The organism is Xanthomonas codiaei, assembly GCF_002939785.1.
Classification (GTDB): domain Bacteria; phylum Pseudomonadota; class Gammaproteobacteria; order Xanthomonadales; family Xanthomonadaceae; genus Xanthomonas; species Xanthomonas codiaei.
Map to the genome: position 1 here is coordinate 57,672 of NZ_MDEC01000012.1, position 57,671 is coordinate 115,342.

Annotated in this window: 45 protein-coding genes and 6 pseudogenes (1 of these 51 only partly in view); 25 read left to right on the forward strand and 26 right to left on the reverse strand. The window is 66.0% G+C overall.

Annotated elements, in window-relative coordinates:
• Positions 1-78: 78 nt before the first annotated feature.
• The 9 genes and pseudogenes from XcodCFBP4690_RS10480 to rpfF form a co-directional block, all read left to right on the forward strand.
• Positions 79-486: pseudogene (locus XcodCFBP4690_RS10480) on the forward strand (hypothetical protein); the annotation flags it as partial.
• A 94-nt stretch (positions 487-580) separates the two neighbouring features.
• Entirely contained in the window at positions 581-1,234 is a 654-nt protein-coding gene (locus tag XcodCFBP4690_RS10485) for an imm11 family protein (protein ID WP_104540887.1), read from the forward strand.
• Between the two features lie 36 nt (positions 1,235-1,270).
• Positions 1,271-1,516, forward strand: a pseudogene (locus XcodCFBP4690_RS23425) (AHH domain-containing protein); the annotation flags it as partial.
• 39 nt (positions 1,517-1,555) lie between these two features.
• A pseudogene (locus XcodCFBP4690_RS10490) lies at positions 1,556-2,890 on the forward strand (hypothetical protein); the annotation flags it as partial.
• A 113-nt stretch (positions 2,891-3,003) separates the two neighbouring features.
• Positions 3,004-3,651, forward strand: a complete 648-nt coding sequence (locus XcodCFBP4690_RS10495) for a DUF1629 domain-containing protein (RefSeq protein ID WP_104540888.1) — start codon at positions 3,004-3,006, stop codon at positions 3,649-3,651.
• Positions 3,652-4,036: 385 nt separating this feature from the next.
• Positions 4,037-5,621, forward strand: a pseudogene (locus tag XcodCFBP4690_RS23080) (hypothetical protein); the annotation flags it as partial.
• 1 nt (position 5,622) lies between these two features.
• Positions 5,623-7,654: pseudogene (locus tag XcodCFBP4690_RS23085) on the forward strand (hypothetical protein); the annotation flags it as partial.
• On the forward strand, positions 7,602-8,339 hold the full coding sequence (locus XcodCFBP4690_RS10505; protein WP_104540889.1) for a hypothetical protein: 738 nt from the start codon (positions 7,602-7,604) through the stop codon (positions 8,337-8,339). The pseudogene XcodCFBP4690_RS23085 and the gene XcodCFBP4690_RS10505, both read left to right, overlap by 53 nt.
• 449 nt (positions 8,340-8,788) lie before the next feature.
• Complete coding sequence (gene rpfF, locus XcodCFBP4690_RS10510; RefSeq protein WP_104540890.1) at positions 8,789-9,658, forward strand: diffusible signal factor synthase RpfF; 870 nt, start codon at positions 8,789-8,791, stop codon at positions 9,656-9,658.
• A gap of 12 nt (positions 9,659-9,670) precedes the next feature.
• Here rpfF and rpfC read toward each other — a convergent pair whose 3' ends face one another.
• The 6 genes from rpfC to XcodCFBP4690_RS10540 all read right to left on the reverse strand — a co-directional run bounded on the left by rpfC (position 9,671) and on the right by XcodCFBP4690_RS10540 (position 17,832).
• Positions 9,671-11,851: a sensor histidine kinase RpfC gene (gene rpfC / locus XcodCFBP4690_RS10515; protein ID WP_104540891.1), complete on the reverse strand. Its 2,181-nt coding sequence runs from the start codon at positions 11,849-11,851 to the stop codon at positions 9,671-9,673.
• A gap of 7 nt (positions 11,852-11,858) precedes the next feature.
• Complete coding sequence (locus tag XcodCFBP4690_RS10520) at positions 11,859-12,482, reverse strand: RpfH protein (protein WP_104540892.1); 624 nt, start codon at positions 12,480-12,482, stop codon at positions 11,859-11,861.
• 1 nt (position 12,483) lies between these two features.
• Entirely contained in the window at positions 12,484-13,620 is a 1,137-nt protein-coding gene (gene rpfG, locus XcodCFBP4690_RS10525; protein ID WP_104540893.1) for a cyclic di-GMP phosphodiesterase response regulator RpfG, read from the reverse strand.
• A 141-nt stretch (positions 13,621-13,761) separates the two neighbouring features.
• Positions 13,762-15,279, reverse strand: a complete 1,518-nt coding sequence (gene lysS / locus XcodCFBP4690_RS10530) for a lysine--tRNA ligase (protein WP_104540894.1) — start codon at positions 15,277-15,279, stop codon at positions 13,762-13,764.
• A gap of 195 nt (positions 15,280-15,474) precedes the next feature.
• Positions 15,475-16,600 (reverse strand): peptide chain release factor 2 gene (prfB, locus tag XcodCFBP4690_RS10535; protein WP_104540895.1). Its coding sequence is split into 2 segments (ribosomal slippage): positions 15,475-16,524 and positions 16,526-16,600, totalling 1,125 coding nucleotides; the frame shifts between segments, so codons are not numbered across the junction.
• Positions 16,601-16,884: 284 nt separating this feature from the next.
• On the reverse strand, positions 16,885-17,832 hold the full coding sequence (locus tag XcodCFBP4690_RS10540) for a LytTR family DNA-binding domain-containing protein (protein WP_104540896.1): 948 nt from the start codon (positions 17,830-17,832) through the stop codon (positions 16,885-16,887).
• A gap of 159 nt (positions 17,833-17,991) precedes the next feature.
• Here XcodCFBP4690_RS10540 and XcodCFBP4690_RS10545 point away from each other — a divergent pair.
• Together XcodCFBP4690_RS10545 and XcodCFBP4690_RS10550 are read left to right on the forward strand one after the other, a co-directional pair.
• Positions 17,992-19,203 (forward strand): annotated as a pseudogene (locus XcodCFBP4690_RS10545) (acyltransferase family protein).
• A gap of 273 nt (positions 19,204-19,476) precedes the next feature.
• Complete coding sequence (locus XcodCFBP4690_RS10550; RefSeq protein ID WP_104540897.1) at positions 19,477-20,514, forward strand: DUF1176 domain-containing protein; 1,038 nt, start codon at positions 19,477-19,479, stop codon at positions 20,512-20,514.
• A 620-nt stretch (positions 20,515-21,134) separates the two neighbouring features.
• Here the strand turns inward: XcodCFBP4690_RS10550 and recJ are convergent.
• The 13 genes from recJ to XcodCFBP4690_RS10630 form a co-directional block, all read right to left on the reverse strand.
• The gene (gene recJ, locus XcodCFBP4690_RS10565; protein WP_104540899.1) at positions 21,135-22,874 is read right to left on the reverse strand and encodes a single-stranded-DNA-specific exonuclease RecJ; all 1,740 of its coding nucleotides are present in this window, start codon (positions 22,872-22,874) and stop codon (positions 21,135-21,137) included.
• Positions 22,871-23,791 (reverse strand): phosphoglycerate mutase, encoded by a 921-nt coding sequence (locus XcodCFBP4690_RS10570; RefSeq protein ID WP_104540900.1) that lies wholly within the window; start codon positions 23,789-23,791, stop codon positions 22,871-22,873. Before XcodCFBP4690_RS10570 ends, recJ begins: the two co-directional genes overlap by 4 nt.
• Positions 23,792-23,810: 19 nt before the next feature.
• Positions 23,811-24,275, reverse strand: a complete 465-nt coding sequence (gene greA, locus XcodCFBP4690_RS10575) for a transcription elongation factor GreA (RefSeq protein WP_208622721.1) — start codon at positions 24,273-24,275, stop codon at positions 23,811-23,813.
• An 8-nt stretch (positions 24,276-24,283) separates the two neighbouring features.
• The gene (gene carB / locus XcodCFBP4690_RS10580) at positions 24,284-27,526 is read right to left on the reverse strand and encodes a carbamoyl-phosphate synthase large subunit (RefSeq protein WP_104540902.1); all 3,243 of its coding nucleotides are present in this window, start codon (positions 27,524-27,526) and stop codon (positions 24,284-24,286) included.
• A 3-nt stretch (positions 27,527-27,529) separates the two neighbouring features.
• Positions 27,530-27,931: a four helix bundle protein gene (locus XcodCFBP4690_RS10585; RefSeq protein ID WP_104540903.1), complete on the reverse strand. Its 402-nt coding sequence runs from the start codon at positions 27,929-27,931 to the stop codon at positions 27,530-27,532.
• Positions 27,931-29,085, reverse strand: a complete 1,155-nt coding sequence (carA, locus tag XcodCFBP4690_RS10590) for a glutamine-hydrolyzing carbamoyl-phosphate synthase small subunit (protein ID WP_104540904.1) — start codon at positions 29,083-29,085, stop codon at positions 27,931-27,933. Before carA ends, XcodCFBP4690_RS10585 begins: the two co-directional genes overlap by 1 nt.
• 236 nt (positions 29,086-29,321) lie before the next feature.
• Complete coding sequence (gene dapB, locus XcodCFBP4690_RS10595; RefSeq protein WP_104540905.1) at positions 29,322-30,038, reverse strand: 4-hydroxy-tetrahydrodipicolinate reductase; 717 nt, start codon at positions 30,036-30,038, stop codon at positions 29,322-29,324.
• Between the two features lie 688 nt (positions 30,039-30,726).
• On the reverse strand, positions 30,727-31,446 hold the full coding sequence (locus tag XcodCFBP4690_RS10605; protein WP_104540906.1) for an MOSC domain-containing protein: 720 nt from the start codon (positions 31,444-31,446) through the stop codon (positions 30,727-30,729).
• Positions 31,443-32,645, reverse strand: a complete 1,203-nt coding sequence (locus tag XcodCFBP4690_RS10610; RefSeq protein WP_104540907.1) for an aminotransferase-like domain-containing protein — start codon at positions 32,643-32,645, stop codon at positions 31,443-31,445. The genes XcodCFBP4690_RS10605 and XcodCFBP4690_RS10610 overlap by 4 nt, the downstream gene beginning before the upstream one ends.
• A gap of 119 nt (positions 32,646-32,764) precedes the next feature.
• A complete protein-coding gene (locus XcodCFBP4690_RS10615; protein WP_167394564.1) occupies positions 32,765-33,265 on the reverse strand; it encodes a nuclear transport factor 2 family protein in 501 nt (166 codons plus the stop codon).
• Between the two features lie 60 nt (positions 33,266-33,325).
• A complete protein-coding gene (locus XcodCFBP4690_RS10620) occupies positions 33,326-33,580 on the reverse strand; it encodes a DUF6587 family protein (protein ID WP_167394565.1) in 255 nt (84 codons plus the stop codon).
• A 1-nt stretch (position 33,581) separates the two neighbouring features.
• The gene (gene feoB / locus XcodCFBP4690_RS10625; protein ID WP_104540909.1) at positions 33,582-35,441 is read right to left on the reverse strand and encodes a ferrous iron transporter B; all 1,860 of its coding nucleotides are present in this window, start codon (positions 35,439-35,441) and stop codon (positions 33,582-33,584) included.
• Positions 35,438-35,686 carry a FeoA family protein gene (locus XcodCFBP4690_RS10630; RefSeq protein ID WP_046962549.1) on the reverse strand — a complete coding sequence of 83 codons (249 nt, stop codon included), beginning with the start codon at positions 35,684-35,686 and terminating at the stop codon, positions 35,438-35,440. Before XcodCFBP4690_RS10630 ends, feoB begins: the two co-directional genes overlap by 4 nt.
• Before the next feature lie 114 nt (positions 35,687-35,800).
• Between XcodCFBP4690_RS10630 and XcodCFBP4690_RS10635 the strand changes: the two genes are divergently transcribed.
• From XcodCFBP4690_RS10635 to XcodCFBP4690_RS10665, 7 genes are all read left to right on the forward strand, one after another.
• The gene (locus XcodCFBP4690_RS10635; protein ID WP_104540910.1) at positions 35,801-36,598 is read left to right on the forward strand and encodes an enoyl-CoA hydratase-related protein; all 798 of its coding nucleotides are present in this window, start codon (positions 35,801-35,803) and stop codon (positions 36,596-36,598) included.
• A 55-nt stretch (positions 36,599-36,653) separates the two neighbouring features.
• Positions 36,654-37,547: a hydroxymethylglutaryl-CoA lyase gene (locus XcodCFBP4690_RS10640; RefSeq protein ID WP_104540911.1), complete on the forward strand. Its 894-nt coding sequence runs from the start codon at positions 36,654-36,656 to the stop codon at positions 37,545-37,547.
• Between the two features lie 262 nt (positions 37,548-37,809).
• A complete protein-coding gene (locus tag XcodCFBP4690_RS10645; RefSeq protein ID WP_146091880.1) occupies positions 37,810-38,397 on the forward strand; it encodes a hypothetical protein in 588 nt (195 codons plus the stop codon).
• Positions 38,394-38,960, forward strand: coding sequence for a hypothetical protein (locus XcodCFBP4690_RS10650; RefSeq protein WP_104540913.1), 567 nt, complete (start codon positions 38,394-38,396; stop codon positions 38,958-38,960). Before XcodCFBP4690_RS10645 ends, XcodCFBP4690_RS10650 begins: the two co-directional genes overlap by 4 nt.
• 81 nt (positions 38,961-39,041) lie before the next feature.
• Positions 39,042-39,812: an SDR family NAD(P)-dependent oxidoreductase gene (locus XcodCFBP4690_RS10655; RefSeq protein WP_104540914.1), complete on the forward strand. Its 771-nt coding sequence runs from the start codon at positions 39,042-39,044 to the stop codon at positions 39,810-39,812.
• A gap of 127 nt (positions 39,813-39,939) precedes the next feature.
• Positions 39,940-40,506 (forward strand): elongation factor P-like protein YeiP, encoded by a 567-nt coding sequence (gene yeiP, locus XcodCFBP4690_RS10660; RefSeq protein ID WP_104540915.1) that lies wholly within the window; start codon positions 39,940-39,942, stop codon positions 40,504-40,506.
• Positions 40,506-40,892: a hypothetical protein gene (locus XcodCFBP4690_RS10665; RefSeq protein ID WP_104540916.1), complete on the forward strand. Its 387-nt coding sequence runs from the start codon at positions 40,506-40,508 to the stop codon at positions 40,890-40,892. The genes yeiP and XcodCFBP4690_RS10665 overlap by 1 nt, the downstream gene beginning before the upstream one ends.
• Positions 40,893-41,380: 488 nt before the next feature.
• Here XcodCFBP4690_RS10665 and XcodCFBP4690_RS10675 read toward each other — a convergent pair whose 3' ends face one another.
• From XcodCFBP4690_RS10675 to XcodCFBP4690_RS10685, 3 genes are read right to left on the reverse strand one after another with little or no spacing between them, the layout of a single operon-like run.
• A complete protein-coding gene (locus XcodCFBP4690_RS10675; RefSeq protein ID WP_104540918.1) occupies positions 41,381-43,255 on the reverse strand; it encodes a DUF7844 domain-containing protein in 1,875 nt (624 codons plus the stop codon).
• Positions 43,252-43,545 (reverse strand): DUF2388 domain-containing protein, encoded by a 294-nt coding sequence (locus XcodCFBP4690_RS10680; protein WP_104540919.1) that lies wholly within the window; start codon positions 43,543-43,545, stop codon positions 43,252-43,254. The genes XcodCFBP4690_RS10675 and XcodCFBP4690_RS10680 overlap by 4 nt, the downstream gene beginning before the upstream one ends.
• 34 nt (positions 43,546-43,579) lie before the next feature.
• Entirely contained in the window at positions 43,580-44,998 is a 1,419-nt protein-coding gene (locus XcodCFBP4690_RS10685) for an FAD-binding oxidoreductase (protein WP_104540920.1), read from the reverse strand.
• Positions 44,999-45,207: 209 nt separating this feature from the next.
• Here XcodCFBP4690_RS10685 and serA point away from each other — a divergent pair, with 209 nt between their 5' ends.
• Positions 45,208-46,449 (forward strand): phosphoglycerate dehydrogenase, encoded by a 1,242-nt coding sequence (serA, locus tag XcodCFBP4690_RS10690; protein WP_104540921.1) that lies wholly within the window; start codon positions 45,208-45,210, stop codon positions 46,447-46,449.
• A gap of 254 nt (positions 46,450-46,703) precedes the next feature.
• Here serA and XcodCFBP4690_RS10695 read toward each other — a convergent pair whose 3' ends face one another.
• On the reverse strand, positions 46,704-47,252 hold the full coding sequence (locus XcodCFBP4690_RS10695) for an NUDIX hydrolase (protein WP_104540951.1): 549 nt from the start codon (positions 47,250-47,252) through the stop codon (positions 46,704-46,706).
• Between the two features lie 176 nt (positions 47,253-47,428).
• Here XcodCFBP4690_RS10695 and XcodCFBP4690_RS10700 point away from each other — a divergent pair, with 176 nt between their 5' ends.
• The 6 genes from XcodCFBP4690_RS10700 (at position 47,429) to XcodCFBP4690_RS10730 (ending at position 54,206) form a co-directional block, all read left to right on the forward strand.
• The gene (locus tag XcodCFBP4690_RS10700; protein WP_167394566.1) at positions 47,429-48,901 is read left to right on the forward strand and encodes an amino acid permease; all 1,473 of its coding nucleotides are present in this window, start codon (positions 47,429-47,431) and stop codon (positions 48,899-48,901) included.
• Positions 48,902-49,029: 128 nt separating this feature from the next.
• Positions 49,030-50,460 carry an amino acid permease gene (locus XcodCFBP4690_RS10705; RefSeq protein WP_104540923.1) on the forward strand — a complete coding sequence of 477 codons (1,431 nt, stop codon included), beginning with the start codon at positions 49,030-49,032 and terminating at the stop codon, positions 50,458-50,460.
• A gap of 611 nt (positions 50,461-51,071) precedes the next feature.
• Positions 51,072-51,725, forward strand: coding sequence for a methylthioribulose 1-phosphate dehydratase (locus tag XcodCFBP4690_RS10715; protein ID WP_104540924.1), 654 nt, complete (start codon positions 51,072-51,074; stop codon positions 51,723-51,725).
• A gap of 34 nt (positions 51,726-51,759) precedes the next feature.
• Entirely contained in the window at positions 51,760-52,326 is a 567-nt protein-coding gene (locus XcodCFBP4690_RS10720; protein WP_104540952.1) for a 1,2-dihydroxy-3-keto-5-methylthiopentene dioxygenase, read from the forward strand.
• A gap of 2 nt (positions 52,327-52,328) precedes the next feature.
• Complete coding sequence (mtnC, locus tag XcodCFBP4690_RS10725; RefSeq protein ID WP_104540925.1) at positions 52,329-53,027, forward strand: acireductone synthase; 699 nt, start codon at positions 52,329-52,331, stop codon at positions 53,025-53,027.
• Positions 53,028-53,201: 174 nt separating this feature from the next.
• Positions 53,202-54,206 (forward strand): C13 family peptidase, encoded by a 1,005-nt coding sequence (locus XcodCFBP4690_RS10730; RefSeq protein ID WP_104540926.1) that lies wholly within the window; start codon positions 53,202-53,204, stop codon positions 54,204-54,206.
• A 317-nt stretch (positions 54,207-54,523) separates the two neighbouring features.
• Here the strand turns inward: XcodCFBP4690_RS10730 and XcodCFBP4690_RS10735 are convergent, their stop codons facing one another.
• The 3 genes from XcodCFBP4690_RS10735 to hisF all read right to left on the reverse strand — a co-directional run.
• Positions 54,524-56,110, reverse strand: a complete 1,587-nt coding sequence (locus tag XcodCFBP4690_RS10735) for a calcineurin-like phosphoesterase C-terminal domain-containing protein (protein ID WP_104540927.1) — start codon at positions 56,108-56,110, stop codon at positions 54,524-54,526.
• A gap of 390 nt (positions 56,111-56,500) precedes the next feature.
• Complete coding sequence (hisIE, locus tag XcodCFBP4690_RS10740) at positions 56,501-57,121, reverse strand: bifunctional phosphoribosyl-AMP cyclohydrolase/phosphoribosyl-ATP diphosphatase HisIE (protein WP_104540928.1); 621 nt, start codon at positions 57,119-57,121, stop codon at positions 56,501-56,503.
• Positions 57,111-57,671, reverse strand: the 3' portion of a protein-coding gene (gene hisF, locus XcodCFBP4690_RS10745; RefSeq protein WP_104540929.1) for an imidazole glycerol phosphate synthase subunit HisF. The gene runs 216 nt beyond the window's last position; 561 of the gene's 777 nt are visible here — the last part of the coding sequence; its start codon lies off the right edge, out of view; the stop codon is at positions 57,111-57,113. Before hisF ends, hisIE begins: the two co-directional genes overlap by 11 nt.

Here is a 57,671-nt window from a genome sequence, read left to right on the forward strand (position 1 = left end):
GCGATCCGACGCCCGCAATGCCACCACGCATTGCGGGCGTTTGCATTTCGCGCCGGAATGCCACGGGGATTGACCAAGCGGCAGGCGTTGCCGGATCCGCACGTTCTGACCGACTTAAATGGCCAGCGCTACTACCGCAACATAGACGATTAGTGGACCAGCCACAGTGCGCCGCCCGATGCCAACCGTGTGCTGGAGCTGGAGCAAACGCGCGCCATGCTGCACCCGGCGCTCGCCGAGCACGCCCAAGCAATTGCCGCCATCAGGCATTCGCCGCCGTCGCCGCAGGACGTGCAGCGCGAGCAGACGCTGTACCGCTACCGCATCGTAGGCACGGAGCTGCAGCCGCAGTGGCGCGAAGCGATCGAACTAGCAACACAGCGCGCCCGCGAAGCGGAATGACTCGCAGGCGATGGCGCCATGCAGTTGCAGCGTGGGCCAAGCGGCCACTATGGCGCCGACAGCCCGGTCGCCCATCTGCAGCGATGTCAGAACATACAATCGCGTATGCTGGCGGCGCCCGCTTGATGAAAGCGGATATAGCATTTTTATTATATGCAGGGTTGATCGGAGAACACCCATGAACCAGTCAAATCAAGCGCAAGCGATACATCCGAATGCGCCCAGAAAAGGCGAGTTCTACATCCTCAGGTCCGACATGCGTGGCGGGGGGCGCGGGCATGGCGTGGAATTCGAGAACGAAGATGCGGTGCCGTTTTCCATTGCTGACAGCCTGCCTGGAGAGGACGCAGGCCTGGCTGCACTGAAGGAAACCCCGCGCCTGCGCTACGACAGCCGCATCGGCGATATGCCTAATGACATGCACGATGGATTCAAAGGCTACTGGCTAGTCTCCGAACCGCTAAAGCAGCTACTCGAAGCTGCGGACCCGGAAGGCTTTGCCTTCGCGCTATGCGACTTCCGATTGGAAGACGGTACGCCCGGGGCACCGTACTATCTCTGCGAGGTGGTGCGGATTATCGATGCCATCGACGAGGAGGCGTCCACCGTCAAGGTATTGACCGGATATCGAAATGGCAAGTACTACAGCCTTACGGGGGGCGCGGTATTGGCATTCAAGAAGGACGTGATCGGGTCCGCACACGTCTTCCGAACGCCTTATACGGCAGACGCTTTTTGCGACCGATTTTTGCGCGATACCTTGATCGAGCATGGATTCGGAAAATCTCCAAGGACGCGCGGCGTTCGCGTAATAGACGCATCAGACTACTGATCTGATCTCTTCCGTGACTGCATGGAGCCGAGGCATATGCCGACCAGCAATGTCATTCTTCAAAGTCATCATGTCATTGAAAACACCATCTTTCGAGATCATAGGTTGCTCAAGAAGTTGCTTGAGCATGGACTGATCGACAAGGATGTATCAACTAATCGCATCTACCTTCCAGTTGAGGGCAACTTGGCCGATAAGCTTGAAGCTTCGCCCCACCGGGGGAGAACGAGAAGTTCTTATACGGATGGAATCGATGACACCCTGAACGATATCCTTAACTCCCCAGACGGTGACGCCGCCATGCGCAACGACGCCGCAGCATTGAAGCGCGTCGCCGCCCAGGTCCATGACCTGCAAGACACCCTCAAAGTCGCCCTGATCAACGGCGACATGTTCGTAACGACCCCGAACCGCTTGACCAAGGCCGAGACCAACGCGCAAAACCGCAGAACCCTCTCCGAGATTGATCAATACCGCACCGCCCACGCCAACCAGCTGAAGACACTGCGCTCGATGAGCCCTGTCGAATCCGAATGGGCCGCGATTACCCATTCGGAGCAGCGGATCGTCAAGGTCATCGACGCCGCACGGACCGCCGGCAAAAATCTGGTCGCTGTCCCTGATGAACGCGATGCCGTGATCCGCGAAATCGCTGGACGCGAAGAATTTCGCATGGCCATCGCGCACGCCGAAGAGGCCGGCCGTGTGAGGTTATCCGAGTCCAATGCGGCGCTGGTCCAGCAGGTCTTGGATGACACGCCGACAACCATCGGCGGTGCTGCGCGCAGCATCCGCCAAGGCGCAGGCGCCACACCGCAGCCGTCGTACACACCAGTATCGCAACGCGGCTTCGCCACCGCCGAGCTACTGGCAGGCGATCTATCGGCAGGCCAGGCGCTGCGCACCGCCGGCCTGCTCGCCACCGCCGCCGACGCGGTCGCCTCCGGCCAACGCGCCACGCACTTGCTCGGCCAGGACAACCCGCTGGCCGCGCAATCGGAACTGGCACATTTCGCCGGGCGCAATGTCGGTGGCTGGGCCGGGGGCACGGCAGCGGCCTATGCGCTGGGCAGCTCCGGCGCAGGGCCGATGGTGCTGATCGCCGCCGATGTGTACTTCATGAGCCTGGCCGGCGAAAAAGCCGCCGCGTTGCTCGATAACCGCGCCATCTATACCCAGATCGATAACGCCGGCACCAAGTGGTCGTTCAACGGCACTGCCTGGGCGCGCGAGGGCAAGGCCGACACCACTGCCGATGGCGTGGACAACCCCACCGCCACGCCCATCGTGGCCAGCTACGAGAAAGCACGCGAACTCAATTACCGGGCCACCAATGCTGCTGCCGCACTTTCTCTCAAAGATGTGCCTGCGCCCGTTGATCCGTATCGCCAGCCGGCCAACGCCACCGACCGCCCCAGCCTGAGCCCTGCCGACTGGCGGCGCGACCCGGCAGACGGGCAATGGCATCGTCTGGTCAAGACCGAGATCTGCGGTGCCAACGAGCGCGGCAGCTACGTGCAGGAGACCGCATTGCCGCCACGCGCGGCGGAACTGGAGGCGCAGGCGCAGGCCATCATTGCCCGCAACATCGCCAACAGTCCCGGCGCGATCGCCGCGCGCTATGAACTGGCCTACCACCGCAGCGGCTGGGCCGCCGTGCAAAGTGAAGACAAACTAGCGAGGGTTTCGCCAGCGCGGCTCTTAATGTTGCAAAAATAGCATTTTTTGCTAACCATCGAACTAAAGATAAATCAATTGAAGCAACCTCAATGAACAGCAACTTGAATGCCGCGAAGGGACTTTTCTACATCCTCGATCCGGATATCCGCGGCGGCGGCCCTGGAACCGATGTTGAAATTGCCAACGAAGAAGCCCTTTTGACACCTCCACGCTTGATCATTCGGCCCGTGGAAGGCGGATTTCCTACGCTGGCGGAAACGCCGCTTCTGGCTCACGCGCGCAACTCAAAAAGGCGCCCTCGAGATCTCGAAGGGGGATTTAGTGGCTACTGGCTGGTCTCTGAGCGACTCAAGCGCGCTTTCGAGTCAGTGGACGCCGAGGGCTTTGCATTTGTTCCCTGCGATTACGCATTGCCAGACGGCTCGAAGGGCCCACAGCATTACCTATGCGACGTGGTTCGGACAATTTTTGCGCTGGACAAATCCAACTCTGAATTTCAGACGCGAATAGCCCGGGACCACGCGGTGAATCAAGATGTGGAAATGATTACGTTTTCGGGAGGCGCGAAGCTATTCTTCAAGAAAGAATTGATTGGGGATGCCCATGTCTTCAGGATGGGAGAGGATCCATCCAGCGTGATCTGTGATCGCACGATGTATGAAGCGATACGAAGCGCGGGAATTGGAGTGAAACCTAGCTCCGATGGCCTGTGGTGGAAGGACGCCGCCGATTTCTAGTGGCTTGCACTCACTGTGATACGCAAACTCGGAATTTTGGACCGTGGCCAAGAATGACAAGCCGGTTTTCCAGGGACATCACCTTATTGAGCAGCAAGCATTCCGAGACAGTGCTCTGCTCAAGAAGCTCTACAGTTTCGGGCTTTTCAATCTGGATGGTGACGTCAATCTGCTGAACCTCCCGGCGGACAAGCAACTGGCGCTGCAGCTCGACGTCTCTCCTCACAACGGCGGCCCTCTCGGACAGTATTCCCAGGGCCTGAGGCAAGAACTGAATTTTCTCCAGAAGAGCTTTGATGGCCAAGCCGTACTGACTGGCGATCGTGGGGCGGCCGCGAGGGTTGCTAATGACGTGGACAGGCTTTGCGCCACTTTGAAAGTGGCCATGGTGAACAACGATCTGCTGACCAACACGCCCATCGGAATGACAGTGGAGCAGGCCAACCAATTCAACCGGGATTTCTTCAAGAAACTGCCGGCCTACCAACAAACTCATAGCCTGCAGATCGATGAAGCCATCAAGCTGACGGGTCCGGAAGCACGTTGGCCCGCGGTACTCAAGTCAGAACCCAATCTCATCCACAGTCTTAACGCGATCGATCAACCGGGTTCCAAGACGGTCAAAGGCGATGCGGCAATCGGTCGGCAGGTGTTGCGAGAATCGGTCGAGCAGGCGCAGGCAGGCGGACGTCTGACGCTTTCAGCGCAGGGTGCCGATCAGGTCAGTCAAGCTTTTTCCAGCAACGCTGCAGCAGTGCCAAGGACATCCAGCTCCACTAGGTTGGATCTTGATTCCATGGTTGTTCCACGATCGCAACGCGGCTTCGCCTCAGCAGAGCTACTAGCAGGCGATCTATCGGCAGGCCAGGCGCTGCGCACCGCCGGCCTGCTCGCCACCGCCACCGCCGCCGACGCGGTGGCGTCCGGCCAACGCGCCACGCACTTGCTCGGCCAGGACAACCCGCTGGCCGCGCAGTCGGAGCTGGCGCAGTTCGCCGGGCGCAATGTCGGTGGCTGGGCCGGCGGCACGGCAGCGGCCTACGCGCTGGGCAGCTCCGGCGCCGGACCGATGGTGCTGATCGCCGCAGACGCCTATTTCATGAGCGTGGCCGGCGAGAAGGCCGCCGCGTTGCTCGATAACCGCGCCATCTATACCCAGACCGATCGCGATGGCACGCAGTGGTCCTTCGATGGCCGCGCCTGGGCGCGCGAGGGCAAGGCCGACACCACTGCCGATGGCGTGGACAACCCCACTGCCACGCCCATCGTTGCCAGCTACCAAAAAACACGCGAACTCAATTACCAGGCCACCAACGTCGCTGCCGCACTGGCCTTGAAGGATGCGCCCGCACCGCAGGATCCTTACCAGCAGCCGGCCAACGCCACCGACCGTCCCAGCCTGAGCCCTGCCGACTGGCGACGCGACCCGGCAGACGGCCAATGGCATCGCCTGGTCAAGACCGAGATCTCCGGTGCCAACGATCGCGGCAGCTACGTGCAGGAGACCGCCTTGCCGCCACGCGCGGCCGAACTGGAGGCGCAGGCGCAGGCCACCATCGCCTGCAACATCGCCAACAGCCCAGGGGCGATCGCCGCGCGTTATGAACTGGCCTACCACCGCAGCGGCTGGGCCGCCGATGGGCTGCCGATGTCGCCGGCCGTGCAGCAAGCGTTGCCGGATCCGGATGCGCTGACCGCCTCGGACGGTCAGCGCTACTACCGCAACATGGAGGGCCAGTGGACCAGCCACGGCGCTCCGCCCGATGCCAACCGGGTGCTGGAACTGGAGACCACGCGCGCCATGCTGCAGCCAGCGCTCGCCGAGCAGGCCCAGGCGATTGCCGCCATCCAGCAAACCCCACCGTCGCCGCAGGACGTGCAGCGCGAGCAGACGCTGTACCGCTACCGCATCGTGGGCACGGAACTGCAGCCGCACTGGCGCGAAGCGATCGAGCTGGCGACACAGCGCANGCTGCAGCGCGGCCCCGGCGGTCAGTATGGCGCCGACAGCCCGATCGCCCATCTGCAGCGCGGTGCCGACGGCGTGGCGCGCATTGCAGCGGTCACCAGCACCGAGGACATCCGTCAGGCGCTGCAGGAGCTGCAGGCTCGCCAGCAGCCGGACGCACCGGTGCAGCAGCTGGCCTCTGCGCCGCCCTCGTCCGAAGGCTCCACGGATGCGGACACGTCCGCCTCGCCGCCCTCCAACAAGCATGTGCTCGACGTGCAGGCCCGGGGCCAGGCCGCCAGCGCCGCGCAAGAGCATCAGCAGCGGCAGCAGGAGGCACGCCAGGCGCAAGATCAACAGTTGGCGCAGGCTCGCGCCCACGCGCTGCAGGAGCAGGCATCGCACGACGTCCGGGCGCAAGCTGCCCAGGCGCTGCAAGCGCATACCGCGCTGGAAGCACGGCAGCAAGCGTAGCGGCTGGAGCAACAAGAACGCCAGGCGCAGGACACCCAACAGCGCGACCAGACACAGCAGCGAGCAGATCAGACGCAGCAGCGTGAGCAGGAGCAGCGGCAGGCATACGACACCCGGCAGCGCGAACAAGCACAGCAGCAGAGTGAGCAGCAGGCGCGCCAGGCCTTGAACGCCCAATACAGCGAACAACAGCGTCTCCAGGCCCAGCAAGCGGAGCTGATGGAGCAATCACCGGTGCAAGGCCAGGACGCTGCGCGTCGCGAACAAGCAGCCGAGCACACCGCCGAGGGCATTGCCCATGCGCCACCAACGCTCCACGCCCAGGACACTGTGCAACGCGGAGAAGAACAGCGCCCTGCCCAGAACCCCGGCGCACACCAGCCCCAGCCCCAGCCGCAGGCCGCCCCGCCTGAGCAGGTGCAGTCAGCTGAAGTGGCGCGGCGAACGCAGCATATGGCGGACCAGCTGACACAGGGAGAGCATGCGCACCAGGCCGAGCAGCATGCAGCGATCGCGCAAGCGCCTGCGGCACTTGGGCAACAGGAGGTGGAAACGCGCGATCAACAGGCCGTAGTGCAGCCAGTGGCCGCACGCGATGCCACGTCAGCACCAGGCGCAGACGTACCTGCCGACGCGCGCACGGCCCGGTCGACGGAGGAACCGCCGGTACGATCGTTCGCTACACCGGTCGTTGCGGAGCGCCTCGATGAGGAAAACGCGCTCACACCACAACTCCCGGTGCCGAATACGCCTGCAGTGCCACCCACAGCGGCCCTCGTCACCGATGCAGCCGGATCACCCGATGGCACGCCCACTCCAAAGCCTCCCGCCGATCACTCCGAACACGCCGCCACATCGCACCGGCCCACGTCGGTACCGGATGCGCGGAAGCAGGCGCCAGAGCAAGCCAACCGCACCAACGTTGCAGCCGCAGATCCCGATTCGCTGGCAGAAATAGCACGCTCTGCGCGCGCGCTCCGCATCCAGGCCGAACAGGATCTCGACATCGAAAACCGCATCGCAGATGCACGGCAAGCGCGCATGGTGCGCGGTGAGGCGCCGTTTACCGAGCGGGAGTTGCGCGATGGATACGACCCCAATGGTCCCTCGGGACTGAGAGGACCACCGAGCAGCTTGGCAGGTACCGCCTCGCAGCAGGGTCTCGTTGCAATACCGGGGCAAACCGACGTCGAGCAGGACGATCGACCACCGCCCAGGCGCAAGAGCGTCACCGGCGATCCGGACGTGGATGATCTGCTCTACGCGCTGGACTCCAAGAACGATCTGGCCATCGAACAAGCCTTGAAGCGCGTCGGCAACAGCGCGCACAGCGCGGCGTTGGCACAGGAAGGTCATGAGCATCTGGATGCCCACGCCCAGCAGGAAGCCCAGGAACAGGTGACGACGCGGCAGGCGCTGGGGATGGACGTGGCAGCAGAGGTGCAGACCAGCCGTGGCCCGGTGATGGTGCTGACGCTGCCGCAGTTCGCCAACGGGCCGATGATGCAAGGCGCAGGCCCGCCCGGTGATGGAGGGGGTGGCGACGGAGGTGGAGGCGGAAGTGGTGGTGGTGGCGGATAGCCAGAACGCAAAACGCAAAAACGCATCGAACCTACGAGAGAGCAGGATGGACATGCAGGACACCTCGACGCTGCCGGACGGCGGTGCATCGCGCCAGGCGATGACGGACTCGATCAAGGCCATGACGGCAGTCATCGCGGCGATGCAGCGACGAGAACAAACTCTTGAGGAACTCGTACGTCATCAGATGCAGCTTTTGCAGGCCGCCGTCAACAACGCCGATCAACGCGTCACCCGGGTGGTGGAGAGCGCGCTTCCGCGGCTGACGCAGTTGAGCGATCAGGCATTGACGCGCACGCTGCAACCGGTGGCCGAGCGTTTCGACAAGCGCATGCTCCATGCGGAGCAGACGCTCCAGCAGGCCGCCGAACGTTACGCACAGGCGCAACGTGCCTTGGAAACGAGCGCCAGCCGACGCCTGTGGATCGGCATTGGCATGGCTGTCGTCGGAGCGATCTTGTGCCTAGTTAGTGCCTTCTATGCCATCAAGAGCGCGCAGCCCGTGTTGGCCGAGGCCACCCAGCGCCGCGCGGAAATCGCCTTTCTGGATCGCGTCGTGCGCGCGGACCTGGTGCCCTGCGGCCAAGACAGGCTCTGCGCCGTTGTCGAGAAGAAGAGGCCGCGTTACGGCGATCGCGGGCAATATCGCGAGGTCGCATTGCGTCAACGGACCCGACAACACTAGCGGCTCCAGCACTACCGACCAGCGCGTCATGGCGCAGGGAAGCGCAACGACGGCTCCGCCGAACGAGGGCGCCAGGAAGTAAACCTCCAGCCAGATCGTCAAGGTGGCGATCCTGGAAACACTGCCCTGCTCTGACCGCCGCCGACGTGAATGCGCACTGCCGCCTCGACCTCACCGGCTGCTGGCAATCTGGGATGACCGCACGGCAGGCAATTGCACGCGGCCGGCGCCGTCAAAGACCCAGCGCTGCGAAATTGCAGCACGCACCGAAGGCATTCTTCCAGGCCCGACCGCAAGGCCGCTCGTTCAGCATCCGACCACACGCCCGCAAGGCCTTGCGGGCATTGGCTTTTGCACGCATAGAATCCGGTGTCGGCGCACGCTCAGGCGTTCACCCTCTATCGCCGTCCGCAAGGCGACCGGCCGGACGGTCTTCACGGAGAACCACCATGTCTGCAGTTCAACCCTTCATTCGCACCAACATCGGCTCGACCCTACGCATCATCGAAGAACCGCAGCGTGACGTGTACTGGATCCACATGCATGCCGACCTGGCCATCAACCCAGGTCGCGCCTGCTTCTCGAGCCGCCTGGTCGACGACATCACCGGCTACCAGACCAACCTGGGGCAGCGCCTGACCAGCGCGGGCGTACTGGCGCCGCACGTGGTGCTGGCGTCCGACAGCGATGTCTTCAACCTGGGCGGCGATCTGGCGCTGTTCTGCCAACTCATTCGCGAAGGCGACCGCGCACGCCTGCTCGACTACGCGCAGCGCTGCGTGCGCGGCGTGCACGCCTTCCATGTCGGCCTTGGCGCACGCGCGCATAGCATCGCGCTGGTCCAGGGCAATGCACTCGGCGGCGGGTTCGAGGCGGCACTGAGCTGCCACACCATCGTCGCCGAGGAAGGCGTGATGATGGGGCTGCCCGAAGTGCTGTTCGACCTGTTCCCGGGCATGGGCGCCTACTCCTTCATGTGTCAACGCGTCAGCGCGCAGCTGGCGCAGAAGATCATGCTCGAAGGCAATCTGTATTCGGCCGAGGAACTGCTTGGCATGGGCCTGGTCGATCGCGTGGTGCCGCGCGGCCAGGGCGTGGCCGCGGTGGAACAGGTCATCCGCGAAAGCAAGCGCACGCCGCATGCCTGGGCGGCGATGCAGCAGGTGCGCGAAATGACGACCGCCGTGCCGCTGGACGAGATGTTGCGCATCACCGAGATCTGGGTGGATACGGCGATGCAGCTCGGCGAAAAATCGCTGCGCACCATGGACCGCCTGGTGCGCGCGCAGTCGCGTCGCTCAGGGCTCGACGCGGGTTGATGCGTTGGCGGTCTATTCGTTACTACGGGGGGAGCACTCGCCGTCCTTGACGCCGTGCAGGCGTGCGCCGAGTGCATCCTTTCCCGCCTCCAGGTGTTCGCGCAGTGCGGACAGCCGCAGCCGCCACTCCGCCTGCAACTGCCAATCGGCCATGCGCATCAGCTCGCCTCCATGAGTGGCCACCTGCGCCAGCCCCAGATTGCTGGCCACGCCGCGCAGCGCATGCGCGCTTTCGCGCAATTGTTCCCAATCCGAGCGCATGCCGTCGCGCTCGATCGCGCTCACGCAATTGTGCGCGTCGTCCAGGCATTGCCGGATGAACTGACGTTCGAACTCTTCGCCCATGCCCAGCGCGGCGAGTTCGTCCAGCACGCTCGCGTCGAGCACGCCCTCGAAACTGGCCGGTACCTGCACGACGGTGGCCGGCGCCGCCAGCGGACGGGTGCTGACGGCTAGATCGGCCAGGGTGTCGAGCAGCTTGGTTGCCACGACCGGCTTGGCCAGAAACGCGCGCGCGCCGGCCTGCTCGCAACTGCGGATGGCCTCCGGGGTGACGTCGGCGCTGAGCACCACCACCGGGGTGTAGCGCATGCCGCTGGCCTGCATCACCCGCAGCTGCTTGAGCATGTCCAGGCCATTCATGCCCGGCATGTGCAGGTCCACGATCACCGCATCGAAATCCTCTTCGGCCATGGCGTCCAGCACCTGCTCGGCACCGTTGACGCACAACACCTTGTGTCCGGCCTTTTCCAGCAGGCGCTGCAGCACCATGCGGTTAGCCTCATGGTCGTCGGCCACCAGCATGCGCATGCTGCGTACGCGGGCACGATGCCGCAGGAACGGGTTGGAAAAAGCGATGACGTTGGAGGCTTCCAACTCGTCGGGTGTGTCCACCAGCGCACCGGTCGGCGCGCGTGCCGGCGTGTCTTTCAGCGGCTCACCGATCGCCATCGGCAGCTCGAACCAGAACACGCTGCCGCTTGGCCGATTTTCCTTGAACCCGATACTGCCGCCCATCGCTTCGACCAGGCCCTTGGCGATCGTGGTGCCCAGGCCGGTGCCCTCGTAGCGACGCGACAACCCGACGTCGGCCTGTTCGAAGGCCTCGAACAGGCGCGGACGCATGTCCATCGGCACACCGATGCCGGTGTCTTCGACCTCGAAGCGCAGCTGGACCGCGTCGTCGGCACTACCGGACACGCGTGTGACCCGCAGCAACACATGCCCATGCTCGGTGAACTTGACCGCATTGCCGACCAGATTCAGCAGCACCTGACGCAAATGGCCGGTGTCGCCCTTGAGCAGATCCGGCACGTCGCCGGCGACCTGTGTCCCGTAGTCCAGCCCACGCCCCCGGGCCTGCGGCTGCAGGATCATATTGACCGAGCCAATCATCTCGCGCAGGGAGAAATCGCGGCGATCGATGCGGATCTTGCCGGCTTCGATGGCCGAAATATCCAGCACCTCTTCCACCAGCGACAGCAGACTGCGTGCCGATGCCTGGATGGTGTTCAGGCATTCCTTCTGTTCCGCATCCAGCCGCGTGGTGGCCAGCACTTCGGTCATGCCGGACAAGCCATTGAGGGGAGTGCGGAACTCGTGGCTCATATTGGCCAGGAACCGACTTTTTGCCTGATTGGCGTGGCGCGCCTCGCGCACCGCGCGGGTCATCGCACGCAGCAGCGAATCGAAATACAGCGGCACCGCGATCAGACCCAGCAACAGCCCCCAGCTCAGATAGGGATTGCCCCTCCAGTACGGCGAGATCAGGATGGCGCTGAGGAAACTCAGGCTGGCCATGGCCGTGGCGGCACGTAGATAGTTGCTGCCGTAGCGCAACCCGTTGCCGATGGTCACCCACATGCAGACGGCATACAGTGGCGAGGCGGGCTCGCCCTGAATCGCCATGATTGCGCCGGTGCAGGTGTAGTCGAGCACCATGCCGATCAGGCGCCGGGTGTGCGAGACCTGCGGCCGCATCAGGATCGCCACCATCAATCCCAGCGACACCACCAGCTCGCCGACCAGAATCAACCAGGTGGCCATCAAGGTGTCGCCCTGGGTGTGCTGATAGCGCCAGCCCAGGTAGGAGATAAACAGCGTGGTGATGATGATGCGGATGAGATTCTGGGCGTGTTCCGAATCTGCTCGCCCAGACAGGCGCCGTTTCAACCATGGCAATAAAGACTTCATAGACGCCTCAGACGCGCGGCGGCGTCGATGGGGTTGGAATCCTTCCGTGCTGCGATGCAGCGTCGACACCTGTGGGCATCGCCCCGGTCATGGCCCGGTCTCGCTCGCGCAGCGTACGCAACAATGACATAGGAACCACGATCAACGCACCCAGCAGCGCGATCCCCAAGCCAAGCTGGCCATGCCAATAGGTGCTGTTGGCAAGCGTCGTGCCGAAGCTGAGCGTGGCCATGCCCACAGCGGTGTGCAGCGCCTCGCTGCCAAAGCGCAGCCCGTTGCCGATCGTGACCCAGAGCAACACAACGTACAGACAGGCCATCGGCGCGCCTATCCAGGTCATTGCCAGCCCGATCAAGCCGTAGTCGGCGAGCATCCCGAAGGTACGCCTCAGATGGGAGCGCTGCGGACTCGCCACAATCCAGCAAAAGATCAGCAGCGCCGTGGCCTGCGCGATCGCAATCAGGCGCAACAGCTGCTGCAACTGGCGCCCCGAGATGTCCCACCAGGAAGCGCAGACCAGCGTATAGACCAGGATCAACAGAATCATCGCAAGGCGTACCAGCGCCTGACCATGCTCGCTGTCGGGACGCCGAGCGAGTCGATCACGCAGCTGGCCGAACGCCGCCCTCACCTCACACCCCGGGACGCGCCGATGCGGTGGAGAATTCCCCGCAGATCTGATCCAGCTGCGCGCGTCCGCGCAACAGCGCATCCACGCAGCGCGGGTCGAACAGGCGGCCGCGCTGCGCATACAGATAGGCCAGTGCGGCGTCCATGGTCCATGCTTCCTTGTAGGGGCGCGGCGACAGCAGGGCGTCGAACACGTCGGCCACCGCCACGATGCGCGCCTCCAGCGGAATCGCCTCGCCGACCAATCCATCCGGGTAGCCGGTGCCGTCATAACGTTCGTGGTGACGCAGCGCGATCAGCGCGCCCACCTGGATGAAGCGGTTCTGGCTGCCGCTGAGCAACTCGTAGCCGATGCGCGGATGGCGCTTCATGATGCTCATTTCGTCGTCGGTGAGCTTGCCTGGCTTGAGCAGCACCGCATCGGGAATGGCAATCTTGCCCATGTCGTGCAGCGGTGCGGCCATCTCGATGATGCGCACCTCTTCTTCCGACAACCCCAACTGCTCGGCGATCAGGCCGGCCACGTGCGACATGCGCTCGAGAAACGCACTGGTGCCCGAATCGCGGTATTCGATGGCGCGTGCAAGCCGCGACAGGGTTTCGCGCTCGCGCTCCTCGACCTCGTTCATGCTCGCCAGCAGGCGCTGCTCCAGCGACAGCGCGCGTTGCTTGACGCTTTCGCTCTGCTGGCGCAGCTGCAACAGGTTGGCGCAGCGCGCGCGCAATTCGCGCGGGCGGATCGGTTTGACCAGGAAATCGATCACCCCGGCTTCCAGCGCGGCCTGCCGGATCGGCTCGTCGCCGACAATGGTGATCAGGATGATCGGGATGTCGCGGTGGCTGGGCAGCCGGCGCAGGCGCCGCGCGAACTCCAGGCCGTCCATGCCGGGCATGCGGTAGTCGAGCAGCAACAGGTCCACGCGCCCGGCCTCGCACCAGGCCAGCGCATCCAGCGGGTCGCCGAAGTCATAGACCTTCAGTTCCGGCGCGATGTCCTCGATGACATGGCGCAGCATCGTCCGCGCGGACATCTGGTCATCGACAATGACGATGTTCAATCCCAGATCCGCCTTTTCCGCCCAGCTTCCCCATGTATCCGCTGACACCACGCCGTGCGGACTCCCTGACACATCCTGCATAGCCGTTGCTCCTCTATCTCGAGAACGGAAAAGCGATGACGTCGACCCCTGTGTCGACTCCCCCGGACGATGCGCTGTCCGGGGCTCTGCCCTAGCATATGCAGTATCTGTGCCGTCGGCACGCGGTTCGCACAAAAAAAGTCAGGCTTCCGGGCGCATATAGGGAAACAGCAGGACGTCACGGATCGAGGTACTCCCGGTCAGCAGCATCACCAGGCGGTCGATACCGATGCCCAGGCCGCCGGTCGGCGCCATCCCGTACTCCAACGCACGGATGTAGTCGGCGTCGTAATGCATGGCTTCGTCGTCGCCACCGTCCTTGGCCTGCACCTGCGCCTGGAAGCGCGCGGCCTGGTCTTCGGGGTCGTTGAGTTCGGAGAAGCCATTGGCCAGCTCCTTGCCATTGATGAAGAGCTCGAAGCGATCGGTATAGCCAGGCTCGGTATCGCTGGACCGCGCCAGCGGCGACACCTCGACCGGGTGGTCGGTGATGAAGGTCGGTTGCACCAGCGTGGGCTCGACGGTGGCTTCGAAGATTTCCAGCAGCAGCTTGCCCCAGCCGTAGGACGGCTTGACCCGGATCTTCAGCCGCTCGCAATGGCGCAGCAGCGCCTCGCGATCGGTGCAGTCGGCCACGCTGATTTGCGGATTGTGGTGCCGAACGGCCTCATCCATGCGCCAGCGCCGGAAAGCCGGCGCCAGATCGATGTCGGCACCGTCCCAGCTCACCTGCGTGGTGCCCAGCACCGACTGCGCGGTGTCGCGGATCACCTGCTCGGTCACGTCCATGATCTCGTGGTACGTGGCGTAGGCCTCGTAGAGCTCGAGCATGGTGAACTCGGGGTTGTGCCGGGTCGACACGCCCTCGTTGCGGAAGTTGCGGTTGATCTCGTAGACGCGCTCCAACCCGCCGACCACCAAACGCTTGAGATACAGCTCCGGCGCCACGCGCAGGTACAGATCCAGATCCAGCGCGTTGTGGTGGGTGGTGAACGGCTTGGCGGTGGCGCCGCCGGGGATGTAATGCATCATCGGCGTTTCCACTTCCAGGAAGCGGCGCGCATCCAGCCAGGCGCGTATGGCGCGGATGATCTTGGAGCGCTTGATGAAGACCTCGCGCGCTTCCGGGGTCACGATCAGGTCGACGTAGCGCTGGCGGTAACGCTGCTCCACGTCCGACAGCCCGTGCCACTTGTCCGGCAGCGGACGCAGCGACTTGGTCAGCAGCCGCAGCGCACTGGCCTTGACCGACAGCTCGCCGGTCTTGGTGCGGGTCAACCCGCCCTCCACCGCCACGATGTCGCCCACGTCCCAGCCCTTGAACGCGGTATAGGCATCGCCGAGCACATTGCCCTGCAGGAACAGCTGCACGCGCCCGGACTCGTCCTGGATCTGCGCAAAGCTGGCCTTGCCCATCACCCGCTTGGCCATCAGTCGGCCGGCCATGCGCACCGTGCGCCCGGTCGCTTCCAGCGCGTCGGCGGTCCAGGTGTCGGCATCGGCGAATTCGGCCTGCAGGTCGCCGGCGAAGTGCTCGCGCACGAAGTCGTTCGGATACGCGATGCCCTGGCTGCGCAATGCGCCCAGTTTCGCGCGGCGCTCGGCGATGAGGCTGTTCTCGTCGACTGGGATCTGCGGCGCGGGGGTCTGCTCGGTCATGGCGGGAATCGGTCTGCTGTGGGGCGGGCGTTGGCCCGGTGGGGATGAAGGCCGGCGATGCCGGCCGGGGCCGCCCTGCGACACTGCTGCGGCGGTGTCGCAGATGCTGCGATGGAGCTTGCCGGGGATGGTCAGGCCGTTACCGGCGAGCATCCACCGAGCTGGTGCGCGGAGCGCGCCGCACCAGCGCTACGCTCAGGCATCCAGGCGTTTGGAGCCGGCTGCCAGACCGGCCTTCAGGCTGGCCTCGACGAATTCGTCCAGGTCGCCGTCGAGCACTTTTTGGGTGTCGCTGCGTTCGACGCCGGTGCGCAGGTCCTTGATGCGGCTCTGGTCGAGCACGTAGTTGCGGATCTGGCTGCCCCAGCCGATGTCGGACTTGGTGGCTTCCAGCGCGTCCTTCTCGGCGTTGCGCTTCTGCACTTCCAGTTCGTACAACTTGGCGGCCAGCATCTTCATCGCGTTGTCGCGGTTCTGGTGCTGGCTGCGGCCGGTCTGGCAGGCAACCACCGTATTGGTCGGGATATGCGTGATACGCACCGCCGATTCGGTCTTGTTGACGTGCTGACCACCGGCGCCGGACGAGCGATACACGTCGGTGCGCAGGTCGGCCGGGTTGATGTCGATCTCGATGTTGTCGTCCACTTCAGGCGACACGAACACCGAGGTGAAGCTGGTATGCCGGCGGTTGTCCGAATCGAACGGCGACTTGCGCACCAGCCGGTGCACGCCGATCTCGGTCTTGAGCCAGCCGTAGGCGTACTCGCCCTCGATGCGCACGGTGGCCGACTTGATGCCCGCCACTTCGCCACCGGAGACTTCCATCAGCTCGGTCTTCCAGCCGCGCGATTCGGCCCAGCGCAGGTACATGCGCAACAGGATTTCCGCCCAGTCCTGCGCCTCGGTGCCACCAGCGCCGGCCTGGATGTCGACGAACGCATTGGCGCCGTCCATCTGCCCGGAGAACATGCGCTGGAATTCCAGCTTTTCCACGTGCGCCTGGTACTTGTCCAGATCGGCGATCACCGCCACCGCGGTGTCCTCGTCCTGCTCGCTATCGGCCAGCTCCAGCAGGTCGCCGGCATCGGCCAGGCCGGCCAGCACATCGGCGATACCGACGACGGTCTTCTCAAGCATGGAACGCTCGCGCCCCAGCGCCTGGGCACGCTCGGCGTCGTTCCACACGTCCGGGCTCTCCAGCTCCCGGCTGACTTCCTCTAGACGCTCTTTCTTGGCGTCGTAGTCAAAGATACCCCCTGAGCGAGAGCACGCGATCGTTGAGATCGGTGATGCGCTGGCGGATCGGATTGGTTTCGATCATGACGGAATTCCGGCAAACAAGCTGGGTAGTTTAGCAAGCGGGCCGCATGCGCGGAACGCAGGGGTGGCCGCTGCCCCCACGGCACCGTCCCATGCACCGGCCAGCAAGGTACACACCCCACCTGCGCGCGACGCTGCGCATCGGCTGCCTGGCTTGGAGAGGCAATGCCCGCCGCTGGTATCCAAGGGACACCTAACACACGACACGCTGCTGGCGCCTCGACCCCTGCACGATCCCGGCTATGCCCCTGCAGAGAACTGCAGGTCCGCGCGTGGGCGCTCGCTTCAGACCGTCACCGCGTCCGGCCTGGGCGTGCCGGCCACCTGCCCGGCCCGTGCCCGCAGGCCGGCCAGATGGCTGCGACTGCAGGGCAGCACCGTGGCGTCGCGCAGGTGCACGCGCGCGTCGCCAGAATCGACCGGTTCGATCGCCTGCACCTGGCCCAGATTGACCAGATAGCTGCGGTGGATGCGCACGAAGACGGCTGCATCCAGCCTGGCCTCGATCGCCGCCATGGTGCTGCGCAAGGGATAGTCGTGACCGCGAACGCGTAGATTGACGTAGTTGCCGGAGGCCTGGATCCATTCGATGTCGGCGGTGGCCACCAGGAAATCGCGGCCGAGCTTGCGCACCAGAAAACGTTGCGGGCGATCCAGCGGCTCCACCGGCGGCCCCTCGTCCGGCGCGGCGAGCAGATGCGCCTCGCCCTGACGCCGCCGCGCATACCAGCCCAGCGCGTGCTGCACCGCCACCAGCAGCGCAAAGGTGCGCAGGTCCTTGGACAGTTCGTACACCCACTGCAGCCAGCCGCCGAAAGCGTAGTGCGCGCCGGCCAGTGCGTAGACCAGCTTGCGCAGCAGCACCATGCCGGCGACGTGCGCCAGCCACCACCCCAGGGCCGCGGCCAGGTAGAGCGGCACACGTCGCAGCCAGGCATCGGCATGCAGCGGCCAGCGTGCGCACAACCACAACACCGCCGGCAGCAGCAACAGCGCGGCGGTGGCGCTGCTCAGTTCCCAACTCAGCAACTGCCACAGCACGATCGGCTGGCCGTCGCGGCGCGCAGCCAGGCAGGCGGTCCAGACATTGCCCAGCGCACTCAGGTAGAACACCAGCGACCAGACCACGACGGCCCAGCGCGTGGCGGCACGCCCGGCCCCGTCCCGGGCGATTGGCGGGCGCGACCCGGTCGATTCCATTGCACACGTCCGCAGTTGGCAGGTGCCGATCATAGAGGCCCGCGCAGCAGGGCGAAACCGTCGCCCCGGCCGTCCCCATTCGTCCCTGGATGGGCGCAGCTGGTCACTGCGAGCAGTGGTTTCCACCCCTGGCCCCAGCGGCGGCAAGGGCTGGCGGCCAGGATGCGCCCACTCCTCCAGCAACCGCCGACCATGACCGAACGCCGCCACGATATCGATGCCCTGCGCGTCTTCGCCTTTGCCCTGCTGATCCTCTATCACGTGGGCATGGCCTATGTAGCCGGCTGGGACTTCCATTTAAAGAGTGCCTACACCACCGACTGGCTGCAGCCGCCGATGATTGCGCTCAACCGCTGGCGGATGCCGCTGCTGTTCATGCTTTCCGGCATCGCGATCGGCCTGGCGCGTGCCGAACGTGCGCCCTGGCAGTTCGGCTGGCGGCGCTGCGGGCGCCTGCTGCCGCCCCTGCTGTTTGGCATGTTCGTGGTGGTGTCGGTGCAGGCGTACTGCCAAGGCGTGAGCAACGGCAAGGTGGCTCCCGGCTTTGGCAGTTTCCTACTGCGCTATTGGCAGGTGCAGCCCTGGCCGGTCGGCAGCTTCGATGGATGGGAACATGGCATCACCTGGAACCACCTGTGGTACCTGGCCTACCTGCTGCCCTACACCTTGGTGTTGATGGCGATGATTGCGCTGCGCCGCGCCCTGCCGGTCGCCCTGCCGCGCCTGCCCGCCTCTATTGCGGTCCCTGCCCTGCTGCTGGTGCCGATGGTGTGGGAAGCCTTCTGCGTGCTGTGGGTGCTGCCACGTCATCCACCGAGCCACGCCCTGGTCGGCGACTGGTTCGTACATGCCGAATCGTTCCCGCTGTTCGTGCTCGGGTATGTGCTGGCCCACAACGCCCGGTTCTGGACATGTGTGGTGTAGTTGCGCTGGCCGACGCTGGTGGTCGCGCTGCTGGCGATCGCCACCGAGCTGAGCATTCGTCACCTGGGCCGTACCCTCGATGCGGCCCAGCTCAGCGCGATGCTGGCCAGCCTGCGCTGGGATGTGATCGAACGGCTGGCGCGCGCAGCCTACACCTGGCTGGCCTTGCTGGCGCTGCTGGGGTGGGCACGGCATCGTCTCAACCGTCAGTTCGCCTGGCTGCCGTACTGCACCCAGGCGGTGTTCCCCTGGTACATCCTGCACCAGAGCCTGATCATCCTGGCGCTGTACTGGCTGGCGCCGCTGCGGTTGGGCCCCTGGCGGGAGCCGGCGCTGGTGCTGCTTGCCACCGTGGCCGGTTGCCTGTTGTTGCACGAAACCCTGATCCGCCGCGTGCGCTGGTTGCGGCCGCTGTTCGGCATGCCGATGCGCGTACCGAAGACCCGCACGCGCCAGACCACACCCGCGATGACGATGTAATGGCGCGCGGTACTGTCCTGCGTCGTCGTACAAACGCGTTGGCGTGCGCGACAGCGCATGGCAGCGGCCCCAAGGCGATGCGGGGCACGCATCAACGAACATGCGTATGTGTGTGACACCTGAATCGAATGCCACCACTGCCTGCATCCAGCGCTGCTGCAGGCGGCGTGCTCCCACACGATGAATGGCGTTCGCCGCCTGTTACCGGGCTGGCTGGACGCGTGGCAGAGGGCACCGCAAGATGCCGGCCCGACCTGCGTTGAAGGATCCACGATGCGTCACGCCCTGCTTGCTGCGGCATTGCTGCTCAGCCCCACGCTCGCGCTGGCCGCAGCGGCCACCAGCGTCGACTTCACCCATGACGATTGGACCATCGCCTGCGACAACACCCGGACCTGCCGCGCCGCCGGGTATCAGCCGGACGAAGGCGAGCACTTGCCGGTGTCGGTGCTGCTGACCCGCAAGGCCGGTGCCGGTGAGGCGGTCACCGCCGAGCTGATGCTGGGCCAGTACGACGAGACCAAGCTGCCGGCGTCGCTCAGCCTGCAGATCGATCAGCGCAACCTGGGCAAGCTGGCGCTGGACGGCAACAGCGGCACCGCCTCGCTCAGCAGCGCCCAGGTCGCCGCTCTGCTGGCGGCGTTGCCGCGCAGCAGCACGATCGTCGCACTCGGCAACGATGGCCGCCGCTGGCAGCTGTCCGACAAGGGCGCGTCGGCGGTGCTGTTGAAGATGGATGAGTTCCAGGGTCGGCTCGGTACGCGCGGCGCGCTGGTGCGCAAGGGCGACCGCGACGAATCCGCCGTGCTGCCGCCGTTACCGGTACCGCAGGTCCGCGAGGCCAGGCTCGTCGCAACGCAGCCGGGCGATGCGCGCCTGGGCACGTTGCCGGCGCTGTATCATGCGCTGCGTGTCACGCTTCCCGTCGATGAACAGTGCAAGGGACTGGACACCAGCGAAGCCTCCGAACCGCTGACCATCACCCGCCTGAGCAGCGACAAGCTGCTGGTCTCCACCGACTGCTGGATGGGCGCCTACAACGTCGGCGCCGGATACTGGGTGATCAATGCACGCGCGCCGTTCGCCCCGACCCTGGTCACCCTGCTGGGCAGCGACCTGGATGGCTCCACCATCCTGGCCTCGCACAAGGGTCGCGGCCTGGGCGACTGCTACAGCCAGGCGAGCTGGACCTGGGATGGCCGACGTTTCGTACAGACGTCCGACTCCACCTCGGGCCTGTGCCGGTTGGTCGCTGCCGGCGGCGCGTGGGAGCTGCCGACCCTGGTCACCGAGGTCAAGCAGTCACCTTGATCGAATCGAACACGGTGCATGCCTGCGCTGTCCTGCGCGAGGACCAATGGCGATGGTGGGTGTACGTGGTTCTAAACAGCAGCAGCAAGCTGTCCGGTGCAGTGCCCTCGCCGATTGCGGGACTGTTGGCGGCATGGATGCCGCCATCGAGCCTCCACGGACGGATCCACGGCGTGTCCCGCGAGCGGTGAGGGCATCGCACACTCGGGGTTTTCGCGTTTGCTGCAGGGCCCTTGCCCGCCCACCATCGCAGGACACGCCGCAAGTACATCCTTGTAAGCTCCATGGCGGCATCCATGCCGCCAAGGGTCCCGCGACGGTGAGCGGGCAAGGACCAGTCGAGATGGTCGGTGTGCAGGGCTTTCAATAAAGCAAATAGCGACGCGCGGTTCCCGCTCTTCAACAGAAACCAGCCAACTGTCTAGTGCGGTGCCCTCGCCGATTGCGGGACCGTTGGCGGCATGGATGCCGCCATCGAGCCTCCAGGGACGGATTCACGGCGTGTCCCGCGAGCGGTGAGGGCATCGCACCCTCCAGGTCTTCGCGTTTGCTGCAGGGCCCTTGCCCGCCCACCATCGCAGGACACGCTGCAAGTACGTCCTTCTAAGCTCTGACTCAGATCAACCCGTGCCTGTTGCCGGCTCGCAATGCTCGACGATCAACTGCACCGCGGTGCCGCCCCGATAGTCGTCGCTGACCAGTCGATAGGCCAGCCGCACCATGCGTGGCGGTTCGCTGCCGCGCCAGCCATTGAAGTGGATGGCATTGAGCGGTTCGGCGCGGCCGAGGCAACGCAGCGTCAGCTTGAGGTGGCGCTCCTTGAGCACGCGATGTTGCAGCACCTCGAACTGCCCATCGAACAGCGGCTCGGGAAAGCCCTGCCCCCATGGACCGGCCACGCGCAGCGCTTCGGCGTGCACGTGGTCGAGTTCGTGCGCGGCCAGTTCGCCATCGCTATGCAACTCGGCGTGCAGCAGCGAGGCATCCACCATCGTCTGTACCTGCAATCGAAACGCCTGCTCGAAGGTCGGTAACGCGTCACGCTCGATGCTCAGCCCGGCCGCCATCGCATGGCCGCCGAACTTCTGGATGACGCCCGGATGCCGGGCATCCACCGCTGCCAGCACGTCGCGGATATGCAGGCCCGGAATCGAACGCGCCGAACCGCGCAACTGGCTGCTGCCCGGCTCGGCCGGGGCCAACGCGATCACCGGGCGATGCAGGCGATCCTTGAGCTTGGAGGCGACCAGACCGATCACCCCGGGGTGCCAGTCGGGATCGAACAGGCAGGCGGCGATCGGCAAGGCGCCGTCGGCATCCAGCACCACCTTGGTCACCGCCTGCTCGGCATCGTCGGTCATCAATTGCTGCACGGCGCGGCGTTCGGCGTTGATCTCTTCCAGGGTGCCGGCGATCTCGCGTGCGCGGTTCCAGTCTTCGCTGAGCAGCAACTCGATGCCCAGCGCCATGTCTTCAAGCCGGCCGGCCGCGTTCAAGCGCGGGCCAAGCGCGAATCCGATATCGCTGGCGCTCAGTCGCGCCACATCGCGTCCACTGGCGTCGACCAGGGCGCGTAGGCCGATGCAGCCGCGCCCCTCGCGCAGCCGGCGCAGGCCGGCCGACACTAGCGCACGGTTGTTGGTATCCAGCGGCACCAGGTCGGCCACCGTGCCCACCGCCACCAGATCCAGCAGCACCGACAGATCCGGCTCGCTGCGGCCGGCAAACGCACCACGCGCACGCAATACGCTGCGCAAGGCCAGCAGCACGTAAAAGATCACGCCCACGCCAGCCAGCGATTTGCTGGGAAAAGCGTCGACGGCCAGGTTCGGGTCCACGATCGCATCGGCCGGCGGCAACATCTCGCCCGGCAGATGGTGGTCGGTGACCAGTACCGTCCAGCCGCGCGCCTTGGCCGCGGCCACGCCGGCATGGCAGGCGATGCCGTGATCGACGGTGACCAGTACATCCGGCTGCAGCACGGCCAGCTCGTCCACCAGCGCCGGCGACAGCCCGTAACCATGCACCATGCGGTTGGGCACGGCGTGATGCACATCCAGCGCGCCGAGCATGCGAAGGCCGCGAACGCCCACGGCGCAGGCGGTGGCGCCGTCGCAATCGAAATCGCCCACCACCAGGATGCGGCGTTGCTGGGCGATCGCATCGGCCAGCAGGGTCGCTGCCACGGTGCTGTTGTGCAGCAGCTCCGGCGATAGCAACTGCCCCAGCCGTGGCTGCGCGCCTTGCGCATCGGTCACGCCGCGTGCGGCATAGATACGGCGCAGCAGCGGCAACATGGCATCGGGCCAGCTTCCGGCCGGCCCTGGCGGGCGCCGGACGATCCGTGGACTGCCCGTCATTGCGCCAGCTGCAACCGCGGCGACCGCCAGAACCGCCAGCGTTGCGTGCGTGCCAGCGACAGCGTTTCGCCGTCCTGGAAATCCAGCACCAGCCGATCCAGCTCGCCGCGTGTCATCGCCGCCAGCAACGGTGCCACCGCATCGTCGCCGAATTGCTGCAACGAGCGCAGATGGCGCAGATCCACCAGCGCATCCACGCGTTGTTCGCCCTGCGCATCGGCACCGGCGGCCAATGCCAGCGCACGCAGCAGCGACTCGCGGCTACGTACCTGGCGATGCGGCGATGTCACGGCCTGCGGCAGCACGCCGCCGCCCCAGAACCACAGCGAGTTGATCGCCGGTTTGCCGCTGGCCACGCGCCCCTCGTTCCAGGGATGCTGGTGCAGCATCACCTGCGCCTCGGTCAGCAGCGCGCGCCAGCGCCGACCAAGATCGCCAGCGGGCAGATGGTCGAACAAGTCGTCGCCGATCGCCACCTCCGGCGGCACGAACTCGGGCAGCCTGGCATCGGGCGAGAGCCGCAGGTACCAGCGCGACGGCGTGGGGGCATCGAGCAGGAACCCGGCATCGCCAAACATCGGCTTGAGGATCGGCAGCAGCATCGCCAGGTCTTCGGCGGTGGCACCGAGCGCCTCGCCATAGCCCATCAGCCGCGCGCCCTGCATGTCCGGTACCACGTAGGCCGGGTCGGCGCGCACCCAGGTGGCGCCGGCCGCATCGCCAGCATCCAGCTGCCGGGTCAACGCCGCCACCGGCCAGTGCGACGGGGTCAGGGTGAAGTGGCGCTGCAACTGCGCCACCTCGCCTGCCTCGGCAGCGTGCTGGTCGGCGCGCGCCAGCGCACGCGTCACCGCCGCATCGTCCAGGGTTCCGGGCAGTCGGCGTTTTTCCGGCAGCAGCAGCGTTGCGGTGGTCATCGCTCAGGCGTGCCTGCGATCAATCCAGGTACGCGACACTGACCACTTCGTATTCGCGCTGGCCAGCCGGCGCGTCGATGGTCACCGCATCGCCTTCCAGCTTGCCGATCAGCGCGCGTGCCAGCGGCGAGGAAATCGCAATCAGACCCATCTTTATGTCCGCTTCCAGGTCGCCAACGATCTGGTAGCGCTTTTCCTCGTCGGTTTCGACGTCGGCCAGCGTCACCGTGGCGCCGAACACGATCTTGCTGCCGGCACCCAGCTTGGTGATGTCGATGATCTCGGCATGCGAGAGCTCGCCTTCCAGCTGCTTGATGCGGCCTTCGATGAAGCTCTGCTGCTCACGCGCGGCGTGGTACTCGGCGTTTTCCTTCAGATCGCCGTGCGCGCGCGCCTCGGCGATCGCGGCGATCACCGCCGGACGCTTGACCGATTTCAGCTGTTCCAGTTCCTCGCGCAAACGTTGCGCGCCCTTGGATGTCATGGGTGCTCTCATGCCTGAAGCTCCTTGTGCAGTTCCTGCAGCGACCAGACAGGGCCGGTGCCGCGGAATTCCAGCGAATGCACCAGCGCCTTGGCGCCGGCGACAGTGGTCGAATAGGTCACGCGATGCTGCAATGCTTCACGCCGGATCGAGAACGAGTCGGAGATGGCGGCGCGGCCTTCGGTGGTGTTGACGATATACACGATCTCGCCGTTCTTGATCGAATCGACGATGTGCGGGCGGCCTTCGGCGACCTTGTTGACGATCTCGCAGTTCAGGCCGTTCTGCTGCAACCAGGCACCGGTCCCGCGGGTGGCCACCAGGGTGTAGCCACGCTCCACCAGCGCCTGTGCCACCGGCAATACGCGCTGCTTGTCCGGGTCGCGCACCGACACGAAGGCCTTGCCCACCGGCGGCGCCTTGATGCCACCGGCTTCCTGTGCACGCGCGAACGCGGCGCTGAAGCTGCGGCCCACGCCCATCACCTCGCCGGTGGAACGCATTTCCGGCCCCAGGATCGGGTCCACGCCCTGGAATTTGGCGAACGGGAAGATCGCCTCCTTCACCGAGTAATAGTCCGGCACGATTTCCTTGGTAGCGCCCTGCTCGGCCAGCGTCTTGCCGGCCATGCAACGGGCGGCGATCTTGGCCAGCGGCATGCCGATGGCCTTGGATACGAACGGCACGGTGCGCGAAGCGCGCGGGTTCACTTCCAGCAGATACACGATGTCATCGCCGGCATCGTTGACCTGCACCGCGAACTGGGTGTTCATCAGGCCGACCACGTTCAGGCCTTCGGCCAGCATCACCACCTGGCGGCGCAGTTCGGCCTGGGTCTTGGGCGAGAGCGAATACGGCGGCAGCGAGCAGGACGAGTCGCCCGAATGCACGCCGGCCTCTTCGATATGTTCCATCACCCCGCCGATCAGCACCTTGCCGTCCTTGTCGGCAATGATGTCCACGTCCACTTCCACCGCGTTGTCCAGGAAGCGGTCCAGCAGCACCGGCGAGTCGTTGGAGACCTTCACCGCATCGCGCACGTAGCGCGCCAGATCCGATTCGCCGTAGACGATTTCCATCGCGCGGCCGCCGAGCACGTAGCTCGGGCGCACCACCAGCGGGTAGCCGATCTCGCGCGCCAGTACCAGGGCTTCTTCCGGATTGCGCGCAATGCGGTTCGGCGGCTGCTTCAGGCCCAGCGTGTCGACCAGCTGCTGGAAACGCTCGCGGTCTTCGGCCAGGTCGATCGAGTCCGGGCTGGTGCCGATCACCGGCACGCCGTTGGCTTCCAGCGCACGCGCCAGCTTCAGCGGGGTCTGGCCGCCGTACTGCACGATCACGCCCTTGGGCTGTTCCAGCTCGACGATTTCCAGCACGTCTTCCAGCGTCAGCGGCTCGAAGTACAGGCGGTCGGAGGTGTCATAGTCAGTGGAGACGGTCTCCGGGTTGCAGTTGACCATGATGGTTTCAAAACCATCGTCGCGCAGCGCCAGTGCCGCGTGCACGCAGCAGTAGTCGAACTCAATGCCCTGGCCGATGCGGTTGGGGCCGCCGCCGAGGATCATGATCTTGTCGCGCGTGGTCGGCAGCGCCTCGCATTCTTCCTCGTAGGTCGAATACAGGTAGGCGGTGCTGGTGGCGAACTCGGCCGCGCACGAGTCCACGCGCTTGTACACCGGACGCACCTTGAGCGCGCGGCGCAGCGTGCGCACCGATTCCTCGTTGCTGCCGATCAGCTGCGCCAGCCGCGCATCGGAAAAACCGGCGCGCTTGAGCGTGCGCAGGCGCGGTGCGTCCAGCGCGGCCATGCCGTCGTCGGCCAGCTGCTGTTCGTGGCTGATCAGTTCTTCGATCTGGTCCAGGAACCACGGGTCGATGAACGACAGCGCGTAGACCTCGTCCACCGTCATGCCGGCGCGGAAGGCATCGGCCACGTAGAACAAGCGCTCCGGACCCGGCGCCTTGAGCTCGCGCTTGAGCACGGCGATGTCGTCTTCGCTGCTCAGGTCCAGGCCGGTCGGGTCGAGCCCGATCTTGCCGGTCTCCAGGCCGCGCAGCGCTTTCTGCAGCGACTCCTGGAAGGTGCGGCCCATCGCCATCACTTCGCCCACCGACTTCATCTGGGTAGTCAGGCGCGCATCGGCCTGCGGGAATTTTTCGAACGCAAAGCGCGGAATCTTGGTCACTACGTAGTCGATCGACGGCTCGAACGAGGCCGGGGTCAGCCCGCCGGTGATCTCGTTGCGCAATTCGTCCAGCGTGTAGCCCACCGCCAGCTTGGCGGCGACCTTGGCGATCGGGAAACCGGTGGCCTTGGAGGCCAGCGCCGAGGAACGCGACACGCGCGGGTTCATCTCGATCACCACCACCCGGCCAGTGGTCGGGCTGATGCCGAACTGCACGTTCGAGCCACCGGTATCCACGCCGATCTTGCGCAGCACCGCGATCGAGGCATCGCGCAGGCGCTGGTATTCCTTGTCGGTGAGGGTCTGCGCCGGCGCCACGGTGATCGAGTCGCCGGTGTGCACGCCCATCGGGTCGAGGTTCTCGATCGCGCAGACGATGATGCAGTTGTCGGCGGTGTCGCGCACCACCTCCATCTCGAATTCCTTCCAGCCCAGCACCGATTCTTCCACCAGCACTTCGGTGGTCGGCGACAGTTCCAGGCCGCGGCCGACGATCTCGATCAGCTCTTCGCGGTTGTACGCGATGCCGCCGCCGCTACCGCCCAGGGTGAAGCTGGGACGGATGATGGTCGGGTAGCCCACTCGGGTCTGGATATCCAGCGCTTCTTCCAGCGTGTGCGCCACTTCGGCCTTGGGGCATTCCAGGCCGATCTCGCCCATTGCCACGCGGAACAACTCGCGGTCTTCGGCCATGCGGATGGCTTCACGCTTGGCGCCGATCAGCTCGACGTTGTACTTCTCCAGCACGCCGTGGTCGGCCAGATCCAGCGCGCAGTTCAGCGCGGTCTGACCGCCCATGGTCGGCAGCAGCGCGTCGGGCTTCTCCTTGGCGATGATCTTTTCGACCGTCTGCCAGTTGATCGGCTCGATGTACACGGCGTCGGCCATGTTCGGGTCGGTCATGATGGTGGCCGGGTTGCTGTTGACCAGCACCACGCGGTAACCCTCGTCGCGCAACGCCTTGCACGCCTGGGCGCCGGAGTAGTCGAACTCGCAGGCCTGGCCGATGACGATCGGGCCAGCGCCGATGATGAGGATGGTTTTAAGGTCGGTGCGCTTTGGCATGAATCAACTCCGGGACCGGGGACCCGGGACCGGGGACCCGGGGTCAAGCTTGGCGGAAAGCGCCTGATGAAGACGGCGCAGCATTTTGTCGACTCGCTCGCAAACGTCGAGCGTATTTTTGATCTGTTCGTGATCGCCCAGGCCTAGATCACCAGCCAGCATCAACTGCGTTTGCAGTTCTGCAGCGGAACCACATGCCTGAGAGACGAATCGGGCGTAATCGCGTGTACTGGCTCGCGCATTTCCCTCTGCGATATTCGATGGAATGGAGACGGCAGCACGCTGAAGCTGCGAACTCAAACCGTAACGCTCTTCCTTGGGAAAATCCGCGACCAGTAGATACACGGCCTTGGCCAGCGCCATCGACAGTTGCCACACTTCCAATTCGCGAAAGTGGGAAGCCATCAACCAGCGTTTCCCGGGTCCCCGGTCCCCGGTCCCCGGTCCCGCATCAGCGCCGTGAACCGATCGAACAATGGCCCCACATCACGCGGTCCGGGAGACGCTTCCGGGTGGCCCTGGAACGAGAACGCCGGTGCGTCGGTCAGCGCGATGCCCTGGTTGGTGCCGTCGAACAGCGAGCGATGGGTGACCCGCACATTGGCCGGCAGCGTGCTTTCGTCCACCGCAAAGCCATGGTTCTGCGAGGTGATCATCACCCGCCCGCCGTCCAGATCCTGCACCGGGTGATTGGCGCCATGGTGGCCGGTGGTCATCTTCAGCGTCTTCGCGCCAGCGGCCAGTGCCAGCAGCTGATGGCCCAGGCAGATGCCGAAGGTCGGCACCTTCTTCGCCACCAACTCCTTGATCGCTGCGATGGCGTAGTCGCAAGGTTCCGGATCGCCGGGGCCGTTGGACAGGAACACACCGTCCGGGTTCATCGCCAGCACCTCGGCCACCGGGGTCTGCGCCGGTACCACGGTGACATCGCAGCCGCGCTCGGCGAGCATGCGCAGGATATTGATCTTCACACCGTAGTCGTATGCCACTACGCGGTACTTGAGATCGGCCCGCACGAATGCATTGGCGTTCAAGTCCAGCTGCCCTTCCTGCCAGCTGTAGCTGGCCTCGGTCGAGACCACCTTGGCCAGGTCCATGCCCTTCAGGCCGGGGAACTTGCGCGCGGCTTCCAGTGCCTTTTCCACGTCGATTTCGCCAGCCATCAGCGCACCGTTCTGCGCGCCCTTTTCGCGCAGCAGACGGGTCAGCTTGCGCGTATCGATGCCGGCAATGGCCACCACGCCGCGTGCCTGCAGCCATTCGGGCAGGGCCACCTGGCTGCGCCAGCTGCTGGGACGGCGCGGCACATCGCGCACGATCAGGCCGGCAGCCCAGATCTTGCGGGCCTCGTCGTCCTGGTCGGTGAAACCGGTATTGCCGATATGCGGATAGGTCAGCGTGACCATCTGGCGGGCGTAGGAGGGATCGGTCAGGACTTCCTGATAACCGGTCATGGCGGTGTTGAACACCACTTCGCCGACGGAAAGCCCGTTGGCGCCTACGGATTCGCCCTCGAACACGGTGCCGTCTTCGAGGACAAGGATTGCGGGTTGGGTCACGTGGGGTCTCGCTCTGGCTGCCTGGGACTCCGATGCGCTTCCGGCCAAATTCCGGTTGCAGCAAAGCGCGGACGCGGTGCTGGGGACCGGTCCGACGCTGGTTCGGGCAAGCGAGAATTGTAATGGCAAGTGCCCTGGCTTGCCAGCCTGACGAGCGAGACCAGCGCCTGCACGGCGGCGCTCCCGCATGAATGCGCGGCCACGCACGGCGTGCGTTCACACGCGGTTGCGCTGCGCTATAGCACTAGGTCGCGCACCCGATAGCTGCCGGCAGGCCGGCCGATCAGGCGCTTGGCCGCATGCAGCGCACCACGCGCGAAGATGTCGCGGTTGGTGGCGCGATGCACCAGCTCCACCCGCTCGCCCAGCCCGGTGAACTGCACCGCATGCTCGCCGACGATATCGCCGGCACGCAGGCTGGCAAAGCGCGGCTGCGCGCCGCTGCCGGTGGCGGCTTCGCCCAGGGTCAGCGCGGTGCCCGATGGCGCGTCCTGCTTGTGCACGTGATGCGCTTCGACGATGTCGCAATCCCAGCCCGGCAGGGTACCGGCGGCACGTTCGACCAGCTCGGTCAGCACCGCCACGCCCAGGCTGAAGTTGGAGGCCCACACCAGCGGGATCTGTTGCGCGGCCTCCAGCAATGCCGAGCGCTGCGCCTCGTCCAGGCCGGTGGTACCGGACACCAGCGGTTTGCCGCGCTGCGCGCACAACGCCAGGATCGGCGCAAAGCCCTGCGGCAAACTGAAATCGATCGCCACATCGAAGGCCGGCGCGCCGCCCAGCTCGCTGGCGGCGAAGAACGGCACGCCGTCCACCACCCGCTGCGCTGGCGAGCGCCCCACCACTGCCCCGATGACCTGCAAGGCCTCGTCATCGGCCGCCAGGCGCAGCAAGGCCTTGCCCATCCGCCCGGAGGCACCGTGGATCAACACTTTTACAGGAGACGTTGTCATGCCCGCAGGCTAGCGAGGCTGCGGGGGTTGTACAAGGTGCTGGGATTCGGGATTCGGGATTCGGGATTCGGGATTCGGGAGTCGGGAGTCGGGAGTCGGGATTCGGGAGTCGGGAGTCGGGAGTCGAGAAGCCCGAGGCCGCGAGTAGCAGGAACTTTTCGGGAGTTGGCTGGGGGCTCGGGCTGACGGCGGGATGATTACTCGTCACTTGCGTTTGCGGTTGATCAATCGCTTGGCAATCGAAGGTCGCGCGTTTGCACTGTGCATGCATGCGCTGGGCTGGCAGCGGTGCAAAGTACGGCGATGTGCTGTAAGCGCGCATTGCGCGCCGCTGCAGAGCACGCCTGCAAGAGAGCACTGCGGGCGCTGGCTGGAGTGCGTGCGCCGTGTCGGCGCGGCAGCGTGCGGGGCTACGTTGTTGCGATGGTGGTTCGGTGTGCGGTGCGCTGGTGGTTTAGCGCCAGCCCACCAAAAAGCTGCATCAACCAGGGCAATCAGCGCGAGCGCTGCAAGCACCGCTCACTGAAGCGGGCTACAGAACGCGGCGAGCAGTCGTCAGGTGGGTGTGGACGGCGCGCAGCATTCGAAGTGGAGAAGTGGCCTGCCGATTGCGGGCACCGCCGTGCCCACATGGACAACCGCTCGCTACTTTTTTAGCTGCTCTAAGCAACCGTGTTGTCAGCTGCCCTCAATCTTCCACGCCATCCAGGCGTTTGCTCCAGCTTTCGACCTGGCTGCGTTGCAGGCGGCGCTCGAACAGGGTGCGCCATGACGGCACCAGCGGCAGCGTCAGCACCTCGGCGATGGCGGCCTCGTCCACCACGCGCGCGTAGAGCAGTTGCTGCAGGCGCGACAGCGACCAGTGCGGATGCGGACGTTCCTGCAAGGCCAGGGTATCGCCCGCGGCCACGACGCCGGGCTGTAGCACGCGGTAATACCAGCCGGTACGGCCGGTGTCCTGCACGCGGCGCGCCATGTCGCGCACGCTGAAGCGGTCCGAGAGTTTCCAACATGGCTGGCGCACTTGCGATACCTCCACCACCGCCGTGCCCAGCGCGAAGCGGTCTCCCAGGCAGACCTCGGCTTCGGTCAGCCCGCGACTGCTCAGGTTCTCGCCGAACGCACCGGCGGCCTCCAGCAATGCATGCGCGCCGAGCTCGCTGCGCCAGGCGGCATAGTGGTCGCGCGGATAATGGTGGATGGCCTTGTCCGGCCCGCCATGCACGCGGCGGTCGCCCTGCTCGTCACCGTCCAGTCCGTCGATACCCACCCGCACCGGTCCGGGGACGGCGCGCTTGTCGATGGCGCTGCGCGTGCCGGGGCGGCTGAAGTCGCGCGCCACGCCAATGGCCACGCTATCGATCTGCGTGAGTGCCGGCGTCTGCGCGCTCGTTGCAACTGCCGTCACGCGCCCTGCCCTGGCAACTCGGCCAAGGCCTCGCGCAGCACCTCGCCAAGTACCTGGATGCCGGCATCGATCTTCTCGGCCGGCACGGTCACGAACGACAGGCGCAAGGTGTTGGCCTGCGGCAAGGTGGCGAAGAACGGCGCACCCGGCACGAAGGCCACGTTGCGTGCGATGGCCCGCGCCAGCAGCGCTGTGCCATCCAGCCCCGGCGGCAGGCTCACCCACAGGAACATCCCGCCTTCGGGCCGGTTCCATTGCACCTGTTCCGGGAAGTGCCGGTCCAGTGCCTCCAGCATCAGGCTGCACTGGCGTGCGTAGAGCGCGCGAATCTGCGGGATGTGGGTGTCGAGAAAATCGTCCTGCAGGGTCTGGTACACCACGCGCTGGGTGAACGATGGCGTATGTAGATCGGCGGCCTGCTTGGCCTGGATCAGCTTGCCCAGTACCGCCTCCGGCGCCACCACGTACCCCAGCCGCAAACCGGGCGCCAGCACCTTGGAGAACGAGCCCATGTAGACGACGCCGTCGGGGTTCATCGACAACAGACTAGGCAACGGCTCACCGCTGTAGTACAGCTCGCCGTACGGATCGTCTTCGACGACCGGTACGCCGGCCTGCGCGGCACGCTCCACCAACGCCTGGCGCCGGGCCAGCGGCAGACGGCGGCCGGTAGGATTCTGGAAATTGGGCAGGCAATACAGAAAGCATGCATCGGCCAGCAGGGCCGGATCCAGCGCATCCACCACCACGCCCTCCTCGTCCGAGGGCATCCCGACGAAGCTGGGCTGGAACAGCGAAAACGCCTGCAGTGCGCCGAGATAGCTCGGCGTCTCCACCAACACCTTGCTGCCTTCGTCGATGAACACCTTGCCCAGCAGATCCAGGCCCTGCTGCGAACCGGTGGTGATCAGCACCTGGCTGGGCCGGATGCTCGCGCCATCGCGGCTCAGCCGCGCAGCCACCCACTCGCGCAGCGGCGCATAGCCTTCGGTCGGGCCATATTGCAACGCGGCCTGCGGCGCATCGCGCAACACCTGGTCGCTGGCCGCGCGCATGCGCTCCACCGGAAAGGTGGCCGGCGATGGCAGGCCACCGGCGAAGGAAATGACCTCCGGGCGTTCTGTCACCTTGAGAATTTCGCGAATCGCCGAACTGGTCAGCGCCTGCGCACGTCGGGAGATCTGGAAGGAAGTGGTCATGGCGCAAGCATACCCAACGGCCGCTGCGCAGGTGCTGTGCACTGCAACGTGCGTTGGCATCGCCGGCACCTGTCGGCGGCATCAGGCGAACCACCGGACCTCGCCGTTCTTGCGGGCACCTATTGATACGCCGGCCCAACCCAGGCGGTGCCTTCGCTACGCGCGATCAGCGTTTTCCAACGCTTGCGGATCAGCTTGTCGCGCGAGCGGAAGGTCATGCGCATGCCCGGCAGGCCGAGCGTGGCGCGCGTTTCCACCAGTGCCGACTGCTCGTCGGGCGCGATCTCGATCTTGGTGATCGTCTGCTTGTAGTCGATCAGTTCTTCCGGCTCTGCCACATGCCGCATCTGGCTCAGCACCTGCGCCCATTCGCCGTTGGATTTGCAGTACTTGGCGCGGCTGGTGGTCTCGCGCTTCTGGTGGGAATCCATGCGGTACAGGACCACCATTTCGAAGTCCGGCGCCGTCATCTTGCACAGGGCCTCGCCGTCCTGGCCCATCATCGCCTTGTCCTGGGCGGCGTAGAAATCGCGCACCTGCTTTTCGTCCAGCGAGTTACCGCCGTAGTTGTACAGCCCGGCCACCGCGGCCAGGATCGCCAGCAACACCAGCAAACGCATTTCCAACCCCCTGTGATGCCGCGTCCTGCGGCCAGGCAAGTGTAGCCGAGCTTGCGTGCGTCAGTGCTTGCGCGGCGGCGTCGGGCCGCAATTGTCGCAACCACCGCAGGACGCGCCCCCCTGGGTGGCCGGCGGCGCGATGCGGCGGCCGAGTGCGTGCATCCAGGCCGGCCGGCCCGCGCGCAGCAATGCGAGCGCAAACGCACCGCGCAGACGGCGCAAGGTGCCGGGGAACTGCTTCTTCATCACCACCCACAGGCTGAGCAGCACCGCGACGGCGATGACCAGGTATTGCAGGGTGAGCGACAGGTCCACCTCAGCCAGCCCCGAGCGCGACCGCCAGCTGGTAGGTCACCAGCGAGGCCAGGTAGGCCAGCGCGAACAGGTACACCGCGCTGACGGTCATCTGCTTCCACGAATTGGTTTCGCGCTTGATCGTGGCCAGCGTGGAGATGCACATCGGCGCGTAGATGTACCAGACCAGCAGCGACAGCGCGGTGGCCAGCGACCAGCCATCGCTGATCAGCGGCGACAGGGCCTGTGCGGCGGCATCGTCATCGGCGGCCGACAGCGCATACACCGTGGCCAGCGAGGCCACCGCCACTTCGCGCGCGGCCAGGCCGGGAATCAGCGCGATGCAGATCTGCCAGTTGAAGCCCAGCGGTGCGAAGAACACCGCCATCGCGTGGCCGATGCGGCCGGCGAAACTGTAGTCGATCGCCGGCAAGGTGGCATTGGCTGGCGCCGCCGGGAACGAGAGCAGGAACCACAACAGGATGGTCAGCGCCAGGATGATGCCGCCCACGCGCTTGAGGAAGATCCAGGCGCGCTCCCACAACCCCAGCGCCAGGTCGCGCAGGTGCGGCACACGGTAGGACGGCAGCTCCAGCATCAGCGGATGCTCGCTCTTGTCGCGCCGCCACTTCTTCATCGTCCACGACACCACCAATGCACTGACAATGGCGGCGGCATACAGACCGAACAGCACCAGCCCCTGCTGGTTGAAGATGCCCCAGACGGTCTTCTGCGGAATGAAGGCACCGATCAGCAGCGCGTATACCGGCAGGCGCGCCGAACACGTCATCAGCGGCGCGACCATGATGGTGGCCAGCCGGTCGCGCGGGTCCTGGATGCTGCGGGTGGACATGATGCCCGGCACCGCACACGCAAAACTCGACAGCAACGGAATGAACGAGCGCCCGGACAAGCCGGCCGCCGCCATCATGCGGTCGAGCAGGAAGGCGGCGCGCGGCAGGTAGCCGGATTCTTCCAGCGCCAAGATGAAGGCGAACAGGATCAGGATCTGCGGCAGGAACACGATCACCCCGCCCAGGCCGGCGATGATGCCGTCCTTGAGCAGGCTGTTGAGCGGGCCTTCCGGCAAGGTGGTGCCCACCCACTCGCCCAGCATCGCGGTGCCGGCATCGATCAGGTCCATCACTGGGGTGGCCCAGGCGTACACCGCCTGGAAGATCAGGAACATCACCACCGCCAGCGTCACCAGCCCCCAGACCGGATGCAGCAGCCAGCGGTCCAGCGCGTCGTCCACGCGCGAGGTGCGCGTGGGCATGGTCACCGCCGCGCTCAGGATCTGCCGCACCTGCGCGTGGTAGTTGCCATCGGCCGGGGGCGCGGCGGTCGGCGCGGCCAGGCTGGCCGCCTGCGTGTCGAGCCGTTCCACCAGGGCCTTGGCGCCACCGCGCCGCACCGCCACGGTTTCCACCACCGGCACGCCCAGCGCCTGTTCCAGCGCCGGCAGGTCGATGACGATGCCGCGTCGCTGCGCGGCATCGACCATGTTCAATGCCACGATCATCGGCCGGCCCAGTTCGCGCAGCTCCAGCGCAAAGCGCAGGTGCAGGCGCAGATTGGTCGCGTCCATCACGCAGACCAGCACGTCCGGTGCCGGTTCGCCGGGATAGAAGCCGCGGCACAGGTCGCGGGTGATCGCCTCGTCCAGGCTGGCCGGCTGCAGGCTGTAGGCACCGGGCAGATCCAGCACCGCGAAATCGCGTCCGGACGGCGCACGGAAGTGGCCTTCCTTGCGCTCGACGGTGACCCCGGTGTAGTTGGCTACCTTCTGGCGGCTGCCGGTCAGCTGATTGAACAGCGCGGTCTTGCCACTGTTGGGATTGCCCACCAACGCCAGACGCAAGGGAACCACTGCCGCGTTCATGCCGATGCTCCGTCCTGCCGCACCTGCACCCGTGCCGCTTCGCTGCGGCGCAGGGCAAAGCGCGTATAGCCCACCTGCACCAGCAGCGGCTCGCGGCCCACCGGCCCGGTCGCCAGCACGGTGACTTCCTCGCCCGCGACAAAACCGAGCTCACGCAGGCGCCGTGCGATCGTGTCGTTGGGGAGGCGATCCTCCACGGAATCCACGATGGCGGCGCAATGCAGGGGCATGTCGGACAACGTCACAAAGACGGCCTGATTGATAGGAATGGTTCTCAATTCTAGCATCGACGCACCGCGTCATGGCTGCGGCGACCCGTGCCGCTATGATGGTTCGCATCCCATTCATGGACGTACGCAATGCAGGACACCGGCTTGATCGTCGAGGACCAGGGACCGGTCCGCACCTTGCGCCTGCACCGCCCCACGGTGCACAACGCTTTCGATGCGACGCTGATTGCGGCGCTCACCGAGGCCTTGCTGCAGGCCGGCAGCGCGCCGCAGATCCGCGTGGTGGTGGTGACCGGTGCCGGCGCTGCGTTTTCCGCCGGCGCGGACCTGAACTGGATGCGCGGCATGGCCGGTGCCAGCGAAACAGAGAATGCCGCCGATGCACTGGCGCTGGCGCGACTGATGCGCACGCTGGACGAACTGCCCAAGCCCACCATCGCGCGGGTCAATGGGGCGGCCTTCGGTGGTGGCGTGGGCCTGGTGGCCTGTTGCGATATCGCCATCGGCTGCACCGAGGCGCGCTTCGGCCTGACCGAAAGCAAGCTGGGGCTGTTGCCGGCGGTGATCTCGCCGTATGTCATTGCCGCCATCGGTGCGCGCCAGGCGCGGCGCTGGTTCGCCACCGCCGAAATCTTCGATGCCGGCACCGCGCAGTTACTGGGCTTGTTGCACCAACTGGTGGCGGCCGATCAACTGGATACAGCGGTGGAACGCCAGGTTCGCCTGCTGCTGGCCGCCGCGCCGCTGGCCGCCAGCCATGCCAAGGCGTTGGTGCGCTCGGTCATGCCGCCCGCCGACCGCGATGCCATCGATGCCGCCAACGCGGCCTGGATCGCCCGCCTGCGCGTGTCGCCGGAGGGCCAGGAAGGCCTTGGCGCGTTCCTGGACAAGCGCGCTCCCGCCTGGGTGCCGGAGAGCGTGGCGTGAGCGCGTTCGACCATGTCGACCTCGCCTGCAGCAACCTGCACGGCGACCGGACCGCATGAGCGACTTCGTCCGCATCGTCGAAGTGGGCCCACGCGATGGACTGCAGAACGAGGCGCAACCGATCGCCACCGCCGACAAGATCGCGCTGATCGATCGATTGTCGGCCACCGGCCTGCGCACCATCGAAGCCACCAGTTTCGTCAGCCCACGCTGGGTGCCGCAACTGGCCGACGCCGCCGACGTGTTCGCCGGCATCACCCAAGCGCCTGGCATCGCCTACCCGGTGCTGGTGCCGAACCTGCAGGGCTATACCCGCGCGCAGGCCGCCGGGGCGCGCGAGGTGGCGGTCTTCACGGCCGCGTCGGAGACGTTCAACCGCACCAACACCAATGCCGGCATCGATGAGTCGATCGAACGGTTTCGCCCGATCCTGGAGCAGGCCGCCATCGATGGCGTGCGTGTGCGCGGCTATGTCTCCACCGCGCTCGGCTGCCCCTACCAGGGCGAGGTGCCGGTGGCCGACGTGGTGGATGTGGCGCAACGGCTGTACGCGCTGGGCTGCTATGAGATCTCGCTGGGCGACACCATCGGGGTCGGCACGCCGCGCAAGGCGCAGCAGATGCTGGCCGCGGTGGCGCAGCAGGTGCCGATGCAGGCCCTGGCCGTGCATTTCCACGATACCTATGGCCAGGCGCTGGCCAATATCGCCGCCTGCCTTGAGGAAGGCGTGCGCGTGGTCGATGCCGCCGTCTCCGGCGCCGGCGGGTGCCCGTACGCCAAGGGCGCCAGCGGCAACGTCGCCAGCGAGGATGTGGTGTACCTGCTGCATGGCCTGGGCATGTCCACCGGCATCGACCTGCCCGCCCTCGCCCGCACCGGCCGCTGGCTGGCGCAACTGCTCGGGCGCGACACCGGCAGCAAGGTCGGCAAGGCACTGGCCGCGGCCTAGGACGACCGAGGCACCGACTGCACCGCCGCCAGGCCAACGCAGTCGGTGCGCGGACTTCCTGCGTACACCCGGGCTCCGGGCGCGCCAGCCACGCTCAGCCGACGACCGCTCCCCATGGCGCGCCAGTCGCGCGTAGCCGGCCCCACCCGCAGGCGGTCTTTACTTTTTGTGACGGATGCCGCATAAAAGCGCGCCACCCGAATGGACGGGTGCGCTTCTGCAAGGGGACATCGTGATGCGTTCGAAGACTGGACTGCGCGCATTGCGCGCGGTGGCGGCACTGCTCATGTGTGCATCGCTGAGTGCATGCCTCACCATGAAGTCCTATGTCGATCCGGCACTGCCGGTCGTGGCCCAGGATCAGTTCACCGCGCCACGCGCTCCTGCGCCGGTGCTGGTGCTGTTCGAGTTCCGTACCAAGGGCAGCGCCAACGCGCGCGCGACCGAAGCCATGCGCAGCCGCGTGATTGCAGCGGTGGCGCAATCGCACCAGTTTGGGCAGATCGACGGCAATGCGCCCAACGCCGGGCAGTTGCGCGTCGTCATCGACAACGTCCCGCTCACCGATGCGGCAGCGGCGAAGGGATTCGGGACCGGTCTGACCCTCGGCCTGGCTGGCAGCATGGTCACCGATGGCTATGTCTGCACCGCAAGTTACACGCGCGCCGGCAAGACCATCCAGGCCACCGTCAAGCACGCACTTCACACCACCATCGGCAACAAGGCCGGCCCGGCGGGATTGCCAGCCAGGACACCGGCGGAGGCTGCGAATGTCGTGGTCGATCAACTGGTCTTCAATGCGCTGAATACTCTCGCCGCACAAGGCGCATTTGCGGATCCCGCCGCATGAGCCGGGCCAGTCGGATTCTCATCGTGGTCCTGCTCTGCCTCCTGCTGCCGGCCTGCGTTTCCCTGCAAGCGCCCAGGTATCAACCGGGCATCGACAACAGCGCGGCACTGCTTCGTCAACCGCTCGCCCTCAAGGTCGGCAGCTTCGGGGCAGCGGCCGGCGTCGAGAACCATTCCCTGAGCCTGCGCGGCAATCCGCTCAAAAGCGGCGGCGATGGCACGTACGCAGGCTATCTTCGCGATGCGCTGATCGATGAACTGCGCACCGGCCGGGCATTATCGGCGGGCAACGCGGCAGAGCTGCGAGGAACCCTGACCAGAAACATCGTCAACGCGGCGGGCGTCAGGACCGGACGGGCCCAGCTGGCTGCCCGGTTCGTCGTGCTGCGCGATGGCCACGTCGCCTATGACCGTGAACTCGCCATCGAGCATCAGTGGGAGGCCTCCTTCATCGGTGCCGTCGCAGTCTCTGCCGCGACCGATAACTACGGCACCGCCGTACAGAAACTGATCGGCGCGCTCGTCAACGACCCGGCCTTCATCGCTGCCGCGCGCGATCGCTAGCTGCCTCGCCCCCCGTCGCAGCTAGGCGGCAGCACATCGCACTCGGCTAGAATGCGCGTTCTCCTGGGAGGGACAACATGTATGAAGTCAGCTGAAACCTGCGCCGTCATTACCGGTGGCGTGTCCGGGCTCGGCCTGGCAGTGGCGCAGCGCATCGTTGCCGATGGCGGCAAGGTGGCCCTGTTCGACGTCAATGCCGACAAGGCCGACGCGGCGCTTGCGCTGCTGGGTGCCGGCAACGCGCACTACTTCGCCACGGATGTGACCGATGAAGCGCAGGTGGCGGCCAACATCGCGCAGGCCGCACAGGCATTGGGCGGACTGAATCTGGTGGTGAACTGCGCCGGCATCCTGGGCGCTGGCCGCGTGCTGGGCAAGGAAGCGCCGATGCCGCTGGCGACCTTCCGCAACACCGTGCTGGTCAATCTGGTCGGCAGCTTCAATGTCGCCAAGGCCGCGGCCGATGTCATGCAGCAAAACGCCGCCAGCGAGGATGGCGAACGCGGGGTGATCATCCACACCGCCTCGGTGGCCGCCTACGAGGGCCAGATCGGCCAAGCCGCGTATGCCGCCAGCAAGGGCGGCGTGGTCGGCATGACCCTGCCGATGGCGCGCGAGCTGGCCCGCTTCGGCATTCGCGTGATGACGATCGCCCCCGGCGTGTTCTGGACCCCGATGGTCGATGGCATGCCCGAAGCGGTACAGCAATCGCTGGCCGCGGCGATCCCGTTCCCCTCGCGCCTGGGCCGACCCGACGAATACGCCGACACCGTCGCCTTCATTCTGCGCAATCGCTATCTCAACGGCGAAGTGATCCGCCTGGACGGCGGCGTGCGGTTGGCATCCAAGTAGCCGGGATTGGGGATTCGGGATTGGGGATTGGTCACAGCAAGAACGCCGTCCCCTTCCCGCCTCCCGCAATCCTGTTTTCGCCAATCCCAAATCCCAAATCCCCAATCCCTAATCTCCAACTCAACCCATGAAAGCCAACGACATCAAGAAAGGCAACGTCGTCGAATACAACGGCGGCATTTATCAGATCCGCGACATCGAACGCAGCTCGCCGCAGGGGCGCGGCGGCAACGTGCGTTTCCGCTTCATCATGTACAGCGTGCCCGGCGGCGCAAAGCTGGATGCCAGCTTCGATGCCGACGACAACCTGCCGGAAGTCGAGCTGCTGCGCCGCCAGTCCACCTTCTCGTACAAGGACGGTGAGGCGTTCGTGTTCATGGACGACGAAGACTTCACTCCCTACACGCTGGATGCGGATGTGATCGGCAACGATGCCGGCTACATCACCGATGGCCTGACCGGCATCTACGTGCAGGTGATCGACGACCAGCCGGTGGCGGTGCAACTGCCGCAGACGGTGACGCTGGAAGTGGTGGAAACCCCGCCCGAGCTCAAGGGCGGCACCGCCACCAAGCGCCCGAAGCCGGCCAAGCTCAATACCGGCATGGAAATCATGGTGCCCGAGTACATCAGCAACGGCGAACGCGTGCTGGTCAACACCACCACCGGCGAGTTCGCCGGCCGCGCCGACTGATGCGGCGCCTGCTCGCAGCCCTGTCGCTGGGGCTGCTGGCTGCCTGCACCGCCAGACCGGCACCGACGCTCGCGTCGGCGCCGGCTGCGGCAACCTGCACCGATCCCAAGGTGGAGGAAGAATGGCTGCAGCACCCGGCCGGCCTGTGCGGCATGCCCGACGACGTGCGTGCGTTGGTGGACGACTACGACACCTGCGTGCATTTCGCTGGCGAAGAACCCTACGACGCCGATCGCCGCCACGAGATCGAAGTGGCAGTTACGCAATTCTGCACACCAGCGCCGGCACGTCTGGCCAAGCTGATGCAGCAGTACCGCAACGATGCGCACATCAGCCAATGGCTGCGCCAGTACGCGATGCAAGCGGATCTGCAACCCGCCGGCTGAGGTATCCCTTCACCCCTCGGGACATTGGCCCCCTTTACGGGGAAAGGTGGCGCGTAGCGCCGGATGACGGTAAGGACGAAGTCTCGTGCAGTTGGACCTACACGATAGCTTCGCCCCATACCCTCACCCCAACCCCCGCTCTGCGCCCCGGCCCGCACTCGCAGCGCGGGCGCTCCAAGGCACGCGCGCCAGTGGCGCGCAACCCGTGCCTTCTCGCCCCGGCGGGAGAGGGGCTTGCCGCTGCGGGCGAACGAAGGACTGCAGTTCTTCCTTCTCCCGCCGGGACATTGCCCTCCTTCATGGAGGGGAAAGTGCTCTGTAGGGGCAGATGCGCCGCAGAGAACTGTCAGTGGCCGCGACGATAAACGCGTCGCCACGCGTCGTCAGAGGTGAATCACCGACGCACTATTCCCCCCCGCTCCGCGCCCCGGCCCGCGCCCGCGTGGGAGAGGCGCTCGTGCCGCGCCCCCTTCGCGTAGCCCGGTCGGCTATTGCACCTGCACAGGCATGCGCATGTCCGGCTGCACGTTGTCGGCGTCCGCATCGCCGCGCGCGAGCACACGCAGGCGCGTGCGCAAACGCGCCACATTCGCCTCGCCCCGCTCCAATCCACTGCGCAGGTTGGCCGGCAAGTGCTGGCGGCCCAGACGCTGCAGCTGCTTCCAGCCACCGACCAGCACATCGCTGTCCTGCGCCACGCGCGCGCTCAGTTGCTGTTGCTCGTCTGGCTGCGGCAAGCCGTATCCAGTGCGTCCCAACAGGATCGCGGGACGACTGAGTTGCGCGTCGCGCGCGAACAGCGACTGCAGCTGCCCCTGCACTGTTTCGCGCCCCATCCCGCCCGCTTGCAGCAGGCGTTTGAGGGCATCGCGCGCCAGCAACTCCTGGCGCCGCAACGCGGCCTGCTCCAGTAACAAGGCCGCTGCGGTTTCGCGCAGGCCGCCACGATCGAACCACTGCGCACGTGCATCCGGTTGCGCGTCCAGCCATTGCTCAACGCTGGTCTGCGGCACCGGCAGCCCGCGCCGGAGCACATCGAACATGGCCTGGTAATGCGCCGCCGCCGACTCGAAGTAATAGCCCTGCCGCGTGGCCTGGGCACGGTCCTCCAGCACGCTCATGTCGGCAATGCCGGCGCGCCGCAGGCGCTGGCGCACGCCGCGCGGAGTGATTGACGACAGGCCGGCGGCGGCCAGACGCGGCACGCCGTCGTGCAGCAGCTTGTAGGTTTCCACCGCACAGTTGTTGCTGATGAAGTAATAGCGCCCGTCGTAACTCCAGTGCACCTGCGCCGCACGCGTCAGCAGCGCGGCGATCTCCGCCGGTGTCAACGCCAACGGCACCGACGACAGCGCGCGCAGTTCCACCTTGGTGTATTCGTCCACCACCTGGTTCAACGGCAGCACGAACAGGCGGGAGGGATACGAGCCAGTGAGCCCGCGCCAGCTGGAAATCTGCACATCGCCAACGAAGGCGCGGAACGACAGCACGCGGTGGTACTGAAGGTCCAGCCGGCACGCCGGCCCGGGCGCACGGCCGGGCGCGCAGATCACCAGCCGCAGCATGCTGTGGCCCCAGCGGCTCATCGGCTGTTCGTTACCTTCGGCGAGCAGGTAGTCCACCGCGTAGACGCGCGCCGGGTCCAGCGTCAGCAAGGACATCGCACCGGCATCGTTGTCGGCCTGCAGATACGGTAGCGCAAGCGCGCATGACGCGGCAGCCTGCGGCGGACCCAGCTGTTGCGAGAACCACGCCGCCAGCGCAGGACGCCGGCAGGCGTAGTCCGGGTCCAGCACGAAATGTTCCAGATTGACCGCGACGAACTCGGCCGGGCTATGCCGCTCGTAGTCGTCGGGGCTGCGATCACTGAAGCGGTTGGCGCCACGTCCGATGCGCCAGGGACGCACCTGCCAGCCGGCCAGGTCGCGCAACCGCGGATCGCGCGACAAGGCGCTGCCACTGCTACGGTCGAGCACATGCGCCAACTCGTGCACCAAGGCCGCCATGGCGGCGCGCGTGGGCGGTGCCGCGACATCGCGGCGCGCACTGGCCGGCTGCGCGCGCCATGCTTGCAACAAGGCGCGGTCGAGCAGAATGCGCTGGCCGATGGCACGGCCATGCACCTGGGCCGGCAAATCGTCGCGCCACTGCAAGGTGATCGGCGCCCTCAGACGCTCGGCCAAGCGCAACGGCAGGCGCTGGATCACCTGCTGCACCAGCGCATCGCTGGCCGCGCGGTCGGCCGGTTCCGACACCGACGCCACGATGTCGATCCGCGAGACCGGCGCGGCGGCGGCATCAAGCTGTGCGGCCGCGACGATCGCCGCGGCCAACCACCACCCGCCGCGTCGGCGTGGACTCACTGCGCCAGGATGGACTGCGCCAGTTCCAGGTCGCTGGCCAGGCGCGCTGCATCGCTGCGCGTGCGCAGATGCAGCAGCGCCGCTTCCAGACGTGCGCCCCGGATGGCGCCGTTGCTGGCGACGAAGCCGGCCGCGTCTTCGCGCGCATCGGCCACAACCTTGTCGTCGCCGGAGCTACTGCTGTTGGACGAGCCGGCCGACGAGGCACCGGCCGAGGTGCCAGCCAGGCTGGAAGCAAACGCCGCCAGCGGCAGCAGGGTCAATGCACAAAACACAAGTGGGCGCATCATCGGCGTGTCGTTTCCATGTGAAGGTCCGGAGAGACTAACCGGCGTGCGCGCCGGCGGGCGCATCGTCCATCTCGAACAGCTTGCCGGGATTCAGCAAAAGATGGGGGTCGAGCACATGTTTGATGCCACGCATCAATGCGATCTCCGCGCCGGAGCGAGTGCTCCACAGGTACGGCTTCTTGACCAACCCGATGCCGTGCTCGGCCGAGATGCTGCCACCGAAGCGCTGCAGCGCCTGCGCCAGCAGCTTGGTGACCTGGTCGCAGGCCGCCACGAACTCGGCCTGGCTGGTGGCATCGGGCTTGAGCACATTGATGTGCAGGTTGCCATCGCCGATATGGCCGAACCACACCACGTCGAAATGCGGATAGGCCTCGCCGAGCAAGGCCTGGGTTTCGGCCAGGAATGCCGGCATGGCCGAGATCCGCACCGACACGTCGTTCTTGTAGGGCGTATAGCGTGCCACCGCCTCGGTGATGCCCTCGCGCAGGCGCCACAGCTGCGCGGCCTGCGCATCGCTCTGGCTGATCACGCCATCGCTGACCCAGCCCTGCTCCATGCAGGTCTCGAACGCCGCCATCGCGGCCGCTTCCTGCGCTTGATCGCCCACCGCGAATTCGGTGACCACGTAATACGGATGCACCTCGGCGAACGGCGCCTGCGCGCCATGCGCCAGCACGTGTTCCAGCGCGCGGTCGGTGAAGAATTCGAAGGCCTCCAGGCGCAGCTGCGCGCGGAAGGCGGCGAACACCTGCATCAGCACATCGAACGAGGGCAGCGCCAGCAACATCACATTGCTGGGCGGCGGCGGATCGGTCAGCCGCAAGGTCGCCTCGACCACGATGCCCAGCGTGCCCTCGGAGCCGATCAGCAGGTGGCGAAAATCGTAGCCACTGGAATTTTTCACCAGCGCGTTGTTGAGCTCCAGCAGCTCGCCGGCGCCGGTGACCACCTTCAAACCGGCCACCCACTCGCGCGTATTGCCGTAGCGGATCACCCGAATCCCGCCGGCATTGGTGGCGATGTTGCCGCCGATCGAGCACGAACCTCGCGCGGCAAAGTCCACCGGATAGATCAGGCCATGCTCGCGTGCGGCGTTGTGCACCGCTTCCAGCGGCATGCCGGCCTGCACGGTGAGCGTGCGATCCACCGCGTTGAAGTCCAGCGGCTTGTTCAGACGTTCCAGACTCAGCACCAGCTCGCCGTTGGCCGCCACCGCACCACCGGACAACCCGGTACGGCCGCCCGAGGGCACCACCGCCACGCCTTGCGCGTTGGCCCAGCGCATCACCGCCTGCACTTCATCGACCGATCCCGGTAGCGCGATGGCCAGCGGGTTGGGCGTCCAGCGGCGCGTCCAGTCGCGGCCGTAATGTTCCAGGTCGGCCGGCTCGGTCTTCAAACGCAACGCCGGCACGGCCTGTTGCAACGAAAGGATGCGGGGATCGGTCATGGCACGCGGCGCTGCGGATAGGAACCGCACAGCGTGCCAGCGTGCGCCGGCCTCGTCCAGCCGCGCCGCAGGCCGGCAACGATGCGTTGGATTCAGCTGAAACCGTTGCGGCACAAGGGCTGCGGAAGGGAGAACCGTGCGTTGCGAGCGCCCCATCGTGCACCTCATCTGGCATAGTTGCCGACCCGATTGCTGCATTGCGCTCCCCCATGTCGCCGAAGAAAACCTCGTTTCCCAAGCAGGACATCCGCGTGCTGTTGCTGGAAGGCATCAGCCCGACCGCGGTGGATGTGTTCCGCGCCGCCGGTTATTCGCAGATCGAATTGCATGCCAAGTCGTTGCCGGAAGACGAGTTGATCGCCCGCATCGCCGACGCGCACATCGTCGGCATCCGCTCGCGCACGCAGCTGAGCGCGCAGGTGCTGGCGCACGCCAAGCGCCTGATCGCGGTGGGCTGCTTCTGCATCGGCACCAACCAAGTGGACCTGGACGCGGCCGAGCTGGCCGGCATTCCGGTGTTCAACGCGCCCTACTCCAATACCCGCAGCGTGGCCGAACTGGTCATCGCCGAAGCGATCCTGTTGCTGCGCGGCATCCCGCAGAAGAATGCCGAGTGCCATCGCGGCGGCTGGTCGAAATCGGCCGCCGGCAGCCACGAAACGCGCGGCAAGGTGCTGGGCATCGTCGGCTACGGGCATATCGGTACCCAGGTCGGCGTGCTGGCCGAAGCGTTAGGGATGCAGGTGATCTTCCACGATATCGAGACCAAGCTGTCGCTGGGCAATGCACGCGCTGCCATCGACCTGGACGACCTGCTGGCGCGCTCGGACGTGGTCACCTTGCACGTGCCGGAAACCCCGTCCACCAAGGACATGATCGGCGCGGCCGAAATCGCCCGCATGAAGCCCGGCGCGCACCTGATCAACGCCTCGCGCGGCACCGTCATCGACATCGACGCGCTGGATGCGGCGCTCACCTCCGGCCAGATCGGCGGCGCGGCGGTGGACGTGTTCCCGATCGAGCCCAAGGGCAATGGCGATGCGTTCGAATCGAAGTTGACCGCGCACGACAACGTGATCCTGACCCCACACGTGGGCGGCAGCACGCTGGAAGCGCAGGACAATATCGGGATTGAAGTCGCCGCCAAGCTGGTGCGCTACAGCGACAACGGCAGCACCCTGTCGGCGGTGAATTTCCCGGAAGTGACGCTTCCCGAGCATGCCGATAGCCTGCGCCTGCTGCACATCCACCGCAACGTGCCGGGTGTGCTGTCCAGGATCAACGAACTGTTCTCGCGCCACAACGTCAACATCGACGGCCAGTTCCTGCGTACCGATCCCAAGGTCGGCTACGTGGTGATCGACGTCAGCGCCAGCGAGGCGCAGGCCGCCGCGTTGAAGGACGGGCTGGCGTTGATCGAAGGGACCTTGCGGACGCGGGTTTTGTATTGAGCTGTTGGTGCAAGAGCGCCCTCATCCGGCGCTTTGCGCCACCTTCTCCCGCACGCGGGAGAAGATAGAGAAGGTCGTCCGGTGCTCAGGTGCGGCAGAGTGGTGCACGATCACCCTCATCCGGCGCGTTGCGCCACCTTCTCCCGCAAGCGGGAGAAGATAGAGCAGGTCGTCCGGTGCTCAGGTGCTCCCTTCTCCCGCTTGCGGGAGAAGGTGCCCGCAGGGCGGATGAGGGCGCACTCCCCCAGCCCCCATCACACGCTTCGAGCCACCCACTTCTCGGCCATGCGCCGTAGCGACGGATCCAGCTGCGGCTCGGCAAGCAGCTCGGCAATCGGGCGCCAGGCCAGGGCCAGCGATTCCTCGCTGACTTCGAAGTCTTCGTCCGCGCCAGCCACCACCACGTAGCGCGCATCGTAGTGCCAGTGGCCTGCCACCTCGCCGCGGGCCGGGATCCAGTGACGGTCCAGATCGAATAGATCCGCATCCGCCAGCCTCAGACCGGGCAAACCGGATTCTTCTTCCGCTTCGCGCAGCGCGACCTGGGCCAGGTCGCGGTCGCCATCGGCGTGCCCGCCCAGTTGCAGCCAGCGCTGCAGCTTGCGGTGATGGGTCAACAGGGTGCGACTGCCATCGGCGCTGACCACCCAGGCCGAGCCGGTGAAATGACCTTCGACACGCTCGCGCACGAATGGATCTGTGGCATCGTCCAGCAACTGTGCGAACTGCTCGGCCACCACGGCCTCGTCCGGCCAGCGCGTGCGGTAGGCAGCCAGTTGCTGCCGCAGGGTTGCATCCACCATCTGTCGTTCTCGGTTGCGCGTGGGCCAGGCACCATTATCGCCATTCATGCTGCGTACGCGCTTGTCGTGAGCGTGTAGCTTTGGCAAGGTAGGCCGCTTGCCTGTCCGCTCGGGACGCGGCGCACACCTTCGCCCGGGCGCCAGCGCCTTGGCTTTGCCACTTGGGGATGTACCGAATGCTGAAGTCTCTGTTGAGGGTCAAACCGATCGAGCCCGCTGGACACGTCGATGCGGGCGAGCCGGTCGAAGGCAGCCTGCAGGGCGAAGCCACGCTGCAACGGACCCTCACCGCCAAGCACCTGATCATGCTCGGCATCGGCGCGGTGATCGGCGCCGGCATCTTCGTGCTGACCGGCCAGGCCGCGGCCAACCATGCCGGCCCGGCGGTGATGCTGTCCTTCGTCTTTGCCGGCATCGCCTGTGCCTTCGCCGGCCTGTGCTACGCCGAATTCGCCGCGATGATGCCGGTCTCCGGCAGCGCCTACTCGTATTCATACGCCACGCTGGGCGAAGGCATTGCCTGGTTCATCGGCTGGTGCCTGGTGCTGGAATATCTGTTCGCCGGCTCCAGCGTCGCGGTGGGCTGGTCGGCCTACCTGATCAGTTTCCTGACCGGCACGCTGGGGCTGCCGTTTCCGGCAGAGCTGGCTGGCGCGCCATTGACCTGGGACGGGCACGGCTTCGTCAGCTCCGGCAACATCATCAACCTGCCAGCGGTACTGATCGTCGCTGCAGTGAGCATGCTGTGCTACGTAGGCGTCACCCAGTCGGCGTTCGCCAATGCGATCGTGGTGGCGATCAAGGTGGTGGTGATCTGCCTGTTCGTCGGCTTCGGCATCGCCTATATCGACCCGGCGAACTGGCACCCCTTCATCCCGGAAAACACTGGCCCTGGCCAGTTCGGCTGGGACGGGGTGTTCCGCGCGGCGTCCATCGTGTTCTTCTCCTATATCGGTTTCGACGCGGTCTCGACCTCGGCCGGCGAAACCAAGGATCCGCAGAAGAACATGCCGATCGGCATCCTGGTGTCGCTGGCGATCTGCACGGTGATCTACATCATCGTCTGTGCGGTGCTGACCGGGCTGCTGCCCTACACCCAGCTCGGCACCGCCAAGCCGGTGGCCACCGCGCTGGAAGCGCACCCGCAGCTGACCTGGCTCAAGACCGCGGTGGAGATCGGCGCGATCGCCGGCCTGTCCTCGGTGGTGCTGGTGATGCTGATGGCGCAACCGCGCATCTTCTACACCATGGCCAAGGACGGGTTGATGCCCAGGCTGTTCGGCAAGGTGCACCCGAAATTCCACACGCCCTACGTCGGCACCCTGTTCGTCGGCGTGGTTGCCGCGCTGCTGGCCGGCATGATCCCGTTGAACGTGCTGGGCGAACTGGTCTCGATGGGCACCCTGCTCGCCTTTGCCACCGTCTGCGCCGGCGTCCTGGTGCTGCGCTTCACCAAGCCCGAGCTGCCGCGCCCGTTCCGGGTGCCGTTGGCCATGGTGATCTGCCCATTGGGCGCACTGGCCTGCCTGTTCCTGTTCTTCCAGGCCTTCCAGGAGCACTGGAAGGTATTCGTCGGCTGGACCGTCATCGGCCTGTGCATCTATTTCGGTTACGGCATCCACCATAGCCGGCTGGCACGCAAGGCTTGACCGCGAGTCCTCGGCAACAGCCCGCACCTCCGCGTGCGGGAATTTGACACCGCGAGTCCCTCGCAACAGCCCGCACATCTCGAACCCGCCCGCACCGCCATGTGCAGGGAGTCAACAGGAACCGCTGCATGTTCAAGCAACTCTGGGCCACCAAACACCCGCAGGCCAGCCATGAGGCGGCCGACGGTCTCGGCCTGCAACGCGCGCTCGGTCCCTGGGGGCTGACCGCCCTGGGCATCGGCGCGGTGATCGGCGGCGGCATCTTCGTCATCACCGGCCAGGCCGCGGCCGATCACGCGGGCCCGGCGATCATGCTGTCGTTCGTGCTGGCCGCGGTGTGCTGCGCGTTCTGCGCGATGGCCTACGCCGAATTCGCGGCGATGGTGCCGGTGTCCGGCAGCGCCTACACCTATACCTACGCCACCTTCGGCGAACTGGCGGCCTGGTTCATCGGCTGGATGCTGGTGCTGGAATACGGCGTCTCGGCCTCGGCGGTGGCGGTCAGCTGGACCGGCTATTTCCTGAGCCTGCTGGAACACTTCGACATCCATCTGCCCGCCGCCCTGGTCAGCGCCCCGTTGGACGCCAAGCTGCAACCCACCGGCGCGATCGCCAACCTGCCGGCCGCCGGCATCGTGCTGTTGCTGACCTGGCTGTGCTACGTGGGCATCCGCAAGTCCTCGGCAATGAACATGGCGATGGTGATCCTCAAGACGGGACTGATCATCCTGGTGATCGCGGCCGGCTGGAAATACATGGATACCGCCAACTGGCACCCCTTCATCCCGGCCAACGAAGGTCCGGGCAAGTACGGCATGGAAGGCGTGCTGCGCGGTGCGGCGATGGTGTTCTTCGCCTATATCGGTTTCGAGGCGGTCTCGGTGGCGGCACAGGAATCGCACCGCCCGCAGCGCGACCTGCCGATCGGCATGATGCTGTCGCTGGTGGTCTGCACCGTGCTGTACATCGCCATGGCCGCGGTGATGACCGGCCTGGTGCCCTACACCCTGCTGGGCACCGACGAGCCGGTGGTGACCGCCGTGGCCGCGCACCCGCAGCTGGCATGGCTGCGCGTGGTGGTGGAAGTGGGCGCGCTGATCGGGCTGTCATCGGTGGTGCTGGTGATGATCATCGGCCAGCCGCGCATCTTCATGATCATTGCCCGCGATGGCTTGCTGCCCGCGATCTTCACCCGCATCCATCCCAAGTACCGCACGCCGCATATCAATACCGTCATCACCGGCGTCGGCATCGCGTTGCTGGCGGCGTTGTTCCCGCTGGACGTGCTGGGCGAGTTGACTTCGATGGGCACGCTGATCGCCTTCGCCGCCGTCTGCGCCGGCGTGCTGATCCTGCGCCACACCCATCCGGAACTGCCGCGCCCGTTCCGCATTCCGTTCGCCTGGCCGATCTGCATCGCCGGGGTGTTGAGCTGCCTGGCGCTGCTGTCGGCGATGACCCTGCACAATTGGATGCTGATGGGGCTGTGGACGCTGGTCGGGTTGGCGATCTATTTCGGCTATGGCTACCGCCACAGCCGCCTGCGCGACGGTCGCTGAGCAAACGCGCGAGCCATCAGTGGCTGACACGAACACTGCGCGTCGATGTACGAAGTGCAGATAGTCCGGGTGCTGGTTGCAAAGCGGTCGGGCGCGCGGATCTGCCGCCTGGCTTGAGGGTGACGATCTGTCGCTTGAATGCAGACCCCTTGCCCGCTCACTGTCGCCGGACACGCCGCGGGTCCGTCCCTTCAGGTTTTTATGCGGCATCCATGCCGAACAAGGTCCCGCGACGGTGGGCAGGCAAGGACCGGTCGAGATGGTCGATGCGCATCGTTGGGCGCGTTGCGTGATGCATGTTGTCAGATGCTGGCACGCCGGTTCGACGCCCGACACATGTGCGACAGGCGGCTTTCCATGCCGCCACCGAGCCCCCATGGACGGGTTAACGGCGTGTCCCGCAAGTGGTGAGGGCGCCGCGCGCTCGACGGACCCGGCATTTGAGCCGGGCTTCCGATTGCATCCAGCCAGAGACGGCTGACCAAACCACTGCGCTCACTACCAGACGCGGCTCGCCACATTCTGTCAGCCACTCGTGATCCGAGCGTGGCAGGAACCCACCCTGCTGCGCTGCACCTGACCGTGATCCGGTGGGGCAGTAGAATAGGTCCATGAATGCGACCACTGCCCCCCTGCCCTATAGCGCCGCCCGTCTGCACGAGCTGGCGCAGTTGCTGATCGGCAATATCCGCGAGCTGGCCCAGGCCGGCTGGACGCCGGCCACCAGCAGCAATTTTTCCCATCGCCTGGACGAACAGCACGCTGCGATCACCGTCTCCGGACGCGACAAGGGCCGGCTGGTCGAAGAAGACATCATGGTGGTGGATTTCGATGGCCAGGCCGTCGGTCGCCCGCTGCGCCCGTCTGCGGAAACCCTGCTGCACACCCAGCTGTATCGCCGGTTTCCGGAGATCGGCTGCGTGCTGCATACCCACTCGCCGGTGCAGACGATCGCGTCCCGCCTGTATGCAGGCAGCGGCGTGATCCGCCTGGAAGGCTACGAATTGCTCAAGGCCTTCGACGGCAATACCACCCACGACACCGCGGTGGACGTGCCGGTGTTCGCCAACACCCAGGACATGCAGGTACTCGCAACGCAGGTCGACGCCCTGCTGGACAAACGCAGCATGTGGGGGTATCTCATCGAAGGACACGGCCTGTATGCCTGGGGCCGCAACATGGCCGAGGCACGCCGCCATCTGGAGGCATTCGAATTCCTGCTGCACTGCGAACTCGAACTGCTGAAATTGCGCGGCCCGCGCTGAGTTCTGCCCGTCCCCCTTCGTGAGCCAGACCGCCATGAGCCGACTGCGTATCTTCGCCGACACCAATCCCGCCACCCCGCACTTCGACAGCCGCGATGGCGATGCGATCGCCACCGAACTCAAGAAGATCGGCGTGACCTTCGAGCGCTGGCATGCCAGCAAGCCGGTCGAACCCGGCGCCACGCCCGAGCAGGTGATGGATGCCTATCGCGCCGACATCGACCGCATCAGCGCCGAGCGCGGCTTCAAGACCGTGGACGTGGTCAGCATCGCGCCGGACAACCCCAAGCGCGAGGAGATGCGCGCCAAGTTCCTGGACGAGCACTTCCACAAGGAAGACGAAGTACGGTTCTTCGTCGCCGGCTCGGGCCTGTTCACCCTGCACGTACAGGACAATGTGTACGAGATCGAGTGCGTCAAGGACGACCTGATTGCCGTGCCCGACAGCACCCTGCACTGGTTCGACATGGGGCCGGAGCCGCACTTCGTGGCGATCCGCTTCTTCACCGAGCCCGACGGCTGGGTCGGCCACTTCACCGGTACCGAAATCGCCAAACAATTCCCCCGCTACGCCCCCGAGAAACCTCACAAGGCCAGCTGACGATGACACGACCGCAAGCGATCCTCACCGATATCGAAGGTACGACCAGCAGCATCTCGTTCGTCAAGGACGTGCTGTTTCCGTATGCACGTCGTGCCATGCCCGCCTATGTGCGCGAGCACGGCAATCACCCGCAGGTGCGTCACTGGCTCAACCAGGTGGCCGACGAGATCGGCGAAGACGTGCCGGACGAGGTGTTGATCGCCACGCTGCAGACCTGGATCGACGAGGACCGCAAGCACACCGCGCTCAAGGCCTTGCAGGGGCTGATCTGGGGCGATGGTTACAAGACCGCCGATTTCACCGCGCACATCTATGCCGATGCGGCGATCCAGCTGCAGGCCTGGCATGCGCAGGGCATTCCGCTGTACGTGTATTCGTCCGGCTCGGTGCCGGCGCAGAAGCTGTTCTTCGCCCATAGCGATGCCGGCGACCTGAGCGGGCTGGTCACCGACTGGTTCGATACCGAAGTCGGCCCCAAGCGCGAGAGCGCCAGCTACCGCCGCATCGCCGAACGTATCGGCGTCCCTGCCACCGAGATCCTGTTCCTGTCGGACGTGATCGAGGAACTGGATGCGGCCAAGCGCACCGGCATGCGCACCGCGCTGCTGGATCGCCGCGAAGACTACCCCACACCGCGCTCGGCCGAGGACGTCGGCAGCCATCAGCGGGTGGAGAGTTTTTCGCAGCTGGTGTTCTAAGCCAGCGCAGTGAGTGAAGGCATCCGGTTGCCGCACAGCGGCCGGGTGTTCTTCCAGGCGCAGCATGTCGGTACCGCTGGTACGCGTCTTCGAGAGGCCTCGGCGTTGTTCTCATCGCTTTTCCCCTGGTTGCCCGCAGCGGCCGCGATCCGGCGGGCGCCGGCATTGCTGGCCATGGTCGTTCTGCTGGGTGGTTGCCATCCCGATGCCGGTGCAGCCTTGCCGACACCGGCCGCGCAACAAACCGCAGAACCCGACCCGGTCGATCAGGCCGCGCTGGCCAAGGCACTGTCCGCGCTACAACCGCAGCGCCCCGGCGTGACCGACCTGTACGTGGTCGGCTTTGCCGGCGATGCCAGCGACGATGTATTCCGCAACGAAACGCTCTACCTCAAGCAGTTGTTCGAGCAGCGCTTCGACGCCCGCGGGCGGGTGGTCGCCCTGGTCAACAACCCCGACAACCTGGGCGAACAGCCGTACGCACCGCTGGCGACCTACGACAATCTCTACGACACGCTCGCGGCGGTCGGCAAGCGCATGGATCGCAAGGAAGACGCGCTGCTGCTGTTCGTCACCACCCACGGCACCGAAGACCACACCCTGTATGTGCAGGTGGACGGGAACGAAGAAGACTTCATCAGCCCGCAGGATCTGCGCACCGCCTTGGACGATGCCGGGATCGACCACCGCATCATCGTGCTGTCGGCCTGCTATTCCGGCGGCTTCATCCCTGCGTTGCGCTCGCCGGACACGCTGATCCTGACCGCGGCGCGCGCCGACCGCCCCTCGTTCGGCTGCGGCAACACCTCCAACGCCACCTATTTCGGCCAGGCCTGGCTGATCGATGCGATGAACCAGAGCGACGATTCGCTGGCGGCCTTCACCATGGCCAAGGCCGCGATCACCGCGCGCGAAAAGCAGGACGGTGAACTACCCTCGTTGCCGCAGCAGTCGCTCGGCAAGCGCATCGCGCCAGTGCTGGCCCGCTGGCGGGCGGGGCTTACGCCGGGACCTGCGGTTGCCTACCCCTATCCGCCGGTAGCGCCTGCGGTCGATGCGGGGGCGGATCTGGACGACAGCGGCGACCCTGCGCCCGCTCCCGAGCGCGCAAACGACCGGTCACCTGCGCCGAAGACGGCAGCGCCCGGCACCCGCTCGCCTGCTACGCCTACGCCGTAACAGGCTGAGACTAATTCTCATTTCGTCAGCGCTTGCGCGGCCTCGCTACACTCGCCCAGCCAGCCAGCGTCACGCCAGCCAGCACCGATCCTGCCAGCGCGCCATCGCCTGCCAGCCCGGATCCTCAAAACGCCTCCTTCGTGGAGGCGTTTGTGTTTCGGGCATCACCCGATGCTGTCCGCTCCGTTCAGAGCAGGCACAAGGACTGCTCAGCCGCCAGGCAGCGCGGCCGGTGCACCGAATCGGCATGGACCACCCGGACAGCGCGGCCTCCATACCCGTGGCGACGACTGCTCGCTACCTTGCGTTCGCCACGCTCAAGGTTCGGCGCGTTGCAGGCGATACATCGTGCGCGCGCTGTACTCGCCAGTTGGCAGCCGCGCACGCACTTCCACGGTGTGCTCCCCCAGCTCCAGCGTGGTTGGCAGTGCGCCGCGCCACAGGTGGGTGGAAGGCGTGGCCTCGGGCGAGCGGTCGTAGCCGCGCAGTGCCTCGGCGGCATCGTCGCGCGCATTCTCGGCCAACACGCGCGGATCGGCGCGCTCCTGCCGCTTCATCGGCTGCCAGGGGCCATCGTCGATCCGCATGTCCACCGGAGTATCGTCCTGGCCCATGAACACATTGGCGTAGATGCCCCATGCCGCATATGCGCCCTGCCGCAATACCTTGGGCGCATGCAACAGCAGCTGCGCATCGTCGGGAGCACGCGCCGCGTGATAGGCCAGCGTGTAGTCGCCACCGGGAGCGACCTTCAGCACCGCGTAGCCATTGGGCGTGCCGTCGCTCATGGTCGCATCGGGAATGCCATCGGCATCCTTCACGCCCGACCAGAACGCACCGCAGGCAGCGCCCACGTTGTACTCGCGCAACGCATGCACGCCCGTCCACCCTTCGTCGGCGCCATGCAGCACCTGCCGCTGCGTGTGGCTGTGCCCGCTCAGCACCAGCACGTGCGGAAACTCCTTGAGCAGCGCGAACAGGCGCCGGCGATCGGCATGCCGGAAGGTCTCCTGCCCCGGCGCCGCATCGAACAGCGGAATGTGCATGCCCAGCACGACCAACCGCTCGCGCGGCAGCTGCGCCAGATAGGCTTGCAGGAATGCGAATTGATCCTCGCGCAGGCCGCCGACATACGCCGGCTTGGCACCTGGCGTGTAGATCACATCGTCCAGGAACACGAAACTGGCGTTGGCCTCTTCCACCGCATAGGTGTCCGGGCCGTAGACCGCGCGCCAGCTGTCCAGCGAATGCAGATCGTCGCCGGCATCGAAGTTGAGGTCGTGGTTGCCCGGCACATGGAACCAGGGCACGCCAAGCTGCGCGGTAACGCGGTTCAAGGCCGGATACAGGCTCAGATCGTCGCTGACGATATCGCCCAAGGTGGTTCCCAGCCGTGCCGACTGCTTGCCGACGATGGGCACGACGATATCGCGACGGTAATAGTCCACATCGGCCAAGGTCGCAGTCTGGCTGTCGGCGAAGACCAGCATCTCAAAGCCGCCGTCCTGCACAGCGGCGCGCGGGCTCAGCGCGAAATTCCAGTTGCGCGTGCTACTGCCAGTAGCGGCGATGCCGTTGTACTTGCGCCTGGGCGAGCCCTTGGGCGCGTAGTGGCGCCAGAACCCGGGCAGGCCGTCGGACTTGGCAACGAAGCTGCGGTCGCCCGGCTTGATCACGAACACCGTCTGCCCCTCGCGCACCGGCAGCCGGTAGTGCCCCTGCGCGTCGGTGCGCACCAGTTGCTGCCCGTTGGAGACGGTCACATCGGCAAGACCGGGCTCATCACGGCCACGCCCCGGTGTGCCGTCGCGCTCTTCGAAGACCACGCCTTCGACAACGACATCGCGCGCATGCGCGGTGCCTGCGAGCAGTCCAAGGAACAGGAGGGCAAGACGAAGCGGCATGGAGAGTCCAAGCGGTGACCAGCCGCGATTGTAGCCGGGCTGGGTTGGGTTACCGCAGGACTGGTCACGCCGTCGCCACCCGTGGCGCGCATGCGTATCAGAAGCAGGTGCGCAGGAGCAGGCGCGAGCGCGCCACAACTGCGCCGAAGCCCGCTTGCGAACGAACCCGCCCGAGCGGCGAAGCAGTTCGGGACCGCTTTGCGTAGGAGCGCGCCCGAGCGCGACGAGGCCTTATCGACAAAGCCCGTTGCGCCTGGGCGCGCTCCTGCAGGGTGCGATGCCCGCCAATCGTTGTTCGAGTCACCACGGCCAGGTAGCGCAACGAGGCCTCATCGACAAAGCCCGCTGCGCCTGGGCGCGCATCCTATGCATGCGATACCTGCATGACGATTATCGATGGCGCGATTCCAGCAGCGCCACCGCATCGCCCAGGCCAAGCCCGCGGGCGCGCAGCAGAACGATCAGGTGGTACAGCAGGTCGGCCGACTCCCCCAGCAATTCGGCATCGCCCTGCACCACGCCGGCCAGCGCGGTTTCCACGCCTTCCTCGCCCACTTTCTGCGCGATGCGGCGAATGCCTTGCTCGAACAGTGTGGTGGTGTAACTGCCTTGCGGGCGCTCTCGCTCGCGCGTGGCGATCAACGCATCCAGGCTGCCAAGAAATTGCGCGGGAGCACCCGGAAAACAGCTGGCCCGGCCCAGATGGCAGGTAGGTCCGTGCGGGCGCGCCAGCACCAGCAGCGTGTCGGCATCGCAGTCGGCCTCGATGGACACCACGCGCAGCACGTTGCCCGAGCTCTCGCCCTTGGTCCACAGGCGCTGCTTGCTGCGGCTGAAGAAGGTGACCTCGCCGCGCTGCTGCGTAACAGCCAGGGCGTCGGAGTTCATATAACCCAGCATCAACACGCGCAGGTTGTCGGCGTCCTGCACGACCACCGGCAGCAGGCCATCGCCCTTGCTCCAATCCAGCCCGTCCAGCGCGCCGGCGGTCGCCGCCTTATCACTGCCCATCACGTACCTCGATCTGTTGCGCGCGCAGGAACTGCTTGAGTTGCGGAATCGGAATCGCGCCGCTATGGAACACGCTGGCGGCCAGGGCGCCATCCACGTCGGCCTGGTCGAAGACATCGGCAAAGTGCTGCATCTCGCCGGCGCCGCCGGAGGCGATCAACGGCACCCGGCACAGCGCACGCACCTGACGCAGCTGCGCGATGTCGTAACCGCGTCGTACACCATCATTGTCCATGCAGTTGAGCACGATCTCGCCGGCACCCAGGCGCTGCGCTTCGGCCACCCAGTCCAGCGTGCGCATCGGCAGCGCCTGGGTCTTGCTGGGGTCGCCGGTGTAGCGGCGCACGCGCCACTGCCCATCCGCCTCGCGGATCGAATCGATGCCGACGACCACGCACTGCACGCCGAAGGCATCGGCCAGTTCGGAGATCAGTTGCGGGCGGCCCAGCGCCGGCGAATTGATGGAAATCTTGTCGGCACCGGCATGTAGCACCGCACGCGCGGTTTCCACATCGCCAATGCCGCCGGCCACGCAGAACGGGATATCGAT

Excerpts from the sequence above, each read along its gene's own strand:
- XcodCFBP4690_RS10485 (WP_104540887.1), top strand. The coding sequence starts at position 581 with ATGAACCAGTCAAATCAAGCGCAAGCGATACATCCGAATGCGCCCAGA.
- XcodCFBP4690_RS10495 (WP_104540888.1), top strand. The coding sequence starts at position 3,004 with ATGAACAGCAACTTGAATGCCGCGAAGGGACTTTTCTACATCCTCGAT.
- XcodCFBP4690_RS10505 (WP_104540889.1), top strand. The coding sequence starts at position 7,602 with ATGGAGGGGGTGGCGACGGAGGTGGAGGCGGAAGTGGTGGTGGTGGCG.
- rpfF (WP_104540890.1), top strand. The coding sequence starts at position 8,789 with ATGTCTGCAGTTCAACCCTTCATTCGCACCAACATCGGCTCGACCCTA.
- rpfC (WP_104540891.1), bottom strand. The coding sequence starts at position 11,851 with ATGAAGTCTTTATTGCCATGGTTGAAACGGCGCCTGTCTGGGCGAGCA.
- rpfG (WP_104540893.1), bottom strand. The coding sequence starts at position 13,620 with ATGCAGGATGTGTCAGGGAGTCCGCACGGCGTGGTGTCAGCGGATACA.
- lysS (WP_104540894.1), bottom strand. The coding sequence starts at position 15,279 with ATGACCGAGCAGACCCCCGCGCCGCAGATCCCAGTCGACGAGAACAGC.
- XcodCFBP4690_RS10540 (WP_104540896.1), bottom strand. The coding sequence starts at position 17,832 with ATGATCGGCACCTGCCAACTGCGGACGTGTGCAATGGAATCGACCGGG.
- XcodCFBP4690_RS10550 (WP_104540897.1), top strand. The coding sequence starts at position 19,477 with ATGCGTCACGCCCTGCTTGCTGCGGCATTGCTGCTCAGCCCCACGCTC.
- recJ (WP_104540899.1), bottom strand. The coding sequence starts at position 22,874 with ATGACGGGCAGTCCACGGATCGTCCGGCGCCCGCCAGGGCCGGCCGGA.
- XcodCFBP4690_RS10570 (WP_104540900.1), bottom strand. The coding sequence starts at position 23,791 with ATGACCACCGCAACGCTGCTGCTGCCGGAAAAACGCCGACTGCCCGGA.
- greA (WP_208622721.1), bottom strand. The coding sequence starts at position 24,275 with ATGACATCCAAGGGCGCGCAACGTTTGCGCGAGGAACTGGAACAGCTG.
- carB (WP_104540902.1), bottom strand. The coding sequence starts at position 27,526 with ATGCCAAAGCGCACCGACCTTAAAACCATCCTCATCATCGGCGCTGGC.
- XcodCFBP4690_RS10585 (WP_104540903.1), bottom strand. The coding sequence starts at position 27,931 with ATGGCTTCCCACTTTCGCGAATTGGAAGTGTGGCAACTGTCGATGGCG.
- dapB (WP_104540905.1), bottom strand. The coding sequence starts at position 30,038 with ATGACAACGTCTCCTGTAAAAGTGTTGATCCACGGTGCCTCCGGGCGG.
- XcodCFBP4690_RS10610 (WP_104540907.1), bottom strand. The coding sequence starts at position 32,645 with ATGACCACTTCCTTCCAGATCTCCCGACGTGCGCAGGCGCTGACCAGT.
- XcodCFBP4690_RS10615 (WP_167394564.1), bottom strand. The coding sequence starts at position 33,265 with ATGCGTTTGCTGGTGTTGCTGGCGATCCTGGCCGCGGTGGCCGGGCTG.
- feoB (WP_104540909.1), bottom strand. The coding sequence starts at position 35,441 with ATGAACGCGGCAGTGGTTCCCTTGCGTCTGGCGTTGGTGGGCAATCCC.
- XcodCFBP4690_RS10635 (WP_104540910.1), top strand. The coding sequence starts at position 35,801 with ATGCAGGACACCGGCTTGATCGTCGAGGACCAGGGACCGGTCCGCACC.
- XcodCFBP4690_RS10640 (WP_104540911.1), top strand. The coding sequence starts at position 36,654 with ATGAGCGACTTCGTCCGCATCGTCGAAGTGGGCCCACGCGATGGACTG.
- XcodCFBP4690_RS10650 (WP_104540913.1), top strand. The coding sequence starts at position 38,394 with ATGAGCCGGGCCAGTCGGATTCTCATCGTGGTCCTGCTCTGCCTCCTG.
- XcodCFBP4690_RS10655 (WP_104540914.1), top strand. The coding sequence starts at position 39,042 with ATGAAGTCAGCTGAAACCTGCGCCGTCATTACCGGTGGCGTGTCCGGG.
- yeiP (WP_104540915.1), top strand. The coding sequence starts at position 39,940 with ATGAAAGCCAACGACATCAAGAAAGGCAACGTCGTCGAATACAACGGC.
- XcodCFBP4690_RS10665 (WP_104540916.1), top strand. The coding sequence starts at position 40,506 with ATGCGGCGCCTGCTCGCAGCCCTGTCGCTGGGGCTGCTGGCTGCCTGC.
- XcodCFBP4690_RS10680 (WP_104540919.1), bottom strand. The coding sequence starts at position 43,545 with ATGATGCGCCCACTTGTGTTTTGTGCATTGACCCTGCTGCCGCTGGCG.
- XcodCFBP4690_RS10685 (WP_104540920.1), bottom strand. The coding sequence starts at position 44,998 with ATGACCGATCCCCGCATCCTTTCGTTGCAACAGGCCGTGCCGGCGTTG.
- serA (WP_104540921.1), top strand. The coding sequence starts at position 45,208 with ATGTCGCCGAAGAAAACCTCGTTTCCCAAGCAGGACATCCGCGTGCTG.
- XcodCFBP4690_RS10695 (WP_104540951.1), bottom strand. The coding sequence starts at position 47,252 with ATGGTGGATGCAACCCTGCGGCAGCAACTGGCTGCCTACCGCACGCGC.
- XcodCFBP4690_RS10700 (WP_167394566.1), top strand. The coding sequence starts at position 47,429 with ATGCTGAAGTCTCTGTTGAGGGTCAAACCGATCGAGCCCGCTGGACAC.
- XcodCFBP4690_RS10705 (WP_104540923.1), top strand. The coding sequence starts at position 49,030 with ATGTTCAAGCAACTCTGGGCCACCAAACACCCGCAGGCCAGCCATGAG.
- XcodCFBP4690_RS10715 (WP_104540924.1), top strand. The coding sequence starts at position 51,072 with ATGAATGCGACCACTGCCCCCCTGCCCTATAGCGCCGCCCGTCTGCAC.
- XcodCFBP4690_RS10720 (WP_104540952.1), top strand. The coding sequence starts at position 51,760 with ATGAGCCGACTGCGTATCTTCGCCGACACCAATCCCGCCACCCCGCAC.
- mtnC (WP_104540925.1), top strand. The coding sequence starts at position 52,329 with ATGACACGACCGCAAGCGATCCTCACCGATATCGAAGGTACGACCAGC.
- XcodCFBP4690_RS10730 (WP_104540926.1), top strand. The coding sequence starts at position 53,202 with ATGGTCGTTCTGCTGGGTGGTTGCCATCCCGATGCCGGTGCAGCCTTG.
- XcodCFBP4690_RS10735 (WP_104540927.1), bottom strand. The coding sequence starts at position 56,110 with ATGCCGCTTCGTCTTGCCCTCCTGTTCCTTGGACTGCTCGCAGGCACC.
- hisIE (WP_104540928.1), bottom strand. The coding sequence starts at position 57,121 with ATGGGCAGTGATAAGGCGGCGACCGCCGGCGCGCTGGACGGGCTGGAT.